Raw genomic sequence first — 56,123 nt, 5'->3', positions numbered from 1 at the left:
CAAGGCGTGGTGATTATCGTCCCCGGCACCGGGGAAACCGCTGACTGGCCGCAAGCCGTCGGGCCTTTGCGCCAGAAGCTGCCAGATGCCGAGTGGGGCAGCCTGAGCCTGTCATTGCCGGACCAGAGCCTGGACACCCTGGCGCCCCGAATCATCCAGGCCCCCGACTCGGCCGTCGACACCAGCAGCAAGGATGCCAGCACCGCCGCGCCCAAGCCGATCGAACAGGCCGCCAGCGCCGAAGCCGAAGGCACCGACCCGGCCGTGGTCCCCGGCGCGGATGAGCAGGACAAGACCGATGAGACCCGTATCTTCGCCCGCATCGATGCCGCCGTCGCCTATGCCCAGACCCAGAACGCCCGCAGCGTAGTGCTGCTGGGCCACGGCACCGGGGCCTGGTGGGCAGCGCGCTACCTGAGCGAAAAACAACCCGCGCAGGTGCAGAAATTCATTATGGTCGCGGCGCAAACGCCGATAGGCCGCCAACCGAACCTGCAACAGTTGGCGCCGACCTTGAAGCTGGCAACGGCCGATGTCTTCTACCAGGACAATGCCCAGGCCAGCAAAATGGCGCTGGAACGCAGCCAGGCGAGCAAACGACTGAAAAATGACAACTATAAGCAGGTGTCGTTGAAGACTATCCCCGGCAATAGTTCAGCGGCCCAGGAACAGTTGTACCGGCGTATTCGCGGCTGGTTGAGCCCGCAAGGCAGCGGGACTTGACCCACCTCCCCTCGCCGCCAAGCCGGCTCCTGTAAGGTCAGCGGAAATCCCGCTGCTCACGGATCACCGTGTAGGCGCTATGCAGCTCGCGCGTACGCTCCGTAGCCTCGCGTACCTGCGCGGGGCTGGCGCCGCTGCCGGCGATCTTGTCCGGATGATGGCGACTGAGCAGTCGTCGGTAGGCACGCTTGATCACAGCCGGCTCTGTCGTGGCAGTCACCCCTAGAATCCGCAGGGCTTCCTGGTAGGTGCCACCACGAGTGGCCAGGGGCTTGCGCTCCGGCTCGTAGTCGTGGGCCAGGGCCTGGATCTGTTGCGGCGTCCACCCCAGCCACTTGCCCCAGAGGTCGATCAGGTCGCGCTCGGCGAGGCTGGCCTTGCCGTCGGCCCAGACCATGCGCCAGCAGGCACGCAGCACGCCTTCTGCGGCATGGGGCTGGGACTTGAGCACGCGCAGGTAACTGCGCACCCGATCGGTCCCCGACTTGCCCCGATTGAACGCCGCAATCGCCCGGCGCTGGGCCGGCTCGGTCATATCCAGCGCGCGCATCTCCACCCGCGCCTGCTGGATATGCCCGTCGACCACCCGCCCGTTGCTCTTGGCCAAACGGCCCAGCAACACAAACAGCAGTTCGTCGTTACGCAGCGCCGGACGGCCGCCCAGGCGCTCGCGCAGTTGCGCCCAACTGCGCAATTGCAGGCGTCGATCCAGCGCCTGGCCCAATAGCGCACCCAGCATGGCCCCCGGAATACTGGCGATGGCAAACCCCGCCCCGGCGCCGATCAAAGTCCCTGGCCACAGCATCTTACTGGCCCACGGTCAGCAGGTTTTCTACCTGCGCCAGGCGCTCCAGCGTACCGACGTCAATCCAGCGTCCATCCATGTGTTCCCCCGAGACCAAGCCTTGAGCCATCGCTGCGCGCAACAAGGGCGCCAGCTTGAAGGCACCGGCGCTGCAACCCGCAAACAGCTTGGGATGCAGCAGCGAAATGCCACTGAAGGTCAGGTTATCGGCATCGGGCGCTGCATCATGAAGCAAACCGTCCTTGATATAGAAATCGCCACCACTGGGGTGATGGGCCGGGTTGTCGACCATCACCAGGTGCGCCAGGCCGCTCAAGGGCTGCTTGAGGCGGGCAAAGTCGTAGTCGGTCCAGATATCGCCATTGACCACCAGGAACGGCTCGTCTCCCAGCAGGGGCAAGGCCTGGAAAATCCCGCCACCGGTCTCCAGCGGCTCGCCTTCGGGCGAATACTGGATGCGCACGCCGTACTGCGCGCCGTCCCCCAGGTAATGCTCGATTTGCTGGCCCAGCCAGGCATGGTTGATGACGATCTCGGTGAACCCCGCTTTCGCCAGCGCCTCCAGGTGGTACTCAATCAGGCGCTTGCCACCGGCCTGGACCAGTGGTTTGGGAGTGTGCAAGGTAAGCGGACGCATCCGCTCGCCCTTGCCGGCCGCCAGGATCATGGCCTTCATACGTGGGCCTCGGCCGGTTGGCGCAGGCTCGACAGCAACTCGCCAAGGTCGGCCAGTTCCGGCCGATCGGCCAGCACCGCTTCTATATAGGCAAAGAAGCGCGGCACGTCCGCCAGGTAGCGCGGCTTGCCATCACGGTGGCAGATACGCGCGAAGATACCGATGACCTTGAGGTGCCGCTGCACCCCCATCAAGTCGCTGGCACGCAGGAAGTCTTCAAAATCCGCCTGTACCGGAATGCCCAATTGGCCAGCACGCTGCCAATAGCCGCGCTGCCATTCGCGCACCCGTGCCTGGGGCCAACTGAGGAAGGCGTCCTTGAACAGGCAGGTGATGTCGTAGGTCACGGGGCCGTAGACCGCGTCCTGGAAGTCCAGCACGCCAGGGTTCGGCACGCTGATCATCAGGTTGCGCGGCATATAGTCGCGGTGCACCAGGACCTTGGGCTGGGCCAGGGCGCTGTCGATCAACAACTGGCTGACCCGCTGCCATAGGGCCGACTGCTGCGCATCGAACTCGATGCCCAGGTGCCGGCGCACGTACCACTCGGGGAACAACTCCAGCTCCCGGCGCAACAACGGCACGTCGTAGCTGGGCAAGCCGGCGTCCATCGGCAATTGCTGGAACGCCAGCAGCGCGTCGATGGCCTCGGCAAACAATTGGTCGGCATTTTCCCCGTCAATCACATCCAGGTAGGTGTTTTTGCCCAGGTCATTGAGCAAAAGAAAGCCTTGGGACAGATCCTCAGCAAAAATTTGTGGAACATTTATTCCTGATTTAGCCAACATTCGCGCGATATCGACGAAAGGTTTGCAGTTTTCCTGGGGGGGCGGAGCGTCCATCACGACAAATGTGCGACCTGCGCCCTCCCAACGGAAGTACCGTCTGAAACTCGCGTCGCTGCTGGCCGCAGTCAATGTAGCCGGGGGTACGGGGCCCCATCCCTGGGCAAGGAAAAGCTCGGGTAACTGCTGATCGAGCCAGACTTTCAGGTGTTGCAAACGTAGATCTTGGTCGGGCATTACAAGGGTCTCCGACGGCGCTAGCCGTCAAGCGGGTCATGCTTTATTATCACGCATCTTTTTCAGACCATCGAGAGGCGTGCGGCCCACACCGCGGGCAGATGGCACGCAGGAAGCCCGGACTAATAAGATGGCATTGAAATCCCCCGCGTTTCGTAGAAAATTTCCGTTGCTGGTAACCGGCAGTCTGCTGGCCATGCAACCTTTCGCCACCTCATTCGTGGTCGCCGCGGAACAGTATGACTGCTCAGTCTCTGCTTCGGGTGCCTGGGATTGCGCGCCAAAAGCCAGCGCAGCCCCTTTGCCACCGCGTCCGGTGCATGACGGCAGTGCCGTCAGCTCGGCCAACGGCACGCCGCAAGGCGAAGCTGGCGGTGCCGAAGCCGTGCCGCAGACCAAGCTGGTCACCGAATCCAAGGGCCGTGGCCTGCGCTCGCGTAGCGCCGACTACAGCCACCTGGACTGGGTCCCTCGCGAGAAACTCACCGCCGCGCAACTGGCCGAAACCGGTCCTTATTGCGCCGGTGCGTACATCGAGCCGATCCGTCCTGGCATGAACGACAAGACGGACAAGAGCGACGCGCCGACCTTCATCGGTGCCAAGGCCTCTCGTTACGAGCAGGAAACCCAAGTCGCAACCCTGGCCGGTGACGTGGTAATGCGCCAGGGCAGCATGCAGGTCGAGGCCGACGAGGCCAGCCTGTACCAGGCCGAGAACCGTGGCGAGCTGAACGGCAAGGTGCGTCTGCGCGACAATGGCGCGCTGATCGTCGGCGACCACGCCCAGGTCCAGCTGGACACGGGTGCGGCCCAGATCGACAACGCCGAATACGTGATGCACAAATCGCGCATCCGCGGTAACGCGCTGTACGCCAAGCGTGCCGAAAACGCGATCATCCGCCTCAAGGATGGTACCTACACCACCTGCGAGCCGGACAGCAACGCCTGGCAACTGCGCGGCAACAACATCACGTTGAACCCGGCCACCGGCTTCGGTACGGCGACCAACGCGACGTTGCGGGTCAAGAACATCCCGATCCTGTACACCCCGTACATCTACTTCCCGATTGACGATCGTCGTCAGTCCGGCTTCCTGCCGCCGAGCTTCAGTTCGGGTGGTGAAAGTGGCTTTACGCTGGTGACACCGTACTACTTCAACCTGGCGCCGAACTACGATGCCACGTTGTACCCGCAATACATGACCAAGCGCGGCATGTTGATGGAGGGCGAATTCCGCTACCTCACCAAGTCCAGCGAAGGTCAGTTCGGCGGCGCGTACCTGAACGATGACAGCGACGAGCGGAAGAAGCAGAGCGACTACGACAAAACCCGCTACATGATCAATTGGCAACACAAGGGTGGGCTGGATTCGCGCTTACTGACTGAGGTCGACTACACCAAGATCAGCGATCCGTTCTACTTCCAGGATTTGAAGTCCAATCAGATTGGCGTCGAGTCTCGTGAGTTCGTGAACCAGCAAGGCACTGCCAGCTATCGCGGCGATACCTATACCGCTCAGTTGAATTTGCAAGCCTACGAACTGGCGACGATCTCCCAGATCACCCCATATAATCGGTTGCCGCAGTTAACCATCAATGGCGCACTGCCTTACCGTCCTGGCGGGCTGTACTTTGCTTATGACGCCGAGGCTGTGCGGTTTGATCGGGATCTGAGGACTGGCAAAATCACTAACAAAGATGGTGGGCCTTTCAACGCAGACGGCACTGTAGGTGAAGATCGCCTCGATACGTATGTAAGAGGCCTGACTCGTGCCAACGGGACCCGGTTGAATGTGGCGCCCAGCGTTTCGCTGCCGATGACCTCAAGCTACGGTTTCATCACTCCGAAACTCAAGTATGCCTACACCAGGTACGATCTTGACCTTGACGGCAGCGGTAAAAAGGATATGGCTGACGCAGGGCTGAAATTCAAGAGCTCTCAAGATCGCTCCATACCAATCGCCAGCGTCGACAGCGGGCTATTTTTTGACCGCAGCACCCAATGGTTTGGCAAAAACTACACCCAGACCCTGGAACCGCGCCTGTTCTATCTCTATGTTCCAGAGAAAGACCAGTCCGATATCCCGGTATTCGATAGCAGCGAAACCACGTTCAACTACAACTCGCTGTTCCGCGACAACCGTTTCTCGGGCACTGACCGGATCGGCGACGAAAACAAACTGTCCCTGGGCGTGACCAGCCGCTGGATCGAAGAAAACGGCTTTGAGCGTCAGCGTGTGGCCATCGGCCAGGCGCTATACTTCAAGGACCGCGAGGTTCAACTGCCTGGCATCGTAGCCGCCGACCGTGCCGACTCGCAGTCGGACGTCTCGCCAATTGCCCTGGACTACGAGTTCCGCTTCAACCGCGACTGGCGCGCCACTGCCGACTACAACTGGGACACCGAGGAGCACGCCGCCCGTTCCGGCAGCGCGATGTTCCACTATCAGCCAGAAGACAACCCGAACAAGGTTATCAACGTTGGCTACCGCTATCGCAACGACCAGGTCGTCTACAACCAGCTGACCGGCAAATGGCAGTTTGGCGGCGATTACGGCACCGAAGGGCAGCCAGGTTTCGAGAAGGATTACTACAAAATCCAGCAACACGACTTCTCGATGATGTGGCCGATCGTTCCGCAGTGGAACCTGATCACCCGCTGGCAGTATGACTACGCACGCAACCGTACCCTGGAAGCCTTTGGTGGTTTCGAGTACGACAACTGCTGCTGGAAACTGCGCGTGATCAACCGTTATTGGGTTTCCAACGACGAATACACCCAGATCGCCCCGCAGAACGAAAAAGGCGACCACGGGCTCTTCCTCCAAATCGTCCTCAAAGGACTCGGCGGCCTGACTGGCGCCAAGGTAGAGAGCTTCCTCGACAAAGGCATCCAAGGTTATCGTGAACGTGAAGATCAAGCTTTCTGATTGTCTGCGCCCGCTGATGCTGGGCGCGCTGTTCCTGGGTACTGCAGCGGCACACGCTGCAGTGCAACCGTTGGACAAGGTAGTGGCCATCGTCGATAACGACGTGATCATGCAGAGCCAACTCGACCAACGGGTCAAGGAAGTTCAGCAAACCATCGCCAAGCGTGGCGGTGGCGTGCCACCGACCAGCGTCCTGGACCAGCAGGTGCTGGAACGCCTGATCGTCGAAAACCTGCAATTGCAGATTGGCGACCGTTCCGGCATCCGTATCACCGACGAAGAGCTGAACCAGGCCGTCGGCACCATCGCTCAACGCAACAACATGAGCATTGATCAGTTCCGCGCGGCCCTGGCCCATGACGGTTTGTCCTATGAGGACGCCCGTGACCAGATCCGCCGCGAAATGATCATCAGCCGTGTGCGCCAGCGCCGTGTGGCCGAACGCGTGCAGGTATCGGAGCAGGAAGTGAAGAACTTCCTGGCCTCGGACCTGGGCAAGATGCAGCTCTCCGAAGAACTGCACCTGGCCAATATCCTGATCCCGACGCCAGACAGCGCCAACGCCGAGCAGCTCAACGCCGCAGCGGCCAAGACCCAGGCGATCTATGACCGTCTCAAGGCCGGTGCTGACTTTGCGCAGATGGCCATTGCCCAGTCAGGCAGCGACAACGCCCTCGAAGGCGGTGATATGGGCTGGCGTAAAGCCGCTCAACTGCCACCACCGTTTGACCGCGAGTTAAGCGCCATGGAAGTGGGTGGCATCACCCAACCTGCGCGCACCCCTGGCGGCTTCATCATTCTGAAGTTGCTGGAGCGTCGCGGCGGTGAGGCTTCGTTGAAGGACGAAGTGCATGTCCGTCACATCCTGGTCAAGCCAAGTGAAATCCGCACCGAGGCTCAAACCAAGGAGCTGGCGCAAAAGATCTATGAGCGCATCGAAGGCGGTGAAGACTTCGCCACCCTGGCCAAAAGCTTCTCGGAAGACCCGGGTTCTGCCCTCAACGGCGGCGACCTGAACTGGATCGACCCACGAGCCCTGGTGCCCGAGTTCCAGCAAGTCATGAACGATACGCCGCAAGGCGTGCTGTCCAAGCCGTTCAAGACCCAGTATGGCTGGCACGTCCTGGAAGTCCTTGGCCGCCGCGCCACCGACAACACCACCCAGGCCCGTGAGCAGCAAGCACTGACCGTACTGCGTAACCGCAAATACGACGAAGAGTTGCAAACCTGGCTGCGTCAGATCCGTGACGAAGCCTACGTGGAAAATAAGCTCCCTGGCGCCGACACAACAGGCACCGACCAGGCAGCCCAGTGAAACCCCAGCGTTTCGCGTTGACACCCGGCGAGCCGGCCGGCATAGGTCCAGACCTGTGCCTGCTGCTCGCCGCGCAAGCCCAGCCTCATCCCCTGATTGCCGTTACCAGCCGTGACCTGCTCCTTGAGCGGGCCACGCAACTGGGCGTGGCTGTCGACTTGCTGCCCGTTTCGCCGGGCAACTGGCCCGACCAACCGGCACCCGCGGGCAGCCTGTACGTGTGGGACACCCCGCTGCAGGCCAAGGTGGTCGCCGGGCAGTTGGACAAAGCCAACGCCGCCTTCGTCCTGCAAACCCTGACCCGCGCCGGACAAGGCTGCATCGACGGTGACTTCGCCGGGATGATCACGGCGCCGGTGCATAAAGGCGTGATCAACGAAGCCGGTATCGCCTTTTCCGGCCATACCGAGTTCCTTGCCGAGCTGACCCACACCGAACAGGTGGTGATGATGCTGGCAACCCGTGGCCTGCGCGTGGCACTGGTGACCACTCACCTGCCCTTGCGCCAGATTGCCGATGCCATCACGCCAGAGCGCCTGGAACGCGTCACGCGCATCCTGCACGCTGACCTGCAACAGAAATTCGGCATCGCCCAGCCGCGAATCCTCGTGTGCGGCCTCAACCCCCACGCGGGTGAAGGCGGCCACCTGGGCCATGAAGAAATCGACATCATCGAACCCACACTAGAGCGTCTGCGCCAAGAAGGCATGGACCTGCGTGGCCCATTGCCCGCCGACACTCTGTTTACCCCCAAATATCTGGAGCACTGCGATGCAGTGCTGGCGATGTACCATGACCAGGGGCTGCCCGTGCTGAAATACAAAGGTTTCGGCGCCGCAGTCAACGTGACCCTGGGCCTGCCGATCATCCGCACCTCCGTCGACCATGGCACCGCCCTGGACCTGGCGGGCAGCGGCAAGATCGATACCGGCAGCCTGCACGTGGCCCTGGAAACCGCCTATCAGATGGCCGAGACCCGTATATGACCGAGCATTACCAACACCGGGCGCGCAAGCGCTTCGGGCAAAACTTCCTGCACGATGCCGGCGTTATCGACCGCATCCTGCGCTCCATCCATGCCAAGCCCGAAGACCGCCTGCTGGAAATCGGCCCGGGCCAGGGCGCGCTGACCCAGGGCCTGCTCAATAGCGGTGGCCAACTGGATGTGGTTGAGTTGGACAAGGACCTGATCCCTATCCTCAACCAGCAATTCGCCGGCATGCCCAACTTCAACCTGCACCAGGGCGATGCGCTGAAGTTCGACTTCACCAGCCTCAATGCCGCGCCCAACAGCCTGCGTGTGGTTGGCAACCTGCCTTACAACATCTCCACGCCGCTGATCTTTCACCTGCTGAACAACGCAGGGATCATCCGCGACATGCATTTCATGTTGCAGAAGGAAGTGGTCGAGCGCCTGGCGGCCGGCCCTGGCGGCGGCGATTGGGGTCGCCTGTCGATCATGGTCCAGTACCACTGCCGGGTCGAGCACCTGTTCAATGTGGGTCCGGGCGCGTTCAACCCGCCGCCAAAAGTTGACTCGGCCATTGTGCGCCTGGTGCCACACGCGGTTCTTCCGCACCCGGCCAAGGATCATCGCCTGCTGGAACGAGTGGTACGCGAAGCCTTCAACCAGCGTCGCAAGACCCTGCGCAATACACTCAAGGCATTGCTGAGCAACGCCGAGATCGAAGCCGCCGGTGTCGACGGCAGCCTGCGCCCGGAGCAGTTGGACCTCGCCGCGTTTGTACGCCTGGCGGACCAGCTAGCGATTCAGCCTGCACCCGCTGCCGACTGACCCATCGCCGGCAAGCCGGTTCCTACAAGGGTGGACATCAGGTCATACAGCATGTCTGGCCTAGTGCCCACCTCATGGCCTAGACTGATCCGCATCTGCTGTCCTCCGCTTTTGCTCTTAAGGCCTCTTGCATGTCCGATCCTCGCTATCAGATCGACGTCAGCGTCGTCACCCGCTTCCTGGCGGAACAATCCCAACCCGAACAGAACCGCTTTGCCTTTGCGTACACCGTCACGGTGAAGAACAACGGCCAAGTGCCCGCCAAGCTGCTGTCGCGTCACTGGGTGATCACCGACGGTGACGGCCATGTCGAGGAAGTGCGCGGTGCCGGCGTCATCGGCCAACAGCCCCTGATCGACAGCGGCGCCAGCCATACCTACAGCAGCGGCACCGTGATGACCTCCAAGGTCGGCACGATGCAAGGCAGCTACCAGATGCTTGCCGAAGACGGCAAACACTTCGACGCCATCATTGCTCCCTTCCGCCTGGCGGTGCCCGGAGCCCTGCACTGATGGCAACCTATGCTGTCGGCGACCTGCAAGGCTGCCTGGAGCCGCTCAAATGCCTGCTTGATCGCGTAGCCTTCGACCCGGCCAAGGATCGCCTGTGGCTGGTGGGTGACCTGGTCAACCGCGGCCCGCAATCCCTGGAGACCCTGCGCTTTCTTTATGGCCTGCGCGACTCCCTGGTCTGCGTGCTGGGCAACCACGACCTGCATCTGCTGGCGGCCGGCAATAACATCGAGCGTCTGAAAAAAGGCGACACCCTGCGGGAAATCCTCGAAGCCCCGGATCGCGCCGAATTGCTCGACTGGCTGCGCCGACAACCGCTCTTGCACTACGACGAGGGGCGCAATACCGCCTTGGTACATGCTGGCATTGCGCCGCAGTGGACCCTGAAAAAGGCCCTCAAGTGTGCCGCCGAGGTCGAAACCGTCCTGGCCGATGACACCCTGTTCGCCACTTATCTGGACGGCATGTACGGCAATGAGCCAGTGAAGTGGGATAACGATCTGACCGGCGTCGCCCGCCTGCGGGTCATTACCAACTACTTCACGCGCATGCGCTTCTGCACCGCCGAAGGCAAACTCGACCTCAAGAGCAAGGAAGGCGCCGACACCGCCTTGCCCGGCTACAAACCCTGGTTCGCCCACAAGGAGCGCAAGACCCGCGACACGAAGATCATCTTCGGGCACTGGGCCGCCCTCGAAGGTCACTGCGACGAACCCGGCGTATTCGCCCTCGACACCGGTTGCGTGTGGGGCGGGGCCATGACCCTGATGAACATCGACACCGGCGAGCGCCTGAGCTGCCAGTGTGAATCTCCCCTTCCCGTAACACTGCCCGCTGCCGCCAAGCGCTAGACGCCGCTTGCCGCACGCCCAAGGAGCCCGCCATGAGCGAATTCAAACGTATCCCTCCCGAACAAGCCCAGGCCCTGCGCGAGCAAGGCGCCGTAGTGGTGGATATCCGGGATCCCCAGACCTACGCCCTGAACCACATCAAGGGCGCACGGCATCTGGACAATCACAATATCGCCGACTTCATCCGCGCCGCCGACCTCGACGCACCCGTGATCGTGGCCTGCTATCACGGCAACTCCAGCCAGAGCGCGGCGGCCTACTTGGTCAGCCAGGGCTTCTCCGATGTCTACAGCCTGGACGGCGGCTTTGAGCTGTGGCGTACGACGTATCCTGCGGAAATTGCCACAGGCGATTCGCAATAATTTTTTTAAACCCCGCTACCCCGCGTGACGCTTGGGCTCGCGCCGTTTCTGACGAACGGTGCGCCCAAACTAATTAGGCATCTCGCCTTGACCTCCCGGATTCCCAACTATCATTAAGCGCAGGCCATCCAAAACAGGGGAGAGCCGGTACACCGGCGTGCGGGTCATCGGTAGCGTTTCAGGGTGTTCTGGGGGGAAATGGCCACGGCAAGCGCCACTGGCTGCCAGCATCGACTGATTGATCCGGCGTCGGCTCCACGTATCGAGCGAGGTGACGACGTCATGAGTATTTTTAGCCACTTCCAACAACGCTTCGAGTCCACACAGCAGGAAGAGCTCACGCTGCAAGAGTATCTCGAGCTGTGCAAAAAGGACCGCAGTACCTACGCGTCTGCCGCCGAGCGCCTGCTACTGGCGATTGGTGAGCCGGAGCTGGTAGACACCTCCAATAATTCGCGACTATCGCGAATATTCTCCAACAAGGTCATCCGCCGCTACCCGGCCTTTGAAGACTTCCATGGCATGGAAGAATGCATCGACCAGATCGTCTCCTACTTCCGCCATGCCGCCCAGGGCCTGGAAGAGAAGAAACAGATCCTCTACCTGCTCGGCCCTGTGGGCGGCGGTAAATCCTCCCTGGCCGAAAAACTCAAGCAACTGATCGAAAAGGTGCCTTTCTACGCGATCAAGGGTTCCCCGGTATTCGAGTCGCCCCTGGGCCTGTTCAACGCCACGGAAGATGGCGCGATCCTCGAAGAAGACTTCGGCATTCCACGGCGCTATCTCAACACCATCATGTCGCCCTGGGCCACCAAGCGCCTGGCCGAGTTCGGCGGTGATATCAGCCAGTTCCGGGTGGTGAAGCTCTATCCATCTATTCTCAACCAGATCGGCGTCGCCAAGACCGAACCGGGTGATGAGAACAACCAGGATATTTCGGCGCTGGTGGGCAAGGTCGATATTCGCAAGCTGGAGGAGTTCCCGCAGAACGACGCGGACGCCTATAGCTACTCGGGCGCACTGTGCCGGGCCAACCAGGGCCTGATGGAGTTCGTGGAGATGTTCAAGGCGCCGATCAAGGTGCTGCACCCACTGCTCACCGCGACCCAGGAAGGCAACTACAACAGTACAGAAGGCCTGGGCGCGATTCCGTTTACCGGCATCCTGCTGGCCCACTCCAACGAATCGGAATGGCACACCTTCCGCAACAACAAGAACAACGAAGCCTTCATCGACCGGATCTATATCGTCAAGGTGCCGTACTGCCTGCGGGTCAGCGATGAAATCAAGATCTACGACAAGCTGCTGTTCAACAGCTCCCTGGCCAAGGCCCATTGCGCACCCGACACCCTGAAGATGCTCGCCCAGTTCACCGTGCTGTCGCGCCTCAAGGAGCCGGAAAACTCGAATATCTACTCGAAAATGCGCGTCTACGACGGGGAAAACCTCAAGGACACCGATCCCAAGGCCAAATCGATCCAGGAATACCGCGACACGGCAGGCGTCGATGAGGGCATGAACGGGCTGTCGACGCGCTTCGCCTTCAAGATCCTGTCCAAGGTCTTCAACTTCGACCCCCACGAGATCGCCGCCAACCCGGTGCACCTGCTCTATGTCCTGGAGCAACAGATCGAACAAGAGCAGTTCCAGGCTGAAACCCGCGAGCGCTACCTGCGTTTCCTCAAGGAGTACCTGGCGCCGCGCTATATCGAGTTCATCGGCAAGGAAATCCAGACCGCCTACCTGGAGTCCTACAGCGAATACGGCCAGAACATCTTCGACCGCTATGTGCTGTACGCAGACTTCTGGATCCAGGACCAGGAATACCGCGACCCGGAAACCGGCGAGATCCTCAATCGCGTAGCCCTCAACGAAGAACTGGAGAAGATCGAGAAACCGGCCGGCATCAGCAATCCGAAGGATTTCCGCAACGAAATCGTCAACTTCGTGTTGCGCGCCCGGGCCAACAACAATGGCAAGAACCCTACCTGGCTCAGCTACGAGAAGCTGCGGGTGGTCATCGAGAAGAAAATGTTCTCCAACACCGAGGATCTGCTGCCGGTCATCAGCTTCAACGCCAAGGCCAGCAAGGAGGATCAGCAAAAACACAACGACTTCGTCACACGAATGGTCGAGCGCGGCTACACCGACAAACAGGTACGGCTGCTCTCCGAGTGGTACCTGCGGGTTCGCAAATCGCAGTAAGGCAGCGACAGGCGTGCGCTGCCGGGCCTCTGGCCTGGCAGCTGACCGCTTGTCTCTAAGCTTCCAGCTCGCGGCTTGAAGCTTGTAACGTGAAGCTGCCCGGAGGGCTCCCTATGAGCTATGTGATCGACCGACGCCTCAATGGCAAGAACAAGAGCACGGTAAACCGCCAGCGTTTCCTGCGGCGTTACCGTGACCACATCAAAAAGGCCGTCGAAGAGGCGGTGAGTCGCCGCTCCATTACCGATATGGAGCACGGCGAGCAGATCAGCATTCCCGGACGGGATATCGATGAGCCGGTGCTACATCACGGCCGCGGCGGTAAACAGACCGTGGTTCATCCGGGAAACAAGGAATTCACCTCCGGCGAACACATCCAGCGTCCTCAAGGCGGTGGCGGCGGCAAAGGCCCAGGCAAGGCCGGCAACTCCGGCGAAGGCATGGATGAGTTCGTGTTCCAGATTACCCAGGAGGAGTTCCTCGAATTCATGTTCGAGGACCTGGAGCTGCCCAACCTGGTCAAACGCAACCTGACCGGCACCGACACCTTCAAGACCGTACGCGCCGGCATCAGCAACGAGGGCAACCCCTCGCGCATCAATATCATCCGTACCCTGCGTTCAGCCCATGCCCGGCGTATCGCCCTATCTGGCAGCAGCCGCGCCAAACTCAAGGAGGCCAAGGAAGAACTGGCGCGATTGAAGCGCGAAGAGCCAGACAATTTCGGCGATATCCAGGAAATCGAAGCAGAAATCGAGAAACTCAGTGCGCGCATTCACCGCGTACCGTTTCTCGACACCTTCGACTTGAAATACAACCTGCTGGTCAAGCAACCCAACCCCAGCTCCAAGGCAGTGATGTTCTGCCTGATGGACGTTTCCGGCTCCATGACCCAGGCGACCAAGGACATCGCCAAGCGCTTCTTTATCCTGCTGTACCTGTTTCTCAAGCGTAACTACGACAAGATCGACGTGGTGTTTATCCGCCATCACACCAGTGCCCGCGAGGTCGACGAAGAAGAGTTTTTCTATTCGAGGGAGACCGGCGGCACCATCGTGTCCAGCGCGCTGAAACTGATGCAGGAAATCATGGCCGAGCGTTATCCGGCCAACGAATGGAACATCTACGCGGCCCAGGCTTCCGATGGCGACAACTGGAACGACGACTCGCCCATCTGCCGCGACATCCTGATCAACCAGATCATGCCGTTCGTGCAGTACTACACTTATGTGGAGATTACCCCCCGCGAGCACCAGGCCCTGTGGTTTGAATACGAGCGCATCGGTGAAGCCTTCGCCGACACCTTCGCCCAGCAACAACTGGTCTCGGCCGGCGATATCTATCCGGTCTTCCGTGAACTCTTCCAGCGCAGGTTAGTGACATGACCGCCAAAGAGCATAAGCGCCAACCCATTTCCACGGGGTCCGAATGGACTTTCGAACTGATCCAGGCCTATGACCGGGAAATCAGCCGTATTGCGGCCGGATATGCCCTGGATACCTATCCCAACCAGATCGAAGTGATCACCGCCGAGCAAATGATGGATGCGTATGCCTCGGTGGGCATGCCCCTGGGCTACCACCATTGGTCCTACGGCAAGCACTTCCTCAGCACGGAGAAGTCCTACACCCGTGGCCAGATGGGGCTGGCCTATGAAATCGTGATCAACTCCGACCCGTGCATTGCCTACCTGATGGAAGAAAACACCATCTGTATGCAGGCCCTGGTGGTGGCCCACGCGTGCTATGGCCACAACAGCTTTTTCAAGGGCAACTATCTGTTCCGCACCTGGACCGACGCCAGTTCGATCATCGATTACCTGGTGTTCGCCAAGCAGTACATCATGCAGTGCGAGGAGCGCCACGGGATCGATGCGGTGGAAGACCTGCTCGACTCCTGCCATGCCTTGATGAACTACGGGGTAGACCGCTACAAGCGCCCCTATCCGATTTCCGCCGAGGAGGAACGGTTACGGCAGAAGGACCGGGAAGAGCATCTGCAAAAACAGATCAACGACCTGTGGCGCACCATCCCCAAACGCGCCGACAAGAATAGCGACAAGGACAATGCGCGCTTCCCCGTCGAGCCCCAGGAAAACATCCTGTACTTCCTGGAAAAACACGCCCCGCTGCTGGAGCCATGGCAACGGGAGATCGTGCGGATCGTGCGCAAGATCGCCCAGTACTTTTATCCGCAGCGCCAGACCCAGGTGATGAACGAAGGCTGGGCAACGTTCTGGCACTACACCCTGATGAACGACCTTTACGACGAAGGCCTGGTAACCGACGGCTTCATGATGGAGTTCCTCACCTCACATACCAGCGTGGTCTTCCAGCCAGGCTTCGACAGCCCCTACTACAGCGGCATCAACCCCTATGCCCTGGGCTTCGCCATGTACCGGGATATCCGGCGCATGTGCGAACACCCCACTGAGGAAGATCGCCGCTGGTTCCCGGAGATCGCCGGCAGTGACTGGCTATCGACCATCAAATTCGCCATGAGCAGCTTCAAGGACGAGAGCTTCATCCTGCAGTACCTGTCACCCCAGGTGATTCGCGACCTCAAGCTGTTCAGCATTCTGGACGACGACCTCAAGGACGACCTGCTGGTACCTGCCATCCACGACGAAGCCGGCTACCGCACCATCCGCGAGACCCTGGCGGCCCAATACAACCTGGGCAACCGCGAGCCCAACGTGCAGATCTACAGCATCGATATGCGCGGTGATCGCTCCCTGACCCTGCGCCACCAGCAACACGACCGCAAACCCCTGGGAGAATCCACGGACGAAGTGCTCAAGCATCTGCACCGGCTATGGGGCTTCGATATCCACCTGGAGACCCTGCAAGGCGATCAGGTCATGAAGACCCATCACGTGCCGCCGCGCAACGAACATAACGACAACGATTACGGCCGCCTGGACCTGGCCGTGGTTCACCTTTGACGCAGCAATGCCTCCATTGACCGGCCGCAGGCGTTATCCTGTAGGGCTAATGGAGGCTTTTTCATGCAAATCTACAAAGTCGGTGGCGCGGTACGTGATCGCTTGCTCGGCATCCCCGTTACCGATATCGATCGGGTCGTAGTAGGCGCCACCACTGAAGAAATGCTCGCCCAGGGCTATCGCCCAGTGGGCTCTGACTTTCCGGTGTTCCTGGACCCAAAAAACAACGATGAGTACGCCCTCGCTCGCACCGAACGCAAAAGCGGTCGGGGTTATGGCGGCTTTGTGTTTCATGCCAGCCCCGAAGTCACCCTCGAACAAGACCTGATCCGCCGCGATCTGACTATCAACGCGATCGCCGAAGACGACGACGGCAACCTGACCGATCCGTACAACGGCCAGCGCGACCTGCAAGCCAGGGTACTGCGTCACGTTTCCCCGGCGTTCGCCGAAGATCCCCTGCGCGTACTGCGGGTCGCGCGGTTTGCCGCACGTTATGCCGGTCTCGGTTTCACTATCGCCCCCGAAACCCTGGAATTGATGCGTCAGCTCAGCGACTCCGGCGAACTGGAAGCCCTGACGCCGGAACGCAGCTGGAAGGAAATTTCCCGGGCCCTGATGGAAGATCAGCCACAGGTGTTTATCCAGGTGCTGCGCGACTGCCATGCCCTGAAAACCCTGCTACCGGAAGTGGATGCCCTGTTCGGTGTGCCCCAACCCGAAGCTCATCACCCCGAGATAGATACCGGCATCCACACCCTGAGCGTGCTGCAACAGGCGGCCCTCCATGCCCAACCCTTGACCGTGCGCTGGGCCTGCCTGCTGCATGACCTGGGCAAGGGCCTGACACCTGTGGATAAGTTGCCCCGGCATATTGCCCACGAGCAACGGGGCCTGAAGCTGATCAAAGCCGTCAATGAGCGCTTCAAAGTGCCCAAGGATTGCCAGGAATTGGCGCTACTGGTCGGCGAGTATCACACCCATGGTCATCGGGCACTGGAGCTGAAGGCCTCGACCCTGCTGGAGTTGCTGCAGAGTTTTGATGTCTTCCGTCGACCACAGCGCTTTGAAGAGTTTGTCGTCGCCTGCGAAATGGACGCACGGGGTCGCAAGGGCCTTGAGCAGCGAAGTTATCCACAGGCGGATTACTTGCGTGCTGCCGCGCAGGTGGCGCGGGCCGTGGCAGTGGCGCCGCTGCTGGAGAAGGGTTTCAAGGGCCCGGAGCTGGGCGAGGCGCTCAAGCGTGAACGGCTCAAGGCTCTGAAAGCCTACAAGGACCAACACTCACTGTAGGCGCTGGCGAGCCGGCTTCTACAGGTCTGGGGTGAGTGGGCGGCCACGCCATTCGAAGGCAACCGGTGCCAGTACCTGGTCGATTTGTGCATCCCGCCACAGCGCGGCAAATGTCTTGCCGACTTCAGGATGCACGCGTTCGGGTGCCATCAACGACAGCGGCCACAACACAAAGGCGTTTTTCAGGATTTCTGCCCGCGGCAACACCAACCCATCAAAATTACCGCTCAGGTCGCCATACAGCAGCACATCAATATCCAGGGGCAAACCCTTGCGATCCGGCGCATAGCGGCCATTGTCGGCCTCGATGGACTTCAGCCGGCGATCCAGTTCCATCAACGGCAAATCGGTGTACGCCGATACCACCAGATTGAAGAACGGCCCGCTCTTGATCCCCACCGGCTGACTTTCGAATACGGCAGAACAGCGCATATCGGTCAAAAAGCCATCCAACGCCTCAAGACCCGCCTGCAAACGGGCCTCGCGCTCGATATTGCTGCCAAGACCAAGGTAAACCTGAGTTAGCGACATCCGCGCTCGATCTCCACGCCCACGCCCTTGGCGGCCGGGACGGCACCGGGCTTGGTCAACTTGAGGTGCAGCCAGGGGATTTGGAATTCTTCCATCAAGACCTGCGCCAGGCGCTCGGCAAACGTTTCCACCAGCTGGAATTGCGCCTGCGCGGCAAAGGCCTGGATGCGCGTGGAAACACTGGCGTAGTCGAGGGCCAGGGTCAGGTCATCACCGGCTGCGGCCGGGCGATTGTCCCAGGCGAAACTCAGGTCCAGGCGCAGGCATTGACGGATACCTCGCTCCCAGTCGTAGGCCCCGATCACGGTGTCGACTTCCAGGCCTTCGATAAACACTCTGTCCAAGCACTCTTCTCCACAGCACGACAAGGGCGCAATGCCCCGTTAGAATCAAGGCGTCCTCGCCCGGAATAGTTAGCATGTCTTGGTTACTGGCGACCCTCGCCTACCTGCTCGGCTCGCTGTCCTTTGCCATCTTGCTCAGCCGCCTGACGGGAAATCCCGACCCGCGAATGAGTGGCTCGGGCAATGCCGGCGCCACCAATATGTTGCGCCTGGCCGGCAAAAAGCTCGCCGTACTGACGTTGTTCGGCGACGTATGCAAAGGCCTGTTGCCCGTGCTGATCGCCGACCTCGCCGGCCTCTCCCTGCAACAACAAGCCTGGATCGGCGTGTGTGCCGTGCTCGGCCATCTGTTCCCGCTGTACTTTCGCTTTCGCGGTGGCAAGGGCGTCGCGACGGCCGCCGGCATGCTACTGGGGATCTACCCTCCAGCGGCGCTGCTGGCCATTGCCGCCTGGCTGCTGACGTTCTACCTGACCCGCACCAGCTCCCTCGCCGCATTGATCGCCACCCCCCTGACCCTGCCATTGCTGGCCTGGCAGGAGCCGGCTGCCCTGCTGCCGATGAGCGTACTCACCCTGCTGATTGTATGGCGCCATCGCGGCAATTTACGCGACCTGTTTGCCGGGCGCGAACGGCATTTTTAAATACGCCCGGTGAACCCGACTCATGTTCGTCGATCACAACGGCGGCAGTTGCTCCATCGGCCAACGCGCCTGCACGCTGATGGCCAGGCTCTCATGCTGGCCCGCCTGCAAGCGCTGGCAACCGGCGAAGGCGATCATCGCGCCGTTATCGGTGCAGAACTCAGGGCGCGCGTAAAACACATCGCCCTTGAGGTCGCCGAGCATTTTTTCCAGTGACAAACGCAATGCCTTGTTCGCGCTGACGCCTCCAGCGATGACCAGGCGCTTCATGCCGGCCTGCTTCAGGGCACGCTTGCACTTGATGGTCAAAGTCTCCACCACCGCCTGCTGGAACGCCAGAGAGATGTCGCAACGGGCTTGCTCGCTGTCGTCCCCGGCGCTGACGCTTTGCTGCCAGGTGTTCAAGGCGAAGGTTTTCAAGCCACTGAAGCTGAACATCAGGCCTGGGCGATCACACATCGGACGCGGGAAGGTATAGCGCCCCGCCACGCCTTTTTCCGCCAGGCGCGCGATTTCCGGACCACCGGGATAATTGAGGCCCATCATCTTGGCGGTCTTGTCGAAAGCTTCACCGGCGGCATCGTCCAGGGTCTCCCCCAGAAGCGTGTACTGGCCGATTGCATCGACTTGAACCAGCTGCGTATGGCCACCGGAAACCAACAAAGCGACGAACGGGAACCCAGGAGGGTTTTCTTCCAGCATCGGCGCCAGTAAATGGCCTTCCATATGGTGCACGCCAAGGGCTGGAATACCCCAGGCAAACGCCAGCGCCTGGGCGCAGGAAGCCCCAACCAGCAGGGCCCCGACCAATCCAGGGCCGGCGGTATAAGCGATGGCATCGATCTCGGTGGCGACGCAGTCGGCCTCGTCCAGCACCTGTCGAATCAATGGCAGCATGCGTTTGACGTGATCACGGCTAGCGAGCTCCGGCACCACCCCGCCATAGGCCCGATGCAGATCGATCTGACTGAACAGCGCATCGGCCAAAAGCCCGCGTTCACTGTCGTAAAGCGCGACGCCGGTCTCGTCGCAGGAGGTTTCTAAGCCCAGTACTAACATGGGTTTGCGCCTTGTAGAGGCTGAATTCGAAGGCGCGCATAATAGTCGCCACGTCCCCTCCCGACTAGCGGTTTTCGATCAGAGGCTTTGCATTCCGGGCAATGAGGGGTTAACATCCGCAACCCTTAAAAACCGACGACCTCAGCCGCGAATTTTTTGCGACGAGAACGTTGATTCCCGGTAATGAAAGAAGGTAGCTCTGGATGCCAGCCGTCAAAGTAAAAGAGAACGAACCCTTCGACGTAGCTCTGCGTCGTTTCAAGCGCTCCTGCGAAAAAGCCGGTGTTCTGGCTGAAGTTCGTAGCCGCGAATTTTATGAGAAGCCAACTTCTGAGCGTAAGCGTAAAGCAGCAGCCGCTGTTAAGCGTCACGCCAAGAAAGTTCAGCGCGAACAGCGCCGCGCCGTTCGTCTGTACTAATACACAGACGTTCGTAGCAAGCTTCTGCCAAGCCCGGCCCTCAGCCGGGCTGCTGGCATTTGCGGATATCGCTTGATGCTTCACCGTCGACGCCGCACATGCGACCGAGACAAAGCTTCACACGTCAGGACTGGCTCTTTTGCCAGCGGTGCACGTCTCTTCTGACGAGCCTATCAAGGCTACTGACGAGCACACCCATTTTCCAAGCAGGCGATCAATAGGTCGACTGTGCCCCACGATGAGCTTCCGAGGCCGCCATTGGCCGTGACCGGACTCCAGGGCAACGCTTTCAAACACGTCGAAGACTGATTGGAACTAACGTCAGTGAACGTTCGACAGATACACTTCCTGGCAGCCCAAGCAGACAATCGATGATCAAGCCGCCGCCATGCGCGTCTTGAGTGCGTCACGGGCCCTCATTTACACGCAGTGATGACGAGAACGCCATGGCCGGGCTAATTCCCCAGAGCTTTATTGACGACCTTCTGAACCGCACCGACATCGTCGATGTTGTCAGCTCGCGCGTGCAAATGAAAAAGGCTGGCAAGAACTACACCGCCTGCTGCCCGTTCCATAAAGAAAAGACCCCATCGTTCAGCGTCAGCCCCGACAAGCAGTTCTACTACTGCTTCGGCTGCGGCGCCGGCGGCAATGCCCTCGGCTTTATCATGGACCACGACAACCTGGACTTCCCCCAGGCCGTCGAGGAACTGGCTAAAGCCGCTGGCATGGAAATCCCCCGCGAAGAAAGTGGCCGGCCGCACAAACCGCGCCAGCCTACCGACTCGCCGCTGTACCCACTGCTCACCGCCGCCGCCGAGTTCTACCGCCAGGCCCTGAAAAGCCACCCACAGCGCAAAGCCGCCGTGAACTACCTCAAGGGCCGCGGCCTGACCGGGGAAATCGCCCGCGACTTCGGCCTGGGCTTCGCCCCGCCTGGCTGGGACAACCTGTACAAGCACCTGAGCAGCGACACCCTGCAGCAAAAGGCCATGATCGACGCCGGCCTGCTAGTGGAAAACGCCGAGACCGGCAAGCGCTATGATCGCTTTCGCGATCGAGTGATGTTCCCGATCCGCGACAGCCGTGGCCGCATCATCGCCTTCGGCGGACGGGTACTCGGTGACGACAAGCCCAAATACCTCAACTCCCCGGAAACCCCGGTGTTTCACAAGGGCCAGGAACTCTACGGCCTGTTTGAAGCGCGCAAGAACAACCGCAACCTCGATGAAATAATCGTGGTTGAAGGCTACATGGACGTTATCGCCCTGGCCCAGCAAGGCCTGCGCAATGCCGTGGCAACCCTCGGCACCGCCACCAGCGAAGAGCACATGAAGCGCCTGTTTCGCGTGGTGCCCAGCGTGCTGTTCTGTTTCGACGGCGACCAGGCCGGACGCAATGCGGCCTGGCGCGCCCTCGAAGCCACCCTCTCGAGCCTGCAGGATGGGCGCCGCGCGCGCTTTCTGTTCCTGCCCGAAGGCGAAGACCCGGATACCCTGGTGCGCTCCGAAGGTACCGATGCGTTTCGCGCGCGCATCCACCAGCACGCACAACCGCTGGCCGATTACTTTTTCCAGCAATTGACCGAAGAAGCCGACCCGCGCTCCCTCGAAGGCAAGGCCCATATGGCTACCCTCGCGGCACCGCTGATCGACAAGGTCCCCGGCGCCAACCTCAAGGCCCTGATGCGCCAGCGCCTGCTGGAGATCACCGGCCTGAGCGGCGAGGCGGTCAGCCAGCTGGTGCACAGCGCGCCCCAGGAGGCGCCACCAGCCTACGACCCGGGCTTCGACTACGACGCCATGCCGGACTACGCTGACTTTCACCAGCCTCAAGAGGCCTTTGTGCCTCAACAGGACTGGACGCCGAAGAAACCCGGCGCCGGCGGCAAGAAATGGGACAAGAAACCCTGGAGCAAAAACGGCAAGCATGGCGACCGCGACGAGGCGTACGCCCCGCGGACACCGGTGGCCGTAGAAGCGCCGACGCTGATTGCCCTGCGCACCCTGATCCACCACCCGCAATTGGCGGGCCGAGTGGAAAGCGCCGAACATTTTGCCAACGAGAGCAACACCTACGCCCAGGTGCTGATTGCCCTGATCGAGGCCGTACAAAAAAATCCTAAGCTAAACTCAATCCAGCTGATGGCCCGCTGGCATGGCACAGAGCAAGGACGTCTTTTGAAAGCACTCGCAGAAAAGGAGTGGTTAATTGACGGCGATAACCTTGAACAACAGTTTTTAGACACCATTACTAGGTTATCCGCGGGTCAGCACACGCAGACCCTCGACGAACTTATCAAGAAAGCAAGGCAGCCAGGATTGTCGGCTGAAGAGCAAATTCAGATAGCAAAGCAGATGCGCGACCTCTTAAAACAGAATGTTTCCGCATCAAACCCGACCTCAGCTGGCGTGTGAGGTCATAGCTCGGGTATAATCCTCGGCTTGTTTTTTGCCCGCCAAGACCTTCAGTGGATAGGGTGTTATGTCCGGAAAAGCGCAACAGCAGTCTCGTATCAAAGAGTTGATCGTCCTTGGTCGTGAGCAGGGTTACCTGACTTACGCGGAGGTCAACGACCACCTGCCGGAGGATATTTCAGATCCGGAACAGGTGGAAGACATCATCCGCATGATTAACGACATGGGGATCAACGTATTCGAAGCTGCGCCAGATAAGGATTCTCTTATGCTGGCGGACGCCGATACCGACGAGGCCGCCGCTGAAGAAGCTGCTGCCGCGCTGGCTGCAGTGGAGACCGATATCGGTCGCACCACCGACCCTGTGCGCATGTATATGCGTGAAATGGGTACGGTTGAGCTGCTGACACGCGAAGGCGAAATCGAAATCGCCAAGCGTATCGAAGAGGGCATCCGCGAAGTGATGGGCGCAATTGCGCACTTCCCCGGCACGGTTGACCACATTCTCTCCGAGTACACCCGCGTCACCACCGAAGGTGGCCGCCTGTCCGACGTCCTGAGCGGTTATATCGACCCGGACGATGGCATTACGCCGCCTGCTGCCGAAATACCGCCGCCTGTCGACCCGAAAGCCGTGAAAGCGGACGACGAAACCGACGACGACGAGGCTGAAGCCAGCACCGACGACGAAGAAGAAGTCGAAAGCGGCCCGGATCCGATCATCGCAGCCCAGCGCTTTGGCGCGGTCTCCGACCAGATGGAACTGGCGCGCAAGGCCCTGAAGAAGCACGGTCGTGGCAGCAAGCAGGCTACCGCCGAACTGCTGGCCCTGGCTGAGCTGTTCATGCCGATCAAACTGGTGCCGAAGCAATTCGAAGGCCTGGTTGAGCGGGTTCGTAGCGCCCTTGAGCGTCTGCGCGCACAAGAGCGGGCGATCATGCAGCTCTGTGTCCGTGATGCGCGCATGCCGCGTGCCGACTTCCTGCGCCAGTTCCCGGGCAATGAAGTTGACGAAAGCTGGACCGACGCACTGGCCAAGGGCAAAAGCAAATACGCTGAAGCCATTGGTCGCTTCCAGGCCGACATCGTTCGTTGCCAGCAGAAGCTGACTGCATTGCAGACCGAAACCGGTCTGACGATTGCCGAGATCAAGGACATCAACCGTCGCATGTCGATCGGCGAGGCCAAGGCCCGTCGCGCGAAGAAAGAGATGGTTGAAGCGAACTTGCGTCTGGTGATCTCCATCGCCAAGAAGTACACCAACCGTGGCTTGCAGTTCCTCGACCTGATCCAGGAAGGCAACATCGGCTTGATGAAGGCTGTGGACAAGTTCGAATACCGTCGCGGCTACAAGTTCTCGACTTATGCCACCTGGTGGATCCGTCAGGCGATCACTCGCTCGATCGCCGACCAGGCCCGCACCATCCGTATTCCGGTGCACATGATCGAGACCATCAACAAGCTCAACCGTATTTCCCGGCAGATGTTGCAGGAAATGGGTCGCGAACCGACCCCGGAAGAGCTGGGCGAACGCATGGAAATGCCTGAGGATAAAATCCGCAAGGTATTGAAGATCGCTAAAGAGCCGATCTCCATGGAAACCCCGATTGGTGATGACGAAGACTCCCATCTGGGTGACTTCATCGAAGACTCGACCATGCAGTCGCCAATCGATGTCGCCACCGTTGAGAGCCTTAAAGAAGCGACGCGCGACGTACTGTCCGGCCTCACTGCTCGTGAAGCCAAGGTACTGCGCATGCGTTTCGGCATCGACATGAATACCGACCACACCCTTGAGGAAGTCGGTAAGCAGTTTGACGTGACCCGCGAGCGGATCCGTCAGATCGAAGCCAAGGCGCTGCGCAAGTTGCGCCACCCGACGAGAAGCGAGCATTTGCGCTCCTTCCTCGACGAGTGATCACAAAACCCCCAGGCCCAGGCCTGGGGGTTTTGCTTTGTGCAGATTAAATCCTCCCCGCTTTACCTCCCCCCGCAATGCCCGTCTACACTCGAAATATTCCCCGTGCCATAACGAGACCGTTATGCCCAGACTGCCGACCGTGCTACTGCTGTCGCTGCTGACCTGGACCGCAACGGCTGGCGCGTTGACTCTCACTGATGAAGAGCATGGCTGGTTGGCGGACCACCCGGAGTTGCGCCTGGGCGTTGACGCATCGTGGCCGCCATTTGAATATCGCGACGAAGAAGGCCGCTATCAGGGCCTGGCCGCTGACTATGTACGACTGATCCAGGAGCGCCTGGGCATCAAGGTCAGGTTGATCGAGCCTGCCAACTGGAGCGCACTGCTGGAGCAGGCCAAGAACAATCAGCTCGACCTGTTACCGGGCATCATGTCCACCCCGGAGCGCCAGGGTTTCCTGGCATTTTCCAGGCCTTACCTCGACTTCCCCATCGTCATTCTTGCCCACGAAGGCGGCGCCCAGCCCCGTTCCCTCAAGGACCTGTATGGACTGAAGATCGCCGTGGTGGAGAACTATGCCCCCCACGAATTGCTGCGCACCCACCACCCCGACCTGAACCTGGTGGCGATGCCCAACGTCAGCTCGACCTTGCAGGCCCTGGCCACCGATGAGGTGGACGCCGTCGTCGGCGACCTGGCCTCCAGTGTGTGGAGCCTGCGCCAGCTTAAGCTCGACGGTTTGTACGTTAGTGGCGAAACGCCTTATCGCTACCAACTGGCAATGGGCGTACCCCGCGAGAACAAAATGTTGATCGGCATCCTCGACAAGGTGCTCGCCGACCTCAGCCCCAGCGAAATCAACGAAATCCAGGAACACTGGGTCGGCAATGTCATCGATCACCGAGCCTTCTGGACCGATCTGCTGCTCTACGGCCTACCTGCCGTGCTGCTGTTGAGTACCGTGCTGGCCATCGTGATTCGGATCAATCGCCGGCTCAGCTCGGAAATTTCCCGCAGGGTGGCCCTGGAACAGGAGCTGCGCAGCAGCGAGTACCATTACCGGGGATTGGTGGAAAGCCTGTCAGCCATCGCCTGGGAAGCAGACATCCGCGATTTCACCTACAGCTACGTGTCGCCCCATGCCGAGGAGTTGCTGGGCTATCCACGGGCGCACTGGCTGATCCCCGGCTTCTGGCGCAACATCATCCACCCTGCCGACCTGACCCGTGCCGACAGCTTCTGCCAACGGGAAACCCGCGCCAACCGCGACCACAGCATTGACTACCGGGTAATCACCGCCGATGGCCGTTGTTTGTGGGTCAGGGACATTGTCAGCCTGATCAAGCATGGGCATGAGCCGGTCATGCGTGGCCTGATGATCGATATCAGCGAGGCCAAGCGCACCGAGGAAGCGCTGCAGCTCTCGCAGGAGAAGTTCGCCTCGGTGTTCCAGCAATGTCCGGACATATTGGTGATCGCCCGCCTGTCCGATGGCTGCCTGCTGGAGGTCAACAAGGCATTCGAGGACCAGATTGGCCTGAGCGCCGCAGACGTGGTCGGTAAAACCGCCACCGAGCTGAACATCTGGGGCATCCAGGGTGTAGGCCCCAACCTGCTCAAGCGGGTGCAGACCACCAGCATCCGCAACCTGGAGATGCCGTTCCTGCGCAGCAATGGCCAGGCGTTCACCGGGCTGATCTCTGCCGAACCCTTCCAGCTCGATGCGACCGAAGCGTTGGTGGTGGTAGTGCGGGACATCACCCAACTGAAGGAAACCCAGCAACAGCTGCAAACTTCCGAAGAAAAGTTCGCCAAGGCCTTTCACGCCTCGCCCGACGGCTTACTGCTGACGCGCCAGCACGACGGCCTGCTGCTGGAGGTCAATGAAGGCTTTAGCCGCATCACCGGCTTCAACAGTGCGATGTCCCTGGACCAATCGACCCTGGACCTGGGCATCTGGGTGGACTTGAACGAGCGCAAGCACATGCTCGACCTGCTACAACGCGACGGCCTGGTGCGCGACTTCGTCTGCCATATCCGGCGCAATGATGGCCAGATTCGCCTGTGCGAGGTATCCAGTCGCCCGCTGCCCATTGGGGATGACGACTGCATGCTGACCATCGCCCGCGACATTACCGAACGTCAGTTGATGCAGGAAAAACTGCAACAGGCCGCGACAGTTTTCGAAAGCACTGCCGAAGGCGTGTTGATCACCGATACCCGGCAGAACATCAGCGCGGTCAACCGCGCCTTCAGCGAAATCACCGGCTACAGCGAAGCCGAAGCCCTCGGCCATACCCCGCGCCTGCTCGCTTCCGGCCTGCACGACAGCGCGTTCTACGCCGCCATGTGGCATCAACTGACGGCCAACGGCCACTGGCAAGGCGAAATCTCCAACCGGCGCAAGAACGGCGAGCTGTATCCCAGTTGGCTGACGATCAACGCCGTGCGCAACCTCGAGCAGTCAATCACCCACTTCGTGGCAGTATTTGCCGACATCTCCAGCCTCAAGCACGCCCAGGCGCGGCTCGACTACCAGGCGCACCACGACCCGCTCACCGGCCTGCCCAACCGCACGCTGTTTGAAAATCGCCTGCAAACCGCCCTCAACAACCAACAGGAAACCGGCAGCCAGGGCGCGGTGCTGTTTCTCGACCTCGACCGCTTCAAACACATCAACGACAGCCTCGGCCACCCGATTGGCGACCTGCTGCTCAAGGACATCGCCGTGCGCCTCAAGGAACAACTGCGCGATATCGACACCGTAGCGCGCCTGGGCGGTGACGAATTCATCATCCTGCTGCCCGGCCTGCAACAAGCCAGCGACGCCCAGCACCTGGCCAATAAACTGCTGGCCTGCTTCACCCTGCCCTTCCAGGCGGGCGAGCATGAGTTCTTTATCAGCGCCAGCATCGGCACCAGCTTCTATCCGCAGGATGGGATCGATGTCGCCACCCTGGTAAAAAACGCCGATGCCGCCATGTACCGCTCCAAGGCCAAGGGCCGCAATCGGGTTGAACGCTACACCCAAGACCTCACCGCCCAGGCCAATGAACGCGTCGCCCTCGAACACGAACTGCGCCGGGCCATAGAGCGCGATGAGCTGTTTCTGTACTACCAACCAAAGCTGAGCCTGGACACCCAACAACTGATCGGCGCCGAAGCCCTGATCCGCTGGCGCCATCCCACCTTTGGCGACGTACCTCCCGAACACTTCATCGCCCTGGCCGAAGAGAACGGCATGATCCTGCAAATCGGCGACTGGGTCCTGGAGCAGGCTTGCCGGCAACTGCATCAGTGGCGCAAGTGCTACGACGACTTCGGCCCCCTCTCCGTCAACCTCGCCGGGGCCCAACTGCGCCACCCCAACCTGTTGGGGCGCATCGAGCAACTGCTGCGCGACAACCGCCTGGAACCGGACTGCCTGCAACTGGAGATCACCGAAAACTTCATCATGAGCCAGGCCGAAGAAGCCCTGGAAGTACTGCATAAACTCAAGCACCTGGGCGTACAACTGGCCATCGACGACTTCGGCACGGGCTATTCATCCTTGAGCTACCTCAAGCGCCTGCCCCTGGACTTCCTGAAAATCGACCAGTCCTTCGTCCGCGGCCTACCGGACGATCCCCACGACGCCGCCATCGTGCGCGCCATCATCGCCCTGGGCCACAGCATGCAATTCACCATCATCGCCGAAGGCGTGGAAACCCCCGCCCAGCAAGCCTTCCTCGCCGACGAAGGCTGCGAACAAATGCAAGGCTACATCGTCAGCCTGCCCCTGCCTCCCGACATCTTCGCCGCGACCTTCCTTCACATGACCCATTCGGATTTTTCGGATAGCACAGTGGAGAAACCATCGTTATAATCCGCGACCTACTGAGGGCCTATAGCTCAGTTGGTTAGAGCAGGGGACTCATAATCCCTTGGTCGTAGGTTCGAGTCCTACTGGGCCCACCATCTCTAGAAGCCGCGCACTGCGCGGCCTTCGCGTATCTGGCAGCTATGGAATCGTGGGGCTGCCGCCTTTCAAAACAGCGGATGTGTCCAAAAAGTGTCCAACCCGCTTTGCCAAAGGGTTTAGGTTGACCACCTCGGCCAGGTGTCCAGGACTGAAGTGCGCATACTTCTGAGTCATGGCCAGGGAGGAATGACCCAACACCTTTTGCAAGGTGATGATATCTCCCCCATTCATCATGTAATGACTTGCGAATGTGTGGCGTAAGACGTGCGTAAGCTGCCCCGCCGGCAAATCCAACACCGCCGCATCCACCGCACGCCTGAACGTTTCATAGCAGGGCTCAAATGGCAGCGCCTTTTGCAAACGTTTCTCCAGCTCCCTGGAGATCGGAACTGTTCTGTTCTTGCTGGACTTTGTTTTGCTGTAGTGAATACGTTGCTGACGCACCTGGCGCAGTTGTAAGCCCTCAGCCTCACCCCACCGGGCACCTGTTGAAAGACACACCTCAGCAACCAGCAGCGCGTCGCCGCCCAAGGCCCGCAGGCAATCCAGCAGTAGGTCCATCTGGTCATTGACCAAGTAGGCCATCTCTGTTTCGTCAAACCGCAACCCACGGACATTGGCGAGCGGATTCGGCTCGCTCCACTCCCCTAGCCGCTCCAACTCGTTGAACACAGCCCGCAGATACGCCAGCTCATGATTGAGCATGTTCGCGCTTGTAGGCTTACCGGGCTTGCCTTCCCTCGTATAACGGGAGTGCTTACCCTCGGCTCGCTCAGCGCGATACTGGGCAAAGTGGGAGGCGTTGAAGTGGGACGCTTTCGGGTTCCCCATCCGTTCAGCCATCGACAGCAGAAGGTCTTTGCGTTGTTCACCGGTTTTCAGGGTCTGGCCATGCAGTGTGTACCAGCGCTCGATCAGATCGGAAAGCCTACGAGAATCCGCCTTGACCTTCTTTTCGAACTCCCCTTTCACTCCCTCACCCAGGATTCGACGCTCAAAATAAAGCGCCTCTCCCTTTGTGCGGAAAACCTTACGAATACGCCCACCCTCACTGCCCTCCGGACGGCAGTCGACCTTGTAGCGGCCATCCGCTAACAGTTTGATAGACATGGGCTATTCCGGGCTGATCTGACCAGACTCCGGCGCTACGTCACCGGTGACCAACCATAGGGCGTATTTCTTGAAGCGTGGGTGATTCGCAACCTTTAAAAACGGCAGCAGCCCCATATCCGTGATTCCAGCGTCGTATTTTTTCCAACTGCTGATGCTGATTCCCAAAAGCTCGCAAAACTCAGTTTGCGTTAGCCCCTCTGTCGCACGTATTGCCTTCATTTTCGCCGGCAGATCCAACATTCACCTCCTATTGACAAGTTCCTTTCTTGGAACCATCATGGTTCCAACCTAGGAACCGGTAGCCCATATTTCCCATAGGGCATTAATTGAGGGTATCAGAATGAAGATCTGCATAGACACGCCATACGTAACGGTCGCTGAGTTTGTTAGGCGCTCCGGACAGTCCGATTCCGCAATTCGGAAAGCCGTTGACCAGGGGATTTACCTAACCCTTCCACCACCGCCAGGTTCAAAAGCAATCATGATCAATATGGTGCACCTCGCTATGGAGGCCGCGGAACAGGCGGAACGAGTTCGAGCACAACAGAGCACAGCTGGGATCAAGTAATGGGAACTCGAAGGAATTTCGACGCTATCTATCTAAACGATGTGGTCGAAGCACTGAAAGATGATCGTGACCTGGACTTCCAGAAAGAGAACGACAAGTACCTGTCTGCAGGTGTTTGTCCGCGCTGCAGCAAGCGGGAGCTGTTCATCAGCAAGGCCAAGCCTTATCAGTTGAAGTGTAGCCGCGACGGCAAGTGCCAGTTCGACGAACTGACCCGAGAGCGCTACAGCTACCTGTTCGAAAACCTGAGCCAGCGCTTCCCTAAAACCGACGCGAATCCAAACGCAACTGCCGACGCCTACCTGCAGCGTAACCGCGGATTCGACGTGGCCAAGCTGGCAGGCTGGTACACCCAGGGCCGTCGCAAGATGAAATCCGAAGAGTGGGCCGACACTGTCCGCTTCCCGCTCTGTAACGGCCACTGGGAACGCATCATCGACGAGCGCATGGTGGCCGCGAACGGAAGTGTGAAGGCCGGCATCAAGTACGGCATGAGCTACACCAACAGCGGCTGGGTGCCACCTGGCCAAACCATTGAGCGCAGCGATCAGGTTTACGTCGTGGAAGGGATCTTCCATGCAATCGCGTTGCATCTTGCAGGCTTCAAGGTCATCGCCTCGATCAGCTGCGTCAACTTTCCCTGGGAGATCATCGAGGCCAACAAGGGCAAGCTCGTTACCTGGGTGATCGCCCTGGACGATGACAGCGCAGGTCATAAGTACATTCCCAAGTACCTCAAGATGCTACGTGGCCTGTCAGAGATCGGCTGGGTGGCGCTCGCTGGCGAGCGTGATTGGGACGACGCGTATCGTGATGGCCAACTGAACAAGGCGTTCATGGACGAGGCCTGCTATCGCGGTCGCCTGTTCACGGCCAGCAGTACCCGAAAACTCGCATACCTGGTTTACCTACGGCGCCCTTCCGGCTTTTACCTGCTGGAGTTTGCCAATCAGCTTTACTCAGCTCGCGTTAACCAGGCTGAGCTGAGCAAGGCACTGGGAGAGGAAAAGGTCGAAGGCAATCGAGAAGTCTTCTACAGCAACCTCCGTATCGATCAGATTTCCAACTGCATTCCCAACCTGGACTACCTGGAAAAGGACATTGTTACCGGGGAGCAGCGCTACTACTTCGACTTCAAATTTCCAGACCGTACCCGCAGTTGCCAGGCTCCCCTACCGTCCAGCGCGATCGCCGAGCCTCGCGGGTTCGTGCGCGCCCTGCTCGACTTCACCCCTGGCGGTAATTTCGAGGGCGGCGCCCGCGAACTGGCGATGCTCAAGCACAAATGGCTGAACGACGAGAGGCGCCCTGTCCCTACCGTTCGAAGCCTGCCATTCCTGGGTTACGACGAAGAGAGCGGCACCTACTGCTACCCCAAGTTTGGATTCAACAGCGGCAGCGAGCTGGCAGTGAACGCCCACGGTTACATCCAGGTGAAAGGGGCAGGCGTGAAAACCTCCCTGGTAAACACCAGGTTCGAACGCGGCGACGACTTCGACGGGGCGTGGTTTCCGGACTTCCTCGCCGTGCACAGCCTGAACGGACTGACTTCGCTCGCCTGGTGGACCGCCTCTCTTTTCGTCCAACAGATCGGCACCGAGCAGGCATCGTTCCCTTTCCTGGAACTAACCGGCGATCCTGGTGCCGGTAAGTCCACTCTGCTCCGTTTCCTGTGGCGACTCATCGGCCGCGACAACATGGAAGGCATTAAGCCCAGCGGTACTGGCGCCAGTGCGGTCGGCCTGTCACGCGCATTCGCGGAAGTGAGCAATCTGCCAGTTGTGCTGATTGAGTCGGATCGTACCTATGTCGACGCCAACGGCCGCACGGTGACGGTGCAGTTCGGCTGGGACGAAGTGAAGACCCTGTTCGACTACCACGCCCCGCTTCGTGTGACAGGCGCAAAGACTACGGGCAACGAAACCAGGGTGAGTATCTGGCGTGGCGCCCTGGCCATCTCTCAGAACGAAACCGTCGATGGTTCGGAGGCAATCCTTTCACGCATCGTGCACCTGCACTGCACCACAGAACACCACTCCCTAGCGCTCAAGCCGCTGGCCGACCGCTTGAAGGTAATGAAAGCAAAGGAGTTGGGCGGATACTTGCGCAAGTGCCTAGCCAACGAGCAGCAGTGGCTGGCTCGATACTTCGAAGCCTTCCCCCGCTACGAGCAACGTCTTCAGTCCGTCGGCGCCCTGACTGAAGGACGAATAGTGCAGTGTCATGCGCAGATCATGGCCGCTGCTTACGCCACACAAGTCCTGTTCCCCCAGTGGAAAGACCGCGATACCGAAGGGTTGGCCAAGCATCTTGAGGCACGTGCGATCGACCGGCAGCAGCGGTGCCGATCGGAGAACCCCACGGCCGCCAAGTTCTGGCAGATCTACCACTACCTGAACGAGGATGTGGTGACGACCATCGACGGTGATGGCGAGCGGGAAGAGATCCGCGAAACGTTGAACCACAGCATCGACAAGGAGCTGATCGGCATCAACATCGAGCACTTCCAGCAAGCCTGCAGAAAGGCGGGCCAGGATGTGATCCCCGATACCCAGCTACGCCGAGCCCTGGCCAGCAGCACCACGCACAAGTACATCGAGACCCGTAAAGCACGCTCCCGCCTGGAGAAGCGTTCCCTATGGCTGTGGTTCTTCAGCAAGCGTGGAGAGGCCTCTTGAACCGTATGGGCAAGTGGGTGGAAAGGGTGTTGGTGGTGTGGTCTTGGCTTTTGTGCGAAGCCACGCCGATCAGCCGGAACATCCGGAACATTTATATTTAATAGACAAATAATTCAATAAATACAGTTAGTTACAAGACAAAAGGCGTTCCAGTGCTACCGGAACATACCGGAACGCACCGGAACAACATCCGTTCCGGCATGTTCCGTCAATGTTCCGGTAACGACTTCACACCGGAACATCGCTACAGCCTTTGTCTCACGTGGCTTGTAGCCATTTTTCATAAAACCCGTGTTCCGGCATGTTCCGGTAGTACCGGAACATTTTTACACCGCTGAAAGCCCCGTAACTCAAGGGCTCCAGCAAAAAAACTTTCTGATGTTCCGGATGTTCCGGACTTAGAAGGGGACTACACACGTTTTTATTTCCGCGGACTTTCCGCGTCACCAACAAAGAGAGACAAAACCATGCAAGTGCAAGTAATCATCGGCAACGCTGGCCCTGGCAAAAACACCACGCTGCAGGAAATCCAGACCGAACTGGCCAGCCAGGGAATTGAGGTTCCGATCGTTGTCGGCGCGGCCTATACCACTCCCTATTTCCTTAACCAAATCGCCAGCCAGGCAATAGCTGGCGCCAAGTACTTCCTGGCGGACGACTGCACCAACTTTCAAATCAAGGCCGTGCTGGATCTGGCGGCAAAAGAGGAAAAATCAGGGCTGCCCGATTACCTGGTTGTGCACCTGGTGCGCCAAGCCTGAGGGGGTATCGCCATGATTATTCGATACAGCGCCAACACCTTGTGCGGCCAACTGCAACTGCCAGCCAACTATGTCGATTCATGCACGCCCGAAGGCTTAGCCGAACTGGCGACTGATGCGCACTGGCGTGACCATCCCGAAGACATACCGACCCTCATCACCATCGTGCATTTGCAAGACGTGGATGGCCACGATTTGGGGTTGTTTGAAGTACGCAGTGAACAGCGCACGGTATTCACCGCTAGCCAGTTACGGCAGGCGTGAAATAGACGGTGTCGAGGAGTTCGCACCTCCCCGACACCAACCACCACAAGAGGAGCAGAACCATGCAAGCACAGCACCCAAGCAGCAGTGAGAGTAAGGCTACCACAGCGATCGCCCAGGCGGCTGGAAGCGCTTTCAAACCCACTCGGCCGATGCTGGTCACCGCCGTGATCGGCGCGGCCCTGATCGGTTACCTGGTCCACAAAACACCAGACGCCCGTCTGCGCCTTGAAGCTCTGGCCGACATGGCCCAAACCCTGGGCGATTTGTCAGAGCGCGATGCAGCCTTCGTGGCCCAGTTGCTCGCTAAGCCAGCGACCTGGAAGGAGTTACATCATGCCTGAACAAAGCAATGTAAAGCGCTACAAAGTTAAAGAGGTTTGGAAAGACTATGAAGTAACGTTGGAAGTCGATCACAACATCTTGAATGTTGAACGGGCCACACTGATCAACGGGTTTTGGTCTGATCACAAAAATAGATTGTTTTCTGAAGATGGTGACGTAGTTAGAGCGGTAATTAGATACTTCGGTCAAACCATGATCAACATGATGCTCAGTGAAGGTGGTTCCTCGTTTTCAGAGCACATGGGAAAACGAGGAGTCTTCGACAACCCGGCCCCTATATGGACCAAAGATTTACACGATGAAGAAGGCTGGGGTGGGATTGTTGAGGGAAGCCCATATGGATGGTGTGGCATTCGCGTAATAGCAGCAGATGTCGAATGCCCTAGCTTCGACGATCTGGAATTGGCAGAGGTGAAAAATGGCTAACTCTCACGAAAAAGATAAATTCGTAATAAGACTACCTGACGGACTGCGCCCATCTATTAATGCCCAAGCAAAAGCCAACCACCGCAGCATGAATAACGAAATTATCCATAGGCTTGAACGGTCACTAGAACTTGAAGTTCTTTATGACAATCAAGTCAAGCTAAATGCAATTCTCGCCAGATGCGTTCAACAACTACAAACCACAGTCCTTACTGTAGAGCCTTTCTCTATAATTCTTCCTAATAAAGGAGAAGGTTAATGTTTATTGACGGTATGATGATAGCTATCAGTGATGAACAATATGAAAGCGCACGACTACAATTAGACTTGCCTCCCGGCTTTGTCATGGTCGAAGCAACAACCCTTCTACACCACGACACTGGTAACGGGCACGTAACCATTCCACTGCCCAACGGGTACATCGTTGCAGCATTTGAGCGCACTGGAGGCAACAGGTCTTATGGCGTAGTTTTTATCAACGACCTCTACAGAGCGCAGTCACCTGGGTAAAAACAGGAAAAACAAACTTACAATAAATACTCAGGGCGCCCCAGGCGCCCTTTTTTAATTCTACCCGCCTATCGACACCATCAGAGCCACACACCCCAAGAGTGCAATAGGACTTTTCCGAAAGAAGCCAAAATCGTATCGCACTACAAAAATCGCAGACAAAAAAATATGATTCGCAGCTTTAATTTAACTTTACAAGCTCTGAAAAAACAGCTTGACCTAACAAAATTCGGACCAAATAATATTTGTCAAGGCGAGTAAGGAAAACATGGAGTTCCATATGAAAAGCACCGAAACACTTATTGAACTAATTGACGATATAGAACAGCTCGGAGACAAACTTATGCTGATTGTGAATATTGCAACATCCGAGCATCAGTTAACCGAGCGAGCCCGCAGGGGCTTTTTAGAGTACGGAATAGATACAATTAATAGTTTTAGCGCTATTGAAACTAGAATCAAAATCTATCGCAAAAGCTGTGCGCCGAGCTGATCAAATAGGTCCCGTTGTTCGGCTCTCGGCATTTCTCGCAGTCGGTCGAACAATAGGCGATCTACCATTTTAGCCGAGGGACTTAGGGTGTGGTCAAAGGCTAAAGTGGCCACCCAAGTATGACCACAACTAACATCTAAACACTGGCAGTACAGCGTTACAAAGTCGGGCGAATGTGCCTTGCTGTCACGAACCCGGCCCTTGTGCCCGCATTTACATGTAACTCGCATATCTCCCGCCCCAGGGTTCCTTATGAGGCACTATTCTGCCACAAGATGTAGTGCCTTTGCCCGTCGTGGTCACCACATCATGTGGTAGCCGTCAACGTCTCCGGCGCTCGCCAGGTAAACCGTCGGTCCTCCCGCAAGGTGTCGTTGAGCTGGCTAAACAGCTGGCAGATCGGGCGTATCTCGTTACTGGTATAGACCCGATCGATCTTTTCGATATCGCCAAAGCCCGCGCTGTTTTCCGGAATAATACCGGCCAGCGCGGGGTTCATACGCCAGGCTGCAATCACATCGTTACGGGTAATGTTCTTTACTTTCTCAAGCTCATCCTTGGCCTGGAAGTCGCCCACCGGGATGATCTGAATTGCTTTCTCGTCACCATCGGGGATGTTGATGAACATCGAGCGGAAGTTGCCCACGCCCTTACTGGCACTGATCTGTGCCCGTAGTTCGTCCTCGTCTTCCTCGGTCAAGTTCGGGTCATTGGTATAGAAGATGTATCCCGCGTGGGCGCCGTTGCTGTAGTAACGCCGACGGAACAGTGTTGCAGCCTCGTTAAGCAGCAGCGCTTGCAGCCCGCCCAGGTAGTCAGGCACACCGTAGATATTCTGTTCCACGTCGTAATTAAGGACGTGTTCAATCTCGTCCTGGTCAAACTCCACTTCTTTGCCATCCGGCTGCAGCATTACAAACCCGCCGTTGACCATCACCCGCATGTTGATTGACGGTAGATGCTCCATCTCCAGTACCTGGCCAAACATGTTTGGCTTGCGAAGGAAATATGATTCACCAAACACCATAAAGTCCAGGGCGGCGCGGCTCATAGTGCCGGTGGTACAGCCCAGCGACGGGATGAACTCACGCAACAGCATGTTGCGTTTGAATCCGGGAATGGCGCCGTGATGAGCGTTGGCGCGCAGCAGCTTGGCCAGACCCTGGCGCGACACCGGCGGCGTGTAGATCCGGCCGTCGTGGCTGGCGAACACGCCCAGGTACTGCCCGATGTTTTCGGTCAACACTTGCTCCGGGGCCCCGAACGAAAACGCCCGCATTGGCTGTCGCTTGGGTTGATTTATTTCTTGAGGCTTTCGGTTTCGCTTGGTCATGGTTAACTGATCCGCTGAGTGCGTAACGGCTACGCCGTTTTTTGTTGGTGTTGAGGGGTTCATTGGCCAGCGCGTGCATGACCGCCCAAGCAACATCCGCGTGGCCGGTGGCGTCGGTACGGGACGCGCTGTAGGTGATCTGACCGCTGGCCGTGGCGCCACGCTTGATCGTCAAGAACGCTTGGGCGATGTCGTTCCACCCTGCATCCCATTCAATGCGGCTGCCCTGGATCGTGTCCTGGGCCTTGAGTACCAGAGTATTTTTGGTTTCCAGGCTGTAGTGGATCGAGGTCGCTCGCGGGTAGAAGTCGCGCACCAGGTCGAACACCCCATAGCCGATACCCGTGGTGTCGATACCGATGTGTTGCACGTTAAAGCGCTCGGTAAGTTTCTTGACCTGGGCGGCCTGGTACTTAAACGACTGCCCCCTCCAGCTGTGTTTCTCCAGGATGCGAAACTTGGCGCCCGGCTCCAGCGGCGGGGCGACCACAACACAGGTGGCGTCGTCGCGTGTGCGGCTTGGGTCATAGCCCAACCATACTGGACTGTTGCCATAGGGCCGATCGTCGTCGGGGTTGAAGTCAGTCCACAGGTCTAGATCGGAATAGCACCGCTCCAGGTCTGCCAGGCTGAACACGCTTTGGGTGCTGTCGATAAACTTGCACTCGAACAGCTGCTGAAACTTGTCTTCGTCGTACTCCAGCTGCAGCTGCTCCATGTCGAACAGATCGCAGCCGCCGGCGATGGCATCGGTGATGGTAATCACCTTGCGCCATTGACCGTCAGGACAGAGCACGCCGGCTGCGATCTGTTCTGCGCTGGGCCACGGTGCCTTCGCCGCTTTGCGTTTGCTATTGCGGAAGGCCTCACCAGTCCAGAACGGATAGGCCTGATGGGTGACCGCGCTGGGCGTTGAAAAGTAGGTTTTACGCCACTTTTTATGGGTGCCCATGGCGCTGGCCACAGTGCTCAGTTTGTCGAAGTCGCGTATCCAGAAATATTCGTCGATGTAGACATGGCCATGGTGCCCCTGGGCCGTGCTGCTGTTGGTACTTAGAAAACGCAGTTCGGCGCCATTACTCAATACGATCGGGTTACCCGTCAGCTCCAAACCAAACCACTGCTGGGCAAACTGGATGATATAGCTGCGGAAAATTTCCGACTGCGCACGGCTGGCAGACAGGAACATCTGGTTATCGCCGGTCAGCACAGCATCCATGAAGGCTTCGCCGGCGAAGTAGTACGTCAGGCCCGACTGACGGCACTTCAACACATTTCGAATGCGGCGGGTCAGCGGGTTCAGCTTGGCCTCAAACAGCTCCTTTTGATAGCCGTACATCTTGCTGATGAACTTATCCAGAAAGTCGACTTCGGTAAGGCCTGAAACGTCGTTCTTGACCTTCTTTTCCCGTTTCCTACCGCCTTTTTCGCCCCGATCACGGCGCTCTGTGCGCTGGCCCTGGCGCGACTCCTGGTGATCAGCGGGAACATCTCCGGCGGGGGCCTGCACCGGCTTGGCCGACTGTTTTAAGAGACGATCGCGCACGACCGTCAGCCGGTCCAGTTCGTCCAGCTCGCCCTTGGTCAGGGTCGCGGCTTTCTCCAAGATCAGGGTGATTCGTCGGCTGACAGCCGTCAGCGGTTCTTCGTCCGACAGCATCTCGTCCCAGCCGCCTTTGGCGATCCAGTAATAAACAATGCGGATGTTGGGCAGCTTGAGTTGTGCCTGTATTTCACGCGGCTTACAGCGGCGCAAATAGAGGCGTTTGGCGGTTTCACGAAGTTCGGGGGCGTATGGCATGGCCGCAGTCTATGCGGCGAAAACACCCAAAACGCGGGGTTAAAATCGGCGTCTGACGTAGAACGTGAATCTACGAACAGAGCGGAGGCAAAGCGTTTGTTTGAGGCGTGGCCGCTCCCTATCGTGGCGACTCAAATCACCGATTGAGCGCAGATAACGCCCATGCCCCGTTCCCTTGTTTCGTTCTGGAAACGTGTCGCCACCAGCGGCAAGACCGCAGATGGTCGCGACATCCCGGTCCAGGACCTGCGCGATATCGCCGCAACCTACAAACCGTCGTTCTATACCGCTGTTATCTGGTGTGACCACCAACGCTGGCCAGGCTCACACGGCACCGTATACGCCGTGCGCCTGGTTGAAGAAGGGGACGATCTGGAACCTGGCGAAGTGGCCCTGGAAGCTCAGTTGAAGCCCAACGACCAGTTGCTGTACCTGAATGATCGCGGGCAAAAACTGTTCAGCAGCATCGAAATCACCCCGAACTTTCGAGACACCGGCAAAGCGTATCTGACCGGCCTGGGCGTCACCGACGAGCCCGCCAGTGTTGGCACCCAGGAACTGTACTTTTCGAATCGCTCCAACAAGACCGCTTACTACGCCGCCTCGGTGGCTATTGGCTCTTTTCGTGACACCCAACCCCAGGGTGATATCGGTCGGCTCGCTGCCATGTTCGCGGGTCTGTTCAAGCGCTTCGGCCTCGAAGAATCCCCCGCAACCCCGCTAACCCCAACCGAGAGCACACCCCCAATGGATGAAGCTACAGCCAAAGCGCTGAAAGCATTGCTGGAGCAGCTGTTGCTGGTCGCTGCCGGCATTCAAGCAGTGATTGAACCCGCGACTGAAGACGCCGAAGAACCCGAACAGGCGCCGATCGATGACGTTGAGAGTGCCGTTGCCGATATCGTCGAGCAGGCCGAAGCTGATCGCGAATTTGCCCGCCGTGGCAATACCGACAAACGCCTGGCCAACATCGAATCGTTGCTGACCAAAGCGTTCAGCACGGTCAAAGGCCGCCAGGTGCCACGCACTATCGGTGCCGTCAAACCGACCGCAAAGCGGGTGGTCTGACATGAGCAAAACCCTGTCCACCCACGCACTGAATCAATATGGCCTGCTGCGCTTGGCAATCGCTGAAGCGTACAGCGTCGATGACGCAAGCGAACAGTTCAGCGTAGAGCCGTCCGTAGCCCAGGAACTGAACGATAAGATCACGGAAAAATCGGACTTTCTGGGCCGAATCAACGTACTCGGCGTGTCAGAAATCAAGGGCGAGAAGGTCATGTTGGGCGTGTCCGGCCCGGTCACCAGTCGCACCAACACCAAGACAACCGACCGTGATGCCCGGGACGTTTCCGGCCTGGACAAACTCGGATACGAGCTGTTTTCGACAGAGTCCGACGTGGGCCTTCCGTACGCCAAAATCGACGCCTGGGCGAAATTCCCAGACTTTGCCGAACGCTACACCGCGGCTGTTCAACGTCAGATTGCCTTGGATCGAATCATGATTGGCTGGCACGGCACCCATGCGGCGCCGCAGACCGACCTAACCGCTTTCCCAATGCTGCAGGACGTGAACAAGGGGTGGCTACAGATCGCCCGTGAGCAGATCCCGGCCCAGGTGCTGAAAGCAGGCAAGACCGCCGGCAAGGTCACCCTCGGCGTAGAGGGCGACTACGCCAACCTTGACGAGCTGGTGCATGACGTCAAACAGATGATTGACCCGGTTCACCGCGACGCCGGCGACCTGATTGCGATCATCGGCAGCGATCTGATGGCCGCTGACAAGGGCAAGCTGTACGCCAAACAAGGCGACACACCCACCGAAAAAGAACGTATCGAAGGCGCCCAGGTAATCGCTACCTACGGTGGTCTGCCGAGCTTCATCGTACCGTTCTTTCCAGTGAACGCGGTTGTGGTCACCAGTTGGGACAACCTGTCGATTTACTTCCAGGACAGCAGCTGGCGCCGCCAGTTGATCCAGAACCCGAAACGCTCCAGAACCGAGGACTACAACAGCCGTAATGAGGGCTACGTGATCGAGCAGCTGGAGAAATTCGCCGCCGCTGAAAACGTAGAAGTCCTTCCAACCCCGGCGCCTAAACCATGAGCCTGGCACTTGAGCATAAGCGGCGAATCCTGGCGCTAGGCCCAGATGCCGCCAGTGGCGGTGTTGACCCGGCTTACTCGGCAGACACCGCCTTGACCAGTCCCGCGAACGCCCAAAAGCACTTAAAGCTGATGGAAACCGCACTGGCCCAGGATCTGGAGCGTCTGAGCGCTATCAAGAGCCTGGATACCCGTCAGCAGCTCAAGCGGGACGAGCTGCTGCCCAAGTACATGGACTATGTGGAGCGCTATCGCGACTCGGGCCTGAACTACCCGAACCCGGTGTTAACCCAGGTGGTGGTGTGGCTGTTCGATACCGTCCAGTTCGACCTGGGTTTGGAAGTGGCGCTGTTCGCCATGGGCCAAGACCAGCAGATGCCGGAACGCTTCCTGCGGCGCGACTTGCAGACCTTCGTCGCTGATGCGGTGATCGACTGGGCCGAAGCGGAACACAAGGCCAAGCGCAGTCCTGAGCCCTATGTCAGCAGCTTACTGCCCTTCGTGGATGGCGAGTGGGATCTGTTCGAAGGCATCACCGCCCGTTACCACAAAGTGCTTGGGATTCAGGCCCTGGACGCAAATGAGTGGACCAAAGCCATCGAACACTTTGAACGTGCGATCGAGCTGTATCCGGAAATTGGCGTAGGGACACGCCTGGGCGGTGCCCGCAAGGCACTGGAAAAGCAGCAAAAAGAACAGGCCGAACAGGCCACCGAGTAACCGACTACCCCCCCCGGCGAGAAACTGTGGATGTGAGCCAACCATTTATGGCCCTGACCCACTGAAACAGTTTCCTCGCCCCTATTCGAGCGCCCAGCGATGAGCTTTTCAGGCCGCACTACCACCTTTGTGGAACGCCAGATTGAGAACGACGGCTTTTGGCCGAACCTCTCCCTGGCTGAATTCCAGAAGGAATATCGCCTGCCGGCGGAGTACCTGGAAGAGCTGCTGGTCAACACCCTGAGCATCGCCATGGTCGAGGTGAACGACGACCTGGACCGCGTGAAAGCCACCCTGCAGGCTGAAGGCATATCGAGCCTGGAAAAAGCGGCCGGCGTGACTACTCCCGCCGAGTGGAGCTATGCCCACAAGGTCATGCTCTACAAGCGCGCCGTGTACTGCCGCGCCAAGGGCAATTCGTTGCCCCAATTCGCCACCGTCACCCGCCGCGAAAGCGCCGAAAACACCGGCAAGGAAGCCCCTGAACGCCGCGAAACCTTTCTGGAATTCAGCCAGCAGGCCGTTCGTGCCCTACAGGGCCGTGGCCGTATCACGGCGGCTCTGCTGTGATCCAGCTCAAGGCGTTGACTGCCTACCTGATGGAACGCCGACTGGTGGAGCCTGAGCAGTTCGACAGCTGGACCGAACAGGTCAGCCTGGAACTGATCTGGAAGCCCGACCGCGACGGCCTGCACATGTCCGATATGCGCTATCGCGCCGTGTTCGCCTTGGAGCGTTTCACCGACCACCCGGCCAGGCTGATGGCCCTGGTCGCCAGTTGGCTGGAAACCCACGACTCCGACCGGTACCGCCACGATCTGCCGGCGCCGCTGTTCGCTGTTGAACCCCTGGACGCGGACACCTTCGACGTGGAGCTGTCCCTGGAATTCATCGAACCGCAATACCTGGCCGAAGATCCCACCGGCGAAATTGAGGCGTTCGGTAAGACCTGGGCGTTTATCCCGTTCGATCTTTGGACCGCCGAACAGGGCGAGGTCGATCATGGCGCGTAGCACCCTGGAGCTGGACGCCCGGGGCTATCTGGGCGTACGCGAGCAACTGGCGCTGCTGAGTCTGTCGCCGCAGTTGCGCCGGCGTTTGCTCAACAACGTGACCAAGCGCGTGCGGACCATGAGCCGCAAGCGGGTGCGCGATCAGCAGAACCTGGACGGCTCGCCTTTCGAGGCCCGCAAGGGATCGAGCAAGGGCAAAAAGAAGATGGAAGCCGGCCTGGCCAAGCTGCTGCAGGTCACCCGTGTGAGTGCCGACGAGGCCGAACTGGGCTGGCGTAACGCGCTGACCCGGTGGGTCGCCGCGCAGCAACACAACGGCGTTTCAGAGCGGCGTACGGCCGCGCAGATGCGCCGCTGGAACAAGGTTCCACCAGGCACCGCCTGCACCGACAAGCAGGCCAAGCGCCTACGCCGCCTGGGCTTTCGTACCCGGCAGAAGGGCAAAAAGAGCCTGACCCGGCCGTCAGTGGCGTGGATTCAAGAGCATGTGAACTACGCCCAGGCCGGCCTGCTGATCCGCATTTTGAACGACGAACGAACCGAATCTACCGGCGCGCAGAGCTGGGATATCACCTTGCCCAAGCGCCAGTTCCTCGGCGCAAGCAGCGAACGTGACACCAGCGTGCTGGTGAACCAGGTGCTGCAGCAAATCCTAAATTCACCCCGCTAACGAGGCACAGCATGGCACTTGGCAAAGTCAGCGTTAACAATCTCAATCTGGGCCAAGGCGCCGTGACTGAGATCGAGCGCTATTTTCTGTTCATCGGGGCCGGCCCGAAAAACACCGGCAAATTGCTCGCCCTCAACACCGACAGCGATCTGGACAACGAGCTGGGCATTCCGGCAAGCGATCTGAAAACCCAGATCACTGCAGCACGCTTGAACGGCGGCGATCGTTGGGCGTGCCTGGCGGCGCCGATCGGCACTGAAGGCGATTGGAAAACGGCACTGGATATCGCGCAGCAACAGGGCTTTTCCGTTGAAGCCGTGGTGATCACCAAGCCTGTGACGAAGGGCGACGAACTGTCAGCCATGCACGATGCGGCCATTGGCGTGAGCAATATCTACGGGCGCCGCGTTTTCTTCATGGCAGCGACCGCCGGCATCGCGGCGCAACTCACCTGGGCGCAGTACCTGCTCGAGCAAAAGGCAATCACCGCCGGCCTGGCCGCCCCGCGTGTGCTGGTGGTTCCGCAGCTCCACGGTAATGACCAGGGCGTGCTAGCCGGTCGCCTGGCGAATGCCGCTGTCAGCATTGCCGACAGCCCCATGCGTGTGGCCACCGGCGCAGTGCTGGGCCTGGGGCCGGTGCCGATCGACAGCGAGGGTAAACCGCTGCCGTCTGCCATCCGTGCCGAGCTGGACAAAGCCCGCTTTTCCGTCTCGCAGACCTATCCCGACTACCCGGGCGTGTACTGGGGCGACGGCAACATGTTGGACTCCCCGGCCAGCGACTACCAGGTAATCGAATATCTGCGCCTGGCCGACAAGGCGGCGCGCCTGGTGCGTCCGCTGTTGATCCGTCGCGTGGCCGATCGGCGCCTGAACAACACGGCCAACAGCATGGCGGTGAACATCAACGCGCTGATGGCGCCCCTGCGCCGGATGGCCAAGTCGGTCAAATTCGCCGGCGAGGTGTTCCCGGGCGAGATCGAATCGCCAAAAGACGGCGACATCGTGCTGGTCTGGAAGAGCAAAACCGCCGTCGAGGCGTTTATCAAGCTCAAGCCCCATAACTGCCCGAAAGACCTCACGGCGAACATCGCCCTGGACCTTTCCACCGACGATTCGGAGTAACCCCCTATGTCACGTATTGGCGGCAAGAACTTTGACGTGAACCTGGGCGACCTCCTGGTCCACGTCGAAAGCTGCACCCTGGATATCACCGACAACAGCAAGGTCGCACAAACCCGGGGCGTACCTGACGGCTACGTCGATGGCGACGTGTCGGCCGCTGGCGAGTTTGAACTGGACTCGACCAACTTCGGCTTGCTGATCGACGCGGCACGCGCTGCCGGCAGCTTTCGCGAGCTGGAGGCGTTCGACTCGGTGTTTTTCGCCAAGGCCGGCGACGACGAGCTGCGCATTGAGGCGTTCGGCTGCAAGTTGAAGGTGTCGAGCCTGTTGAGCATCGACCCCAAGGGCGGCGAAAAGACCAAGCACAAGGTGCCGTTTGAGGTCACCAGCCCGGACTTTATCCGCATCAACGGCGTGCCGTACCTGAGTTCCACCGAGATCGAGGGCTTGGGCTGATGGGTGATTGGCTCGACGACTCCAAGAAGATCGAGGAACTGGAGCGCGAGCGGTGCATTCAGGCCCACCGCGCCCGTCTGCGCCCCTCGGGGCCGAGCCGTAGCCACTGCCTGGACTGTGACGACGAGATCCCGGCCAAGCGCCAGGAACAGGGCGGAATCATCCGCTGCACGCCATGCCAGACCACTTTCGAGAAGGGAAACCGCCGATGACCAACAGTCTGCGGCCAAGCCTCAACGAGGCACTTTCAGAGCCCGGCCGTCTGGCCGGCCTGGAGCAAAATATGGCAATCATGGAACACCGCCTGACCTACATGGAAAACCGGCATGAGTCCGTGCCCATCCGTGTCAGCAAGCTGGAACAGCAGTTTGAACACATGTCCGGCCAACTGTCGGAACTCAACGCTGGCCAGCAGAAGCTGACCAGCGTGGTATCCGGCATCGGCACCAAAATTACCTGGGCGCTGGCGGTGGCCAGCACGCTGTGGGCCATCCTGCAGATGTTCGGGCCAGTCCTGTTGCGGGTGCTGTTCCCATGAGCCTGCGCGGCAAGATCGCCGCCGGCGCCATGGTTCTGTCCAGCTCCACGCTGGTAGTGTTCCTGGGCACTTGGGAAGGCAACGGCCAGAACACCGTATATGCGGACAAGCTGGCCCGTGGCCTGCCAACGGTGTGCAAGGGCATCACCCGGCACACCAGCCCATACCCGGTGGTGGTCGGTGACTACTGGTCAGACGCCCGGTGCAATGAGGTGGAGCAGTTGGTGATCCGCAAAGGCCAACTGCAGCTGGCCGACTGCATCACCAACCAGGACGTGGGCCAGAACACTTTCGACTCCCTGAGCAGCCATGGCCACAACTTCGGCACGCCCAGCACCTGCGCCAGTCGCGCCGTGGGCCTGATCAATGCCGGGCGCATCAAAGACGGCTGTGAGGCCCTGGCCTGGGCGCCTGACGGCAAAACACCGGTCTGGGCATTCATCACCACCGCCCAGGGCAAAAAGGTGTTTGTCCCGGGCCTGCACGCGCGCCGATTGGCCGAGGTCGAGCTTTGCAAGGCGGGCTTGTGATGCTGCGCAAAGCCCTTTTTCCGTTGGCGCTGTGCCTGGTGGCCTGGTTCGGCTTTGGCCTGCTGGAAGGCCAGCGCGACGACGCCCGCCGCGAGCGTGACAGAGCCTTGTCCGAAGTGGTCGGGCTGCGCGAAGCCGCACGGATCAGCGGCGAGATGCTGGCCGACCGTGACGCCATCGACCTTCAACGAACCCAGGAACTGAACCATGAACGCGCTGAAAACGATGCTTTGCGCCTTGATGTTGGCGCTGGCCGTAAGCGGTTGCCAGTCAAGGCTACCTGTACCGCCCCAACCGCCAGCAAAGCCGGCGCCGGCGGCCTGGCTGATGCAGGAACCGCCGAACTCACTGCAGACGCTCGACAAGATTATTTCACCCTCAGAGATCAGCTCGCCCTTAGTCGGCAAATGATCCTGGGCCTGCAGGACCACGTGCGCCGGATCTGCCTGCGCTGAACCTTACTTTTACCCCTGAACGGAGCAACACCCATGAACGATAAACGCGAGATCACCCTGGAAGTAGGCGACAAGGAATTCACCTTTGAACTGACTCCCCAGGACGTGACCAAGTACTTCAACGCGGTGACCCAAAACAACAAGGTCTCGCCGGCGAACAACTTGCTGGTGACCACCGTCAAGCAGGAGCAGCGCGCCACACTCAAGGCCCAGTTGGGCAACCCGGTGCTGGTCATGCAACTGGCCGGTGCGCTCCTGGAAGAGTACGGCCCGGACGTTGAAATCACCGTAAAAAAGCCCTCGACCACGCCGAACGACTGACCGAAAACGGCCTGGGCCAACTGGTGGCCCTGGCCAGCCGCTGGCTACCTGGTGCCGAGCCCACCGCCGAGGTGATGGGCACGGCCAAATGGTTGGAAGACGAACACTGGCGCCGGATGGAAATCGCCATCGCTAACGGCATCGCCTACGCACTGAACGGATAACCCCTAGATGGCTGACCAAAGTGCCCGCCTGGCCTTCATTCTGAGCCTGACCGATAAGGTCACCGCGCCCCTGGGGAAGGTGAAAATGGGCTTTTCTGACCTGGCCGAACAGAGCGAAAAGAACATCAAGACAATGGGCTTTGGCCTGGCGGGTCTGCTGGGCGCGGGCGCGGCCATCAATCAGTCGTTGCAACCGGCCCTGGAGATGAATCGCGCCCTGGGCGAGGTTCGATCGCTCGGCGTGGCCGAAGATGCGTTGAAGGCGCTGAACCGCAAGTCGCTGGAGTTTTCGGTGGCCTACGGCGAGAACGCCCGTGACTTTGTGGCCTCGGCGTACAGCATCGACGGCGCAATGAAGGGGTTAACGGGCAGCCAACTGGCGATGGTGACCAATGCCAGCAACGTGCTGGCCAAGGCCACCAAATCCGACGCGGACACCATGGGGCAGTACGTCGGCACCATGTACAGCCTGTTCAAAGGCCAGGCCGATGCCATGGGCAAAAGCGAATGGGTTGAAACTCTGGCGGGCCAGACGGCGACGGCTGTAAAGCTGTTCCGTACCAGCGGCGCGCAGATTGGCGAGGCGTTCAAGGCCGCCGGCGGGCTGGCCAGCACCGCCGGCGTGAGCCTGGCGGAACAGATGGCAGTCCTGGGCACCCTGGGCAGCAGCATGGAAGGCGGCGAGGCGGGCGGCCTGTACAAGGCGTTTTTCGAGAACGTCAGCGGCGCCTCGGAAAAGCTCGGTATGTCCTTTGTGGACCAGCAGGGCAAGTTGCTGCCGATGATGGACATCCTGGACAAGCTCAAGGGCAAGTTCGGGGATCTGTCGATCGAGGCCAACGGTAAGAAGCTGCGCGATGCCTTCGGCGGCGAAGCGGCACGCCTGATCACCAGCCTGATGGGCGACACCGGCCGGCTGAAAAACGGCATGGAACAGCTGGGCAACGTGCGCGGCCTGGAGAATGCCGAGCGCATGGCCAAGGACATGGTAGACCCGTGGCAGCAGTTCGCCGCTGCCGTGCAGGCATTGCGCATAGCCTTCGGTCAATCGCTGATGCCGATCCTGGAGCCGCTTATGGCCAGGCTGACGGGCGTGGCCACCACCCTGACACGCTGGTCGCAACTGTTCCCCAACATCACCCGGGTGATCAGCATCGCCGTGCTGGTGGTGTTCGGCATCATCGCCGCGCTGTCGTTACTCACGCTGACCGTCGGTATGTCGAAGATGGTCTGGCTGGGCCTGGTCACGGTCTGGAAAGTCCTCACCATGGTGGGCCTGCGCAGCATCGCCATGTTCCTTTACCACACCGTGATGGCGGTCGCGTTTGTCGCCGGCCTGGTGCTGATGGTGGCGTGGATGGGCCTGGTCAAGGGCGCCATGCTGCTATGGCAAGGGGCGATCTGGCTGGTCAACACCGCGTTGCTGGCTAACCCAGTGACGTGGGTCGTGATCGGCATCGTTGCCCTGGTCGCGGCCGTGGCGGCGGCGATCATCTACTGGGACCAGTGGACCAGCGCGCTACTCAACAGCGAGGCGTTCCAGTGGGTCAGCGGGCAACTGACCGCGCTATCAGACTGGTTTGGCTCTATGGGCGGCTGGGCGGGCATGGCCAGCGCGGCGTGGGACGGCATCGTCAACATCTTTAAACAGGCCATCAATGGCTTGATCGAGATGCTGAACAAGATCCCGGGCGTGCAGATCGACGCCGCGTTCGGGGATATGCCGGCACCGCCGCAAATGCCGGGTATCAGTGCGCCTCAGGTCGAGGCGCCGTTGCTGCCGCAGCTGGTGGGCGCCGCCCAGCAGCCAATCCAGGCGCCGCCCCTGGTGATGGCGGCCACGTCGAAGGTGCCGGCACAACCTGCGCCGATGCTCAACGCCCTACAGCCCCAGGCACAAGCACCGGCCTTGGTCCTGGCCCCGGTACCGAAAGGCCCGGCGCCGATCGCGCAGCCACTCGCCGCCCTGGAGCCGCCGCGTCAACCGCCGGCCCTGGTACTGGCGCCGCCACCTATGCAGCAGGCCGAGCAAAGTCAGCAGCGTATCAACGGCTCTGTGGCCAGCCTGTCACCGAAGCGGCCAGACGCTGTGCCCCGGGGCGGTCTGCTGGCAAGCATCCAGAACAACAACCAAACCCAGAACAAGGGCACCCATGTGGAGAACGTGAACATTCACACCGGCAAGCAAATGAACCCGCTGGAGCTGGAAGGCATGTTGGCCATGGCGGTGGGGGGATGAGCGAATACATCGATCTGCTGATCATCGACAACGACCTGGCGCTGGACCCGTCCCGTCAGCCGCTGCTGATTGATGACCGGGCCAGCATCGCCCAAGACATTGCGCACATGATCCGCGAAAGCGGCCTGCTGGTAACGCTGGTGGCCGAGCGCAGCAAGCTGCGTCAGCGCGACTGCATCCAGCAACTGGAGCTGCTGGTGGAGGCCGACCAACGCCTGGTGCCCGGTACTGCCCTGATTAACCAGGTGCAAACCGGGAAGTACCTGGTCACGGCTAAAACCCTGAAATTTGGCGATATCGAGGTGACCCTGTGAGCGACGTTGATTTTAAACAGGCGCTGGCAGAGTCCGGCATTCCGGTAACTGAGGAAGGCTTGCGCAAAGCCTGGGAAAAGGAAGTTGCCGCCCAGGGCAGCAAGATGAGCAACACCAGCGCCTATTCGCCGTTCTGGCGGGTGATCACGGCCCTGGTGACTAAGCCGGTCATGTGGCTGATTACCTTTGTCAGCGACACCGTGCTGCCTAACTTCTTTGTCAAAACCGCCGTCCGTAAGTGGCTGGACATGTTGGCCTGGGCGGTCAACGTCGAGCGCAAAGGTGCGACCAAGGCCAAAGGCGTGCTGCTGTTTATCCGCGACGTTGCCGGCGGCGCCCTGGAGCTGCCCGCCGGCATCCTGGTGCAGTCGGCCGCGATCAATGGCCATATCTACCAGTTGGTGACCACCCAGGCGGCGACCTTTGCTGATGGGCTGATGCAGCTGGAAGTGCCGGTGGAGGCCCAGGACGTGGGCAGCGGCTACAACCTGGCCCCGGGTTACTACGCCATCCTGCCGGTGCCGATCGCCGGCATCGCCCAGGTGGTCAACGCTGACGGCTGGTTGATTGCACCAGGTGCAGATCCTGAGCCCGACGAGCAGCTGCGTTTGCGCGTGCGCAACCAGTTCTCGGCGGTCAACCAGTGGCACACCGACGCGGTGTACCGGGCGATGATCGCCGGTTTTCCGGGCGTGCGGCCCGATGGCGTGTACTTTCTACACGGCGCCCCACGGGGGCCAGGTAGTGCCAATGCCTATGTGCTGTTCGACGCGGACGTGCCGGCGGCGACATACCTGGAGCAAATCAACGCCCATATCCGCGACCAGGGCAACCATGGCCACGGCGACGATCTGCTGGTGATGGTGATGCCGGAGACCCAGCACGCGCTGAAGTTGACCCTGTGGCCACGGGGCCTACTGACCGTCGAGCAGCGCACCAAGCTGCAGGCCGAAGTCGATCTATTCATCCGTGCAGCCTTTCGCGAGAGCGGCACCGGCGACTACCAGCCGACGCTGACCTATCCGCAGTCGCGGTTCTCCTTTAGCCGCCTGGGCGAAGAACTCCACCAGCAGTTCGCCGGCATCGAGTCGTTGCGCTTCGATAACGCCGACATCGTGTCAGAGCTGACGATTCCCCGGATCAGCAGCCTGCAGGTGGTGTTCGCATGATCAAGCTCAATTTGCCGTTCTGGTTGGATGGCCCGCAACTGACCAAGCTCAAGGCCGCCAGCCAAAAGTGGTGGGAGACGGTCGAGGGCTGGTTGCAATGGCCGCTGCTGCAGATGGATGCCGACACCTGCCATTTGACCGTGCTCGATCTGCTGGCCTGGCAGCGGGATATCAGCCGCTTCAAGGACGAACCCGAAAGCCTGTACCGCCTGCGGGTCAAATTCGCCTTTATCAACGCAGTTGATGCCGGCAGTACGGCCGGGCTTAAACGCATCCTGCAGCGCCTCGGCGTGGGTTATGTCGAGATCGACGAGCGTATGCCCGATCGGGATTGGGACGTGGTGCTGCTGCGCCTGTCCGACTCGCAGCTGTCGCAGAACCCCGAGCTGTTGCGGGTGCTGATCCAGCAGTACGGCCGCACCTGCCGGCGTTATGACTTCGTGACCATCACCCCCGTGTCACTGCGCATTGTCGCGGTGGACTTCAACGACGACCAGCAAACGCTGGTCGCCAGCCTGTAGGAGCCCCCATGGGAGCCAGCATTACCCTTGCAGGTGAAAGCCTGATCGCGCAAAAACAAGGCGCACAACAGCCCCTGATCGTTTCCCGGTTTGTCCTGGCCAACGTGCCCGGGCTGGACCCCAACGGCCAGGTAGATCGAGCAGCACCGAAGCCGGCCGCGCACCTGGTTGCGAGCTATGACGTCACGCAAAAAGGCTTTGTGAACCCCAACCAGATTGTTTACAGCCTGATGCTGGGCAGCGATATCGGGGATTTTGATTGGAACTGGATCGGCCTAGAGACCGCCGAAGGCGTGTTGCTGGCTGTGGCCTATGTGCCGCTGCAGCAGAAGCGCAAGAACATCCCGCCGCTGCAGCTGGGCAACAACGTTACCCGCAACTTTCTGGTGGTGTTCGACGGCGCCCAAGCCCTGACCGGAATCACTATCGACGCCAAGACCTGGCAGCACGACTTCACCGTACGCCTGCATGGTATCGATGAGCGCGAGCGCCTGAGCAACCGCGACACCTTCGGCCGAGCCTGCTTTTTCAGCGACGGGCTGAAGCTGGCCAAGGTCGGCAACAGTTACCAGGTGCAACCCGGGACGGCCTATGTCGAGGGGGTGCGGGTGTTGGCGGCGGCTGCCGTCGCCGTGGCGCCGCCGGGCTTTCCTGCCAAAGCCTGGCTGGATGTGAGCCTGGAGCGCCAGTTAAGCGATGTGGTGGCCCGCTGGGAAGTGCGTTTCGGCGCCGCTCTGGCCGACTTCACCGACAGCGCCGGCGTGCGCCATTTCTGCGTGCCGCTGGCGGATCTACCCGACTCCAACACCGTGGCCGATCTGCGCCAGGCTGAGCCGATCAGTGATTCCCTGGTGAAGCACTTTGCGGGGAAAAAGTGGGTTCAAGGCGAGCTGGACAAGAAGGCGAACAAAGGCACGAAACTCGCTGATTACGCGATCGATGACGCCATTCCCAATCGCAATCCACTGGGTGACAGCCTGGATATTCACGGCGGCTCCTATGGCTTTTTGACCGCGCTCAATGAAACGCACCTGTGCCAGAACTGCTACTGGAACGGCGCCGACTGGGTACGTCATGACGAAAAACGGGCAGCGGTGTCATTGATTGCCGGCTCTGGCACAGTTCGGGTGCAGCGGGTTGGCCCAGGCAAAAACCCGATCGTCTGGGCGTCAGTGTTCGACGTGCGCGACAGTGGCAACACCTACACCTCCGACAAGATCGATCAGTTGATTAAGGCCATTGACGAGGCGATCGCCAAGAAGGCGAACAAAGGTACAAAACTCGCTGATTACGGGATCAATGATGCCATTCCGAACGTGAACCCGCTGCCCGGCAACAGTCTGGATATTCACGGCGGAACCTATGCTTTTCTCACCTCGGCGGTTGAGACCAACCTGGCCCAAAATTGTTACTGGGACGGCCACTACTGGGTGCGCCATGACGAATCAAAACCGTGCGTTACGGTGTTTGCCAACGCCGGTAACGTGTATGTGCGTAAAGCCGAAGCAGGCCTGAACCCGATCAACTGGAGCTACAGCGAGAAGCTACGGGACAGTGGCGACACCTACGATAAAACGAGCATCAATAGCTTTTTGGATCAACTGCGCCAGTCGTTGAACCAGCATCACCAGTGGTTGATCCAGATCGATGCTGAATTGAAGAAGAAAGCCGACAGGGGCACCAAGCTGGCCCACTACGGGATCGATGACGCCATCCCGAATTTGAACCCACTGCCTGGGAACAGTCTGGATATTCACGCTGGTTCCTTCGGGTTTTTAACAGCCCTGGAAGAAACCCACCTGGCACAAAACTGCTACTGGAACGGCGTCCACTGGATGCGCCACGACGAATCCCGGTCAGCGGTTGTACTGATTGCAGGCGGCGGCGCTGTGCGTATTCAGCGAGTTGCACCTGGACCTAATCCGATTGTGTTTACGGGATCGTCCGAGGTGATCGACAGCAGCAAAAAGGCCCTTCCTGGTGTGGCCGGCATCGCGCCGATCGCCAACCTGGAACAACTGGACGCCGGGGCCGATGAAGCCAGCATCGTGACGCCGCGCACCCTGCGTTGGGGCTTTTCGATCAGCCTGGCAGACAACGGCTACATCGCGTTCCCCCGTTGGATGGGGGGATTGATCATCCAGTGGGGCAATGCCTACATCGCAACCAACGGCAGCCAGTTCCTATTCCCGATCGGCTTCCCCAATAGATGCTTTGTTCTCGACGTGGGCAGCGGTGAAGACACTACGGGACAGGCCGAGGTGATGAATATTGTTCCCGGCTCCCGCACCCGTACCGGCTTTACCGCCAACGCCACGGCGACATCCACCTACGGCTACATCGCGATCGGCCATTAAGGACTCCCATGAGCAAATACTTTTACAGCCCGTCACTGCACACCTTTCTGGTGGATGGCATTCACCCAAAACGCCCGGGCGACAGCGTTCCGATCAGCTACCAGCACTATTCCTACTTGCTGGCCAAGCAGTCCGAAGGCTTGCAGATCGTGTTCGACAGCGAAACCAAACAGCCTGTGGCGCGCCTGGCGCCCGGGACCAGCAAGCCCGAGCAACTGCAGAGCCTGTACCGGCAGAAGAGCAGCGAGATCAATACCGCGTGTGAAACCGCGATCACCGGCGGCTTCTGGTCGCCAGCGTTAGGCGCGCCTCACCAGTACCCCAGCAAACTGGATGATCAACTGAACCTGACCAGCGTGATTCTGCAGGGCTTTGACAGCCCCTACGGCTGCCGCGATGAGGCGGGCGTTAAAGAGCTGCGTCAGCACACGGCCAAGCAGCTGCGCCAGGTCAGCGAAGACTTCACCACCTTCAAAATGGAGCTGCTGCAGCGGGCCAATGTGCTTAAACAGCGGTTGGACCAGGCCCTGGCCGATGGCGACTTGAACGCCATGGAGGTGGTCACCTGGGAGAGTCTGCAGCCATGACCTGGGCACCCGTGACCATGCGCTGGCCAGAACAGGCCACGCAATGGATGGGCCAGCTGTCAGCGGCCAAGGATCTGGCCAGCACCGAGCAGGCCAGCACGGCCAAGCGCCTGGCAGACCTGGGCGGCAAGACCAGCACCAATCCGGGGCCGGTCGGTGATGCCGCCCAGAGCGCGATCACTGCAGGCCGTGACGCGCTCGCCACGCAGATGGGCGAAGCACCGGCGTGCCTGGTGGTGACGCCGTTCCAAAGCGGTGTCGGCCAGGGCCGCGGATATCAGCGTTTCCTGTCAGCGCCGAACTTGCTGCAGCAGCTCGCCGGCAAACTGGTGGACGTGAGCGACACCGGCCGGCCCGATGGCCCCCAGTTCGCCCTGTGTCTGATGTTCCTGGCCACGCGCTTTGATCAGTTGGCCGAGAGCCTGGCGCGCTTCAATGCGTTGTTGCCGATGCCTGACCTGGTGCGAGCCGAACGCCGAGCGCGGCACTTGTCGAAGCTGGAAACGGAAAAGTGGGAGATCCCCACCGCCGGCGCGTTGCCCCGTTGGCAGACACTACCCCTGGAGCGCTGCACGGTGGTGAAGGCCGCCCAGCAATCCATGGCCGGCCAGCTTTCTGTCCTGGAGAGCTACGCCGCCGACAGCTCGCCCATGGCGGATCTGTCGGCCCTGGCCACGCGCAAGGCCGCCCAGCAGCAAAGCCGCGATAAACAGCTGGATGACCTGAAAGCGCTGCTGGCCAACGGCAATCCCGACAGCAGCATGCGCGCGCGCCTGATCGGGCCCGGCAATGCCACCGAGCTGCGCCAGGCGCTGTTGCAAGGCGAGGCCCCGGGGCATGAGTGGGTGTTGTGTGCCGGCGCGCTGCTGGTGGGATCTGAGCAGGGTCTGAGCTTCGTTCGCGAGCTGGTGGGCCTATGACGCTATTACTCGACGGGCAAGAGGTACGCGGGAAGAACCTCAAGGTCACCGGCAATCTGCGCATTGAGAGCGACGACCTGTCAGGCCAAACCAGCAACACCGACAAGGGCCACAAGGGCTTCAAGCCCAAGACCCTGACGGTCACGCTGATGATTCCATTTGTTGACCAGGTGCAACTGCGCGACCTGATGCGCCTGGTGGAAGCGACCGCCGGCGGTGGCCAGCTCAAGACGTACCGCATCGTCAACGACACGGCGGCCGCGTTCGGCATGCGCCAGGTGACGTTCACCGAAGGCGTGAGCGCCCGGGAAGACGACAACCTGCGCGGTTGGCTGATCCAGTTCACCCTGACCGAAAAGCTGTCCAACCCCGAGAAAGTCGAAGGTAGGCGCCCAGGTAACAAGGTGACAGCCCAATCAGGCCCCGGCGGGGCGGTGGGCAGCACCGGCGACGGTGGTGGCTCCAGCGAAGGCCCCGAGGAACTGACAGGCTTTGAAGCCACGCTGAAAAAGGTGGATGGCTGGCTGGGCGGGAGTAACACCCCATGAAGCTTCACAAAGTGTTGGCCATCGGTGGTGCGCCCTATGTCCTGGTCAAAAACGAAGTGCGGCTGGATGCCAAGAGCCCCGGCCGGGCGACCTTCACCATCCAGGCCACCGCCCCGGTCAAAGGCCTGGTGACGCTCGATATCGGCTACAACGACAGCACGCTGCAGCGCCACTTCATTGGCTACGTCGAACGCTCCACCACGGCCAGCAGCACCCAGCAGGTGCTGTTCTGCCGCGAGCTGGCCGCGATCCTGGCCAACCCGCTGCCGCTGAACCTGCGCCACGTCGATCTGCGCGCCGTCCTGGTCGAAATCAGCCAGCACACCGGCCTGCGTTTTCGCGTGCCGG

The 56,123-nt window shown here is 59.8% G+C and carries 59 protein-coding genes and 1 tRNA gene (2 of these 60 cut by a window edge); 49 read left to right on the top strand and 11 right to left on the bottom strand.

The genetic code is table 11. The annotated features are described in order from the left end of the window. Positions 1-723, top strand: partial view of an alpha/beta hydrolase family protein gene (locus HBO11_RS16600; RefSeq protein WP_169953819.1) — the 3' portion only. The gene continues 255 nt to the left of window position 1, outside the view; only the last 723 of its 978 coding nucleotides appear in the window; its start codon lies beyond the left edge, outside the window; it ends in the stop codon at positions 721-723. A gap of 37 nt (positions 724-760) precedes the next feature. Here the strand turns inward: HBO11_RS16600 and HBO11_RS16595 are convergent, their stop codons facing one another. Genes HBO11_RS16595 through HBO11_RS16585 form a run of 3 tightly spaced genes read right to left on the bottom strand, consistent with a single transcriptional unit; the run spans position 761 to position 3,226 of the window. Continuing rightward, positions 761-1,528, bottom strand: a complete 768-nt coding sequence (locus tag HBO11_RS16595) for a DnaJ domain-containing protein (RefSeq protein ID WP_169953818.1) — start codon at positions 1,526-1,528, stop codon at positions 761-763. Position 1,529: 1 nt separating this feature from the next. Continuing rightward, positions 1,530-2,204 carry an N-acetylmuramate alpha-1-phosphate uridylyltransferase MurU gene (murU, locus tag HBO11_RS16590; protein ID WP_169953817.1) on the bottom strand — a complete coding sequence of 225 codons (675 nt, stop codon included), beginning with the start codon at positions 2,202-2,204 and terminating at the stop codon, positions 1,530-1,532. After that, positions 2,201-3,226, bottom strand: coding sequence for a phosphotransferase (locus HBO11_RS16585; protein WP_169953816.1), 1,026 nt, complete (start codon positions 3,224-3,226; stop codon positions 2,201-2,203). The genes murU and HBO11_RS16585 overlap by 4 nt, the downstream gene beginning before the upstream one ends. Before the next feature lie 130 nt (positions 3,227-3,356). Between HBO11_RS16585 and HBO11_RS16580 the strand changes: the two genes are divergently transcribed. From HBO11_RS16580 to HBO11_RS16530, 11 genes are all read left to right on the top strand, one after another. Continuing rightward, on the top strand, positions 3,357-6,155 hold the full coding sequence (locus HBO11_RS16580; RefSeq protein ID WP_169953815.1) for an LPS-assembly protein LptD: 2,799 nt from the start codon (positions 3,357-3,359) through the stop codon (positions 6,153-6,155). After that, complete coding sequence (locus HBO11_RS16575; RefSeq protein ID WP_169953814.1) at positions 6,136-7,470, top strand: peptidylprolyl isomerase; 1,335 nt, start codon at positions 6,136-6,138, stop codon at positions 7,468-7,470. Before HBO11_RS16580 ends, HBO11_RS16575 begins: the two co-directional genes overlap by 20 nt. Beyond that, positions 7,467-8,456: a 4-hydroxythreonine-4-phosphate dehydrogenase PdxA gene (gene pdxA / locus HBO11_RS16570; protein ID WP_169953813.1), complete on the top strand. Its 990-nt coding sequence runs from the start codon at positions 7,467-7,469 to the stop codon at positions 8,454-8,456. The genes HBO11_RS16575 and pdxA overlap by 4 nt, the downstream gene beginning before the upstream one ends. Next, complete coding sequence (rsmA, locus tag HBO11_RS16565; protein ID WP_169953812.1) at positions 8,453-9,265, top strand: 16S rRNA (adenine(1518)-N(6)/adenine(1519)-N(6))-dimethyltransferase RsmA; 813 nt, start codon at positions 8,453-8,455, stop codon at positions 9,263-9,265. The genes pdxA and rsmA overlap by 4 nt, the downstream gene beginning before the upstream one ends. 131 nt (positions 9,266-9,396) lie before the next feature. After that, complete coding sequence (apaG, locus tag HBO11_RS16560; protein WP_076962233.1) at positions 9,397-9,777, top strand: Co2+/Mg2+ efflux protein ApaG; 381 nt, start codon at positions 9,397-9,399, stop codon at positions 9,775-9,777. Beyond that, entirely contained in the window at positions 9,777-10,628 is an 852-nt protein-coding gene (locus tag HBO11_RS16555; protein WP_169953811.1) for a symmetrical bis(5'-nucleosyl)-tetraphosphatase, read from the top strand. Before apaG ends, HBO11_RS16555 begins: the two co-directional genes overlap by 1 nt. 32 nt (positions 10,629-10,660) lie before the next feature. Continuing rightward, positions 10,661-10,990 (top strand): thiosulfate sulfurtransferase GlpE, encoded by a 330-nt coding sequence (gene glpE / locus HBO11_RS16550; RefSeq protein WP_169953808.1) that lies wholly within the window; start codon positions 10,661-10,663, stop codon positions 10,988-10,990. 282 nt (positions 10,991-11,272) lie between these two features. After that, on the top strand, positions 11,273-13,195 hold the full coding sequence (locus HBO11_RS16545) for a PrkA family serine protein kinase (protein WP_017739508.1): 1,923 nt from the start codon (positions 11,273-11,275) through the stop codon (positions 13,193-13,195). A gap of 113 nt (positions 13,196-13,308) precedes the next feature. Beyond that, the gene (locus tag HBO11_RS16540; protein ID WP_169953806.1) at positions 13,309-14,580 is read left to right on the top strand and encodes a YeaH/YhbH family protein; all 1,272 of its coding nucleotides are present in this window, start codon (positions 13,309-13,311) and stop codon (positions 14,578-14,580) included. Beyond that, positions 14,577-16,139, top strand: a complete 1,563-nt coding sequence (locus tag HBO11_RS16535; protein ID WP_169953804.1) for a SpoVR family protein — start codon at positions 14,577-14,579, stop codon at positions 16,137-16,139. Before HBO11_RS16540 ends, HBO11_RS16535 begins: the two co-directional genes overlap by 4 nt. Positions 16,140-16,202: 63 nt before the next feature. After that, on the top strand, positions 16,203-17,432 hold the full coding sequence (locus tag HBO11_RS16530) for a multifunctional CCA addition/repair protein (RefSeq protein WP_169953802.1): 1,230 nt from the start codon (positions 16,203-16,205) through the stop codon (positions 17,430-17,432). Positions 17,433-17,450: 18 nt separating this feature from the next. On the opposite strand, the gene folK is transcribed toward HBO11_RS16530, so the two are convergent. Both folK and folB read right to left on the bottom strand, forming a co-directional pair. Further along, on the bottom strand, positions 17,451-17,963 hold the full coding sequence (gene folK, locus HBO11_RS16525) for a 2-amino-4-hydroxy-6-hydroxymethyldihydropteridine diphosphokinase (RefSeq protein ID WP_169953800.1): 513 nt from the start codon (positions 17,961-17,963) through the stop codon (positions 17,451-17,453). Next, positions 17,954-18,307: a dihydroneopterin aldolase gene (gene folB / locus HBO11_RS16520; protein WP_029296829.1), complete on the bottom strand. Its 354-nt coding sequence runs from the start codon at positions 18,305-18,307 to the stop codon at positions 17,954-17,956. The genes folK and folB overlap by 10 nt, the downstream gene beginning before the upstream one ends. A 74-nt stretch (positions 18,308-18,381) precedes the next feature. On the opposite strand from folB, the gene plsY reads away from it, so the two are divergent. Further along, complete coding sequence (plsY, locus tag HBO11_RS16515) at positions 18,382-18,951, top strand: glycerol-3-phosphate 1-O-acyltransferase PlsY (RefSeq protein ID WP_029296831.1); 570 nt, start codon at positions 18,382-18,384, stop codon at positions 18,949-18,951. A 33-nt stretch (positions 18,952-18,984) separates the two neighbouring features. Here the strand turns inward: plsY and tsaD are convergent, their stop codons facing one another. Continuing rightward, positions 18,985-20,010, bottom strand: coding sequence for a tRNA (adenosine(37)-N6)-threonylcarbamoyltransferase complex transferase subunit TsaD (gene tsaD, locus HBO11_RS16510; RefSeq protein WP_169953798.1), 1,026 nt, complete (start codon positions 20,008-20,010; stop codon positions 18,985-18,987). Between the two features lie 203 nt (positions 20,011-20,213). Between tsaD and rpsU the strand changes: the two genes are divergently transcribed. The 5 genes from rpsU to HBO11_RS16485 all read left to right on the top strand — a co-directional run bounded on the left by rpsU (position 20,214) and on the right by HBO11_RS16485 (position 28,724). After that, positions 20,214-20,429 (top strand): 30S ribosomal protein S21, encoded by a 216-nt coding sequence (rpsU, locus tag HBO11_RS16505; protein ID WP_002551877.1) that lies wholly within the window; start codon positions 20,214-20,216, stop codon positions 20,427-20,429. Between the two features lie 446 nt (positions 20,430-20,875). Then, entirely contained in the window at positions 20,876-22,846 is a 1,971-nt protein-coding gene (dnaG, locus tag HBO11_RS16500) for a DNA primase (RefSeq protein ID WP_169953796.1), read from the top strand. A 67-nt stretch (positions 22,847-22,913) separates the two neighbouring features. Next, positions 22,914-24,764 carry an RNA polymerase sigma factor RpoD gene (gene rpoD / locus HBO11_RS16495; RefSeq protein WP_169953793.1) on the top strand — a complete coding sequence of 617 codons (1,851 nt, stop codon included), beginning with the start codon at positions 22,914-22,916 and terminating at the stop codon, positions 24,762-24,764. A gap of 124 nt (positions 24,765-24,888) precedes the next feature. Next, on the top strand, positions 24,889-28,632 hold the full coding sequence (locus HBO11_RS16490; protein WP_169953790.1) for a bifunctional diguanylate cyclase/phosphodiesterase: 3,744 nt from the start codon (positions 24,889-24,891) through the stop codon (positions 28,630-28,632). Between the two features lie 15 nt (positions 28,633-28,647). Next, positions 28,648-28,724 (top strand) — tRNA-Ile (locus HBO11_RS16485). A gap of 43 nt (positions 28,725-28,767) precedes the next feature. Here HBO11_RS16485 and HBO11_RS16480 read toward each other — a convergent pair. Both HBO11_RS16480 and HBO11_RS16475 read right to left on the bottom strand, forming a co-directional pair. Beyond that, the gene (locus HBO11_RS16480; RefSeq protein ID WP_170058928.1) at positions 28,768-29,838 is read right to left on the bottom strand and encodes a tyrosine-type recombinase/integrase; all 1,071 of its coding nucleotides are present in this window, start codon (positions 29,836-29,838) and stop codon (positions 28,768-28,770) included. Positions 29,839-29,841: 3 nt separating this feature from the next. After that, complete coding sequence (locus HBO11_RS16475; protein ID WP_170058929.1) at positions 29,842-30,078, bottom strand: helix-turn-helix transcriptional regulator; 237 nt, start codon at positions 30,076-30,078, stop codon at positions 29,842-29,844. 330 nt (positions 30,079-30,408) lie between these two features. Between HBO11_RS16475 and HBO11_RS16470 the strand changes: the two genes are divergently transcribed. The 8 genes from HBO11_RS16470 (at position 30,409) to HBO11_RS16435 (ending at position 35,886) form a co-directional block, all read left to right on the top strand. After that, positions 30,409-33,087 carry a toprim domain-containing protein gene (locus HBO11_RS16470; protein ID WP_170058927.1) on the top strand — a complete coding sequence of 893 codons (2,679 nt, stop codon included), beginning with the start codon at positions 30,409-30,411 and terminating at the stop codon, positions 33,085-33,087. Between the two features lie 473 nt (positions 33,088-33,560). Continuing rightward, the gene (locus HBO11_RS16465; protein WP_170058926.1) at positions 33,561-33,848 is read left to right on the top strand and encodes a hypothetical protein; all 288 of its coding nucleotides are present in this window, start codon (positions 33,561-33,563) and stop codon (positions 33,846-33,848) included. A 12-nt stretch (positions 33,849-33,860) separates the two neighbouring features. Beyond that, complete coding sequence (locus tag HBO11_RS16460) at positions 33,861-34,112, top strand: hypothetical protein (RefSeq protein ID WP_170058925.1); 252 nt, start codon at positions 33,861-33,863, stop codon at positions 34,110-34,112. Positions 34,113-34,174: 62 nt separating this feature from the next. Beyond that, positions 34,175-34,456 carry a hypothetical protein gene (locus tag HBO11_RS16455; RefSeq protein ID WP_170058924.1) on the top strand — a complete coding sequence of 94 codons (282 nt, stop codon included), beginning with the start codon at positions 34,175-34,177 and terminating at the stop codon, positions 34,454-34,456. Continuing rightward, a complete protein-coding gene (locus HBO11_RS16450; protein WP_170058923.1) occupies positions 34,449-34,883 on the top strand; it encodes a DUF2528 family protein in 435 nt (144 codons plus the stop codon). The genes HBO11_RS16455 and HBO11_RS16450 overlap by 8 nt, the downstream gene beginning before the upstream one ends. Continuing rightward, on the top strand, positions 34,876-35,142 hold the full coding sequence (locus HBO11_RS16445) for an Arc family DNA-binding protein (RefSeq protein ID WP_170058922.1): 267 nt from the start codon (positions 34,876-34,878) through the stop codon (positions 35,140-35,142). Before HBO11_RS16450 ends, HBO11_RS16445 begins: the two co-directional genes overlap by 8 nt. Next, positions 35,142-35,393, top strand: coding sequence for a hypothetical protein (locus tag HBO11_RS16440; protein WP_170058921.1), 252 nt, complete (start codon positions 35,142-35,144; stop codon positions 35,391-35,393). The genes HBO11_RS16445 and HBO11_RS16440 overlap by 1 nt, the downstream gene beginning before the upstream one ends. Positions 35,394-35,673: 280 nt before the next feature. Continuing rightward, the gene (locus tag HBO11_RS16435) at positions 35,674-35,886 is read left to right on the top strand and encodes a hypothetical protein (protein ID WP_170058920.1); all 213 of its coding nucleotides are present in this window, start codon (positions 35,674-35,676) and stop codon (positions 35,884-35,886) included. Here HBO11_RS16435 and HBO11_RS16430 read toward each other — a convergent pair. From HBO11_RS16430 to HBO11_RS16425, 3 genes are all read right to left on the bottom strand, one after another. Continuing rightward, the gene (locus tag HBO11_RS16430) at positions 35,859-36,116 is read right to left on the bottom strand and encodes an ogr/Delta-like zinc finger family protein (RefSeq protein ID WP_170058919.1); all 258 of its coding nucleotides are present in this window, start codon (positions 36,114-36,116) and stop codon (positions 35,859-35,861) included. The two genes, HBO11_RS16435 and HBO11_RS16430, sit on opposite strands and share 28 nt — an antisense overlap. 77 nt (positions 36,117-36,193) lie before the next feature. Beyond that, entirely contained in the window at positions 36,194-37,060 is an 867-nt protein-coding gene (locus tag HBO11_RS28705; protein ID WP_346266876.1) for a phage portal protein, read from the bottom strand. Continuing rightward, positions 36,972-39,020 (bottom strand): terminase family protein, encoded by a 2,049-nt coding sequence (locus HBO11_RS16425; RefSeq protein ID WP_170058918.1) that lies wholly within the window; start codon positions 39,018-39,020, stop codon positions 36,972-36,974. The genes HBO11_RS28705 and HBO11_RS16425 overlap by 89 nt, the downstream gene beginning before the upstream one ends. A gap of 162 nt (positions 39,021-39,182) precedes the next feature. Here HBO11_RS16425 and HBO11_RS16420 point away from each other — a divergent pair, with 162 nt between their 5' ends. From HBO11_RS16420 to HBO11_RS16310, 23 genes are all read left to right on the top strand, one after another. After that, positions 39,183-40,088, top strand: a complete 906-nt coding sequence (locus HBO11_RS16420; protein ID WP_170058917.1) for a GPO family capsid scaffolding protein — start codon at positions 39,183-39,185, stop codon at positions 40,086-40,088. Position 40,089: 1 nt separating this feature from the next. After that, a complete protein-coding gene (locus tag HBO11_RS16415) occupies positions 40,090-41,127 on the top strand; it encodes a phage major capsid protein, P2 family (RefSeq protein ID WP_170042238.1) in 1,038 nt (345 codons plus the stop codon). Continuing rightward, positions 41,124-41,846 (top strand): phage terminase small subunit, encoded by a 723-nt coding sequence (gene gpM / locus HBO11_RS16410; protein ID WP_170042237.1) that lies wholly within the window; start codon positions 41,124-41,126, stop codon positions 41,844-41,846. The genes HBO11_RS16415 and gpM overlap by 4 nt, the downstream gene beginning before the upstream one ends. A 99-nt stretch (positions 41,847-41,945) precedes the next feature. Beyond that, entirely contained in the window at positions 41,946-42,416 is a 471-nt protein-coding gene (locus HBO11_RS16405) for a head completion/stabilization protein (protein ID WP_170058916.1), read from the top strand. Further along, on the top strand, positions 42,413-42,859 hold the full coding sequence (locus HBO11_RS16400; protein WP_170058915.1) for a phage tail protein: 447 nt from the start codon (positions 42,413-42,415) through the stop codon (positions 42,857-42,859). The genes HBO11_RS16405 and HBO11_RS16400 overlap by 4 nt, the downstream gene beginning before the upstream one ends. Beyond that, positions 42,849-43,529, top strand: coding sequence for a phage virion morphogenesis protein (locus tag HBO11_RS16395; RefSeq protein ID WP_092231976.1), 681 nt, complete (start codon positions 42,849-42,851; stop codon positions 43,527-43,529). The genes HBO11_RS16400 and HBO11_RS16395 overlap by 11 nt, the downstream gene beginning before the upstream one ends. 11 nt (positions 43,530-43,540) lie before the next feature. Continuing rightward, positions 43,541-44,656: a DUF2586 domain-containing protein gene (locus HBO11_RS16390; RefSeq protein ID WP_170058914.1), complete on the top strand. Its 1,116-nt coding sequence runs from the start codon at positions 43,541-43,543 to the stop codon at positions 44,654-44,656. 6 nt (positions 44,657-44,662) lie between these two features. Further along, positions 44,663-45,112 carry a phage protein gene (locus HBO11_RS16385; protein WP_092231970.1) on the top strand — a complete coding sequence of 150 codons (450 nt, stop codon included), beginning with the start codon at positions 44,663-44,665 and terminating at the stop codon, positions 45,110-45,112. After that, positions 45,112-45,324, top strand: a complete 213-nt coding sequence (locus HBO11_RS16380; protein WP_092231967.1) for a TraR/DksA C4-type zinc finger protein — start codon at positions 45,112-45,114, stop codon at positions 45,322-45,324. The genes HBO11_RS16385 and HBO11_RS16380 overlap by 1 nt, the downstream gene beginning before the upstream one ends. Continuing rightward, positions 45,321-45,650 carry a hypothetical protein gene (locus tag HBO11_RS16375; RefSeq protein WP_262376968.1) on the top strand — a complete coding sequence of 110 codons (330 nt, stop codon included), beginning with the start codon at positions 45,321-45,323 and terminating at the stop codon, positions 45,648-45,650. The genes HBO11_RS16380 and HBO11_RS16375 overlap by 4 nt, the downstream gene beginning before the upstream one ends. Then, entirely contained in the window at positions 45,647-46,180 is a 534-nt protein-coding gene (locus tag HBO11_RS16370) for a lysozyme (RefSeq protein WP_170058913.1), read from the top strand. Before HBO11_RS16375 ends, HBO11_RS16370 begins: the two co-directional genes overlap by 4 nt. Beyond that, positions 46,180-46,635 (top strand): lysis system i-spanin subunit Rz, encoded by a 456-nt coding sequence (locus HBO11_RS16365; protein WP_170058912.1) that lies wholly within the window; start codon positions 46,180-46,182, stop codon positions 46,633-46,635. Before HBO11_RS16370 ends, HBO11_RS16365 begins: the two co-directional genes overlap by 1 nt. Before the next feature lie 33 nt (positions 46,636-46,668). Beyond that, on the top strand, positions 46,669-46,956 hold the full coding sequence (locus HBO11_RS16360; RefSeq protein ID WP_170058911.1) for a putative phage tail assembly chaperone: 288 nt from the start codon (positions 46,669-46,671) through the stop codon (positions 46,954-46,956). 23 nt (positions 46,957-46,979) lie between these two features. After that, entirely contained in the window at positions 46,980-47,120 is a 141-nt protein-coding gene (locus HBO11_RS16355) for a hypothetical protein (RefSeq protein ID WP_162843522.1), read from the top strand. A 7-nt stretch (positions 47,121-47,127) separates the two neighbouring features. Next, positions 47,128-49,359, top strand: coding sequence for a phage tail tape measure protein (locus HBO11_RS16350; RefSeq protein WP_170058910.1), 2,232 nt, complete (start codon positions 47,128-47,130; stop codon positions 49,357-49,359). Further along, on the top strand, positions 49,356-49,673 hold the full coding sequence (locus HBO11_RS16345) for a DUF2590 family protein (protein WP_092231951.1): 318 nt from the start codon (positions 49,356-49,358) through the stop codon (positions 49,671-49,673). The genes HBO11_RS16350 and HBO11_RS16345 overlap by 4 nt, the downstream gene beginning before the upstream one ends. Continuing rightward, on the top strand, positions 49,670-50,842 hold the full coding sequence (locus HBO11_RS16340; protein ID WP_170058909.1) for a baseplate J/gp47 family protein: 1,173 nt from the start codon (positions 49,670-49,672) through the stop codon (positions 50,840-50,842). Before HBO11_RS16345 ends, HBO11_RS16340 begins: the two co-directional genes overlap by 4 nt. Continuing rightward, positions 50,839-51,363 (top strand): phage tail protein, encoded by a 525-nt coding sequence (locus HBO11_RS16335; protein WP_038442366.1) that lies wholly within the window; start codon positions 50,839-50,841, stop codon positions 51,361-51,363. Before HBO11_RS16340 ends, HBO11_RS16335 begins: the two co-directional genes overlap by 4 nt. 8 nt (positions 51,364-51,371) lie before the next feature. Beyond that, positions 51,372-53,720, top strand: a complete 2,349-nt coding sequence (locus HBO11_RS28505) for a phage tail protein (RefSeq protein ID WP_178121769.1) — start codon at positions 51,372-51,374, stop codon at positions 53,718-53,720. 8 nt (positions 53,721-53,728) lie between these two features. Beyond that, a complete protein-coding gene (locus HBO11_RS16325) occupies positions 53,729-54,307 on the top strand; it encodes a hypothetical protein (RefSeq protein WP_170058908.1) in 579 nt (192 codons plus the stop codon). Continuing rightward, positions 54,304-55,227 (top strand): hypothetical protein, encoded by a 924-nt coding sequence (locus HBO11_RS16320; protein ID WP_170058907.1) that lies wholly within the window; start codon positions 54,304-54,306, stop codon positions 55,225-55,227. The genes HBO11_RS16325 and HBO11_RS16320 overlap by 4 nt, the downstream gene beginning before the upstream one ends. Beyond that, entirely contained in the window at positions 55,224-55,775 is a 552-nt protein-coding gene (locus HBO11_RS16315) for a DNA-binding protein (RefSeq protein ID WP_170058906.1), read from the top strand. The genes HBO11_RS16320 and HBO11_RS16315 overlap by 4 nt, the downstream gene beginning before the upstream one ends. Continuing rightward, a protein-coding gene (locus HBO11_RS16310) for a hypothetical protein (RefSeq protein WP_170058905.1) crosses the window boundary here: on the top strand, positions 55,772-56,123 show its 5' portion. Its footprint extends 341 nt past the window's final position; 352 of the gene's 693 nt are visible here — the first part of the coding sequence; it begins with the start codon at positions 55,772-55,774; its stop codon lies beyond the right edge, outside the window. The genes HBO11_RS16315 and HBO11_RS16310 overlap by 4 nt, the downstream gene beginning before the upstream one ends.

The sequence above is a fragment of the Pseudomonas sp. WS 5010 genome, from assembly GCF_012985565.1.
Lineage (GTDB): Bacteria > Pseudomonadota > Gammaproteobacteria > Pseudomonadales > Pseudomonadaceae > Aquipseudomonas.
The sequence above is the reverse complement of the archived record's forward strand: the minus strand, read 5'-3'. Positions and strand labels throughout refer to the sequence as shown.

Excerpts from the sequence above, each read along its gene's own strand:
- HBO11_RS16595 (WP_169953818.1), bottom strand. The coding sequence starts at position 1,528 with ATGCTGTGGCCAGGGACTTTGATCGGCGCCGGGGCGGGGTTTGCCATC.
- murU (WP_169953817.1), bottom strand. The coding sequence starts at position 2,204 with ATGAAGGCCATGATCCTGGCGGCCGGCAAGGGCGAGCGGATGCGTCCG.
- HBO11_RS16585 (WP_169953816.1), bottom strand. The coding sequence starts at position 3,226 with ATGCCCGACCAAGATCTACGTTTGCAACACCTGAAAGTCTGGCTCGAT.
- HBO11_RS16580 (WP_169953815.1), top strand. The coding sequence starts at position 3,357 with ATGGCATTGAAATCCCCCGCGTTTCGTAGAAAATTTCCGTTGCTGGTA.
- rsmA (WP_169953812.1), top strand. The coding sequence starts at position 8,453 with ATGACCGAGCATTACCAACACCGGGCGCGCAAGCGCTTCGGGCAAAAC.
- apaG (WP_076962233.1), top strand. The coding sequence starts at position 9,397 with ATGTCCGATCCTCGCTATCAGATCGACGTCAGCGTCGTCACCCGCTTC.
- HBO11_RS16555 (WP_169953811.1), top strand. The coding sequence starts at position 9,777 with ATGGCAACCTATGCTGTCGGCGACCTGCAAGGCTGCCTGGAGCCGCTC.
- glpE (WP_169953808.1), top strand. The coding sequence starts at position 10,661 with ATGAGCGAATTCAAACGTATCCCTCCCGAACAAGCCCAGGCCCTGCGC.
- HBO11_RS16545 (WP_017739508.1), top strand. The coding sequence starts at position 11,273 with ATGAGTATTTTTAGCCACTTCCAACAACGCTTCGAGTCCACACAGCAG.
- HBO11_RS16540 (WP_169953806.1), top strand. The coding sequence starts at position 13,309 with ATGAGCTATGTGATCGACCGACGCCTCAATGGCAAGAACAAGAGCACG.
- HBO11_RS16535 (WP_169953804.1), top strand. The coding sequence starts at position 14,577 with ATGACCGCCAAAGAGCATAAGCGCCAACCCATTTCCACGGGGTCCGAA.
- HBO11_RS16530 (WP_169953802.1), top strand. The coding sequence starts at position 16,203 with ATGCAAATCTACAAAGTCGGTGGCGCGGTACGTGATCGCTTGCTCGGC.
- folK (WP_169953800.1), bottom strand. The coding sequence starts at position 17,963 with ATGTCGCTAACTCAGGTTTACCTTGGTCTTGGCAGCAATATCGAGCGC.
- plsY (WP_029296831.1), top strand. The coding sequence starts at position 18,382 with ATGTCTTGGTTACTGGCGACCCTCGCCTACCTGCTCGGCTCGCTGTCC.
- tsaD (WP_169953798.1), bottom strand. The coding sequence starts at position 20,010 with ATGTTAGTACTGGGCTTAGAAACCTCCTGCGACGAGACCGGCGTCGCG.
- rpsU (WP_002551877.1), top strand. The coding sequence starts at position 20,214 with ATGCCAGCCGTCAAAGTAAAAGAGAACGAACCCTTCGACGTAGCTCTG.
- dnaG (WP_169953796.1), top strand. The coding sequence starts at position 20,876 with ATGGCCGGGCTAATTCCCCAGAGCTTTATTGACGACCTTCTGAACCGC.
- rpoD (WP_169953793.1), top strand. The coding sequence starts at position 22,914 with ATGTCCGGAAAAGCGCAACAGCAGTCTCGTATCAAAGAGTTGATCGTC.
- HBO11_RS16490 (WP_169953790.1), top strand. The coding sequence starts at position 24,889 with ATGCCCAGACTGCCGACCGTGCTACTGCTGTCGCTGCTGACCTGGACC.
- HBO11_RS16480 (WP_170058928.1), bottom strand. The coding sequence starts at position 29,838 with ATGTCTATCAAACTGTTAGCGGATGGCCGCTACAAGGTCGACTGCCGT.
- HBO11_RS16470 (WP_170058927.1), top strand. The coding sequence starts at position 30,409 with ATGGGAACTCGAAGGAATTTCGACGCTATCTATCTAAACGATGTGGTC.
- HBO11_RS16460 (WP_170058925.1), top strand. The coding sequence starts at position 33,861 with ATGATTATTCGATACAGCGCCAACACCTTGTGCGGCCAACTGCAACTG.
- HBO11_RS16455 (WP_170058924.1), top strand. The coding sequence starts at position 34,175 with ATGCAAGCACAGCACCCAAGCAGCAGTGAGAGTAAGGCTACCACAGCG.
- HBO11_RS16450 (WP_170058923.1), top strand. The coding sequence starts at position 34,449 with ATGCCTGAACAAAGCAATGTAAAGCGCTACAAAGTTAAAGAGGTTTGG.
- HBO11_RS16445 (WP_170058922.1), top strand. The coding sequence starts at position 34,876 with ATGGCTAACTCTCACGAAAAAGATAAATTCGTAATAAGACTACCTGAC.
- HBO11_RS16440 (WP_170058921.1), top strand. The coding sequence starts at position 35,142 with ATGTTTATTGACGGTATGATGATAGCTATCAGTGATGAACAATATGAA.
- HBO11_RS16435 (WP_170058920.1), top strand. The coding sequence starts at position 35,674 with ATGAAAAGCACCGAAACACTTATTGAACTAATTGACGATATAGAACAG.
- HBO11_RS16430 (WP_170058919.1), bottom strand. The coding sequence starts at position 36,116 with ATGCGAGTTACATGTAAATGCGGGCACAAGGGCCGGGTTCGTGACAGC.
- HBO11_RS16425 (WP_170058918.1), bottom strand. The coding sequence starts at position 39,020 with ATGCCATACGCCCCCGAACTTCGTGAAACCGCCAAACGCCTCTATTTG.
- HBO11_RS16420 (WP_170058917.1), top strand. The coding sequence starts at position 39,183 with ATGCCCCGTTCCCTTGTTTCGTTCTGGAAACGTGTCGCCACCAGCGGC.
- HBO11_RS16415 (WP_170042238.1), top strand. The coding sequence starts at position 40,090 with ATGAGCAAAACCCTGTCCACCCACGCACTGAATCAATATGGCCTGCTG.
- gpM (WP_170042237.1), top strand. The coding sequence starts at position 41,124 with ATGAGCCTGGCACTTGAGCATAAGCGGCGAATCCTGGCGCTAGGCCCA.
- HBO11_RS16405 (WP_170058916.1), top strand. The coding sequence starts at position 41,946 with ATGAGCTTTTCAGGCCGCACTACCACCTTTGTGGAACGCCAGATTGAG.
- HBO11_RS16395 (WP_092231976.1), top strand. The coding sequence starts at position 42,849 with ATGGCGCGTAGCACCCTGGAGCTGGACGCCCGGGGCTATCTGGGCGTA.
- HBO11_RS16390 (WP_170058914.1), top strand. The coding sequence starts at position 43,541 with ATGGCACTTGGCAAAGTCAGCGTTAACAATCTCAATCTGGGCCAAGGC.
- HBO11_RS16385 (WP_092231970.1), top strand. The coding sequence starts at position 44,663 with ATGTCACGTATTGGCGGCAAGAACTTTGACGTGAACCTGGGCGACCTC.
- HBO11_RS16380 (WP_092231967.1), top strand. The coding sequence starts at position 45,112 with ATGGGTGATTGGCTCGACGACTCCAAGAAGATCGAGGAACTGGAGCGC.
- HBO11_RS16375 (WP_262376968.1), top strand. The coding sequence starts at position 45,321 with ATGACCAACAGTCTGCGGCCAAGCCTCAACGAGGCACTTTCAGAGCCC.
- HBO11_RS16370 (WP_170058913.1), top strand. The coding sequence starts at position 45,647 with ATGAGCCTGCGCGGCAAGATCGCCGCCGGCGCCATGGTTCTGTCCAGC.
- HBO11_RS16365 (WP_170058912.1), top strand. The coding sequence starts at position 46,180 with ATGCTGCGCAAAGCCCTTTTTCCGTTGGCGCTGTGCCTGGTGGCCTGG.
- HBO11_RS16360 (WP_170058911.1), top strand. The coding sequence starts at position 46,669 with ATGAACGATAAACGCGAGATCACCCTGGAAGTAGGCGACAAGGAATTC.
- HBO11_RS16350 (WP_170058910.1), top strand. The coding sequence starts at position 47,128 with ATGGCTGACCAAAGTGCCCGCCTGGCCTTCATTCTGAGCCTGACCGAT.
- HBO11_RS16345 (WP_092231951.1), top strand. The coding sequence starts at position 49,356 with ATGAGCGAATACATCGATCTGCTGATCATCGACAACGACCTGGCGCTG.
- HBO11_RS16335 (WP_038442366.1), top strand. The coding sequence starts at position 50,839 with ATGATCAAGCTCAATTTGCCGTTCTGGTTGGATGGCCCGCAACTGACC.
- HBO11_RS28505 (WP_178121769.1), top strand. The coding sequence starts at position 51,372 with ATGGGAGCCAGCATTACCCTTGCAGGTGAAAGCCTGATCGCGCAAAAA.
- HBO11_RS16325 (WP_170058908.1), top strand. The coding sequence starts at position 53,729 with ATGAGCAAATACTTTTACAGCCCGTCACTGCACACCTTTCTGGTGGAT.
- HBO11_RS16320 (WP_170058907.1), top strand. The coding sequence starts at position 54,304 with ATGACCTGGGCACCCGTGACCATGCGCTGGCCAGAACAGGCCACGCAA.
- HBO11_RS16315 (WP_170058906.1), top strand. The coding sequence starts at position 55,224 with ATGACGCTATTACTCGACGGGCAAGAGGTACGCGGGAAGAACCTCAAG.